Origin of the sequence: Streptomyces virginiae (assembly GCF_040638905.1) — a bacterium.
In the GTDB taxonomy this organism is placed as follows: Bacteria; Actinomycetota; Actinomycetes; order Streptomycetales; family Streptomycetaceae; genus Streptomyces; species Streptomyces virginiae_B.
Map to the genome: position 1 here is coordinate 140328 of NZ_JBEZYV010000009.1, position 55426 is coordinate 195753.

Below are 55426 nucleotides of genomic sequence, written 5' to 3' on the forward strand. Positions count from 1 at the left end.
CAACCTGGTCATCGTCCCCGTCGTGGACGGCAAGATCAGCTTCTACAACAACGCCGGCACCGTCGACCTCATCGCCGACATCACCGGCTACTTCAGCAAGTAGCCGGGCCCGGCGCGACGGCCCCCCGCCCTTCCCGGCGGGGGGCCGTTGCCCTACAGTCACCTGACGCATCGTCACTTCCGGCTGGAGGGACCCGCTCATGCGCCTCGGACTCGCACTCGGATACTGGGGCCGCGGCCCCTCCCCGGCCCACCTCGACCTCGCCACCGAGGCAGAGAACCTCGGCTACGACTCGGTGTGGACCGCCGAGGCCTGGGGTTCCGACGCCTTCACCCCGCTGACCTGGATCGCCGCGCACACCTCGCGAATCCGCCTGGGCACCGCCATCGCGCAGATGGCAGCCCGCACCCCGACCGCGACCGCCATGCACGCCCTGACCCTGGACCACCTCTCCGGCGGCCGGATGATGCTCGGCCTGGGCCTGTCCGGCCCGCAGGTGGTCGAGGGCTGGTACGGGCGCCCGTTCCCCGCGAGCCCGCTGACCGCCACGCGCGAGTACGTCGACGTCATCCGCCAGGTCCTGCGCCGCGAGGGCCCGGTCGCACTGGACGGCCGCTTCCACAGCCACCCGTACCGGGGCGAGGACGCGGCCGGGATCGGCAAGCCCCTCAAGCCCATCACCCACCCGCTCCGCGCGGACCTGCCGCTCCTCCTCGGTGCGGAAGGCCCGAAGAACATCGCCCAGACCACGCGGATCGCAGACGGCTGGCTGCCCCTGTACTGGTCGCCGACCCGCACCGACGTCTACCGGGCCTCGCTCACGGACCTCCCCGACGGCTTCATGATCGCGCCGATGGCCCGGGCCAAGGTCTGCGACGACGTCGCCGAGGGACTCCTCCCCGTCAAGGCCATGCTCGGCTTCTACATCGGCGGCATGGGCCACGCGGCCCGCAACTTCCACGCCGATCTGATGGCCCGGATGGGCTACGAGGACGAGGCCCACCGCATCCAGCAGCTCTTCCTCGCGGGACGCAAGGAAGAGGCGGTACTCGCCGTCCCGGACGCCTTCGCCGACGAGATCTCGCTGGTGGGCCCGCGGGAGCGGATCGCGGAACGCCTCGACCTCTGGCGCAAGGGCCCGGTCACCGACCTCCTCGTCACGGCCCCCGACCCGCACACCCTGCGCGTCCTGGCGGAACTCAACAGCTGAGGGCGGCGGGCGGCGCCACGCCGGACGAGTCAGTCCGCCTGCGGCACGGCCTCCAGCAACTCCCGCACGTCCAGCGGCATCACGGCGATCTCGATGCTCCCCCCGCCGTCGTAGGAGCAGGTCACGATCCGCGACGCGGGATTGATGGAGATGCCCTCCTTCATCGACGGCACCCGCACTCCGGTGGCCCGCCCGCCGGGCAGCGCCACGGCCTCCCCGCGCTCCGGAACCCAGCGGGCCGCGCCCCCGTCGGCGTACACCCGCCCCGGCCGCCACCGCCCCTGCCCGGCCGGCATCCGCGCCATCCCGGGAATCCCCGGCACGGGCCCGGCCCCCACGCGCGCCAGATGCTTGCGCCGCACCAGCCACCCGATCCCGACGACCCCACCGGCAAGCAACACGTACTCGATCACACGCCCCATTGAAACAGCCCCACGGTCGAGCGGGCCGTGACGCCCGCCCCGACCATGGAGCCGTCGACCGAGAGGCGGGGCTAGCCGCCGAGCTGGGAGGTACTGGGGACCTTGTCGGTCACCGTGGCGCCCGCGCTCTTGCCGGCCTCCTTCACACTGCCGATGACGTCGTCGAAGGACGAGATGTCGGCGTCACCCGCCTGGCCCTTGCGCAGCTTGCTGCCCAGCCCCTTCAGCGACTCGATGCCCGCCGTCAGCGGCGCCATCGCCTTCGACAGCAGCGGGTCGCCCTTGGCGTTGTCGGCGGCCGCCTTGAGCCGGTTGTACGCGAACGCGCCCGCCAGGCCCGCCTTGATGAGCGCGAAGGTGCGGCCCTTCGCGCCCTTCTTGAACTTGCCCGCCCGGTACGGCTTGACGATCCACTGGTAGGTCGCGCCCGCCGCGAGACCCGCGTTGGCGACGAAACGCGTCTTGGCGAACTTCTGCTTCTCGGCGGACGTGGTCGGCGAAGGGGTGGCGGCGGCCAGCTCGTCGGCCTCCGCCGCCGCCGGCTCCGCCGCGGCGAGCGCAGCCAGCTCCCCCATCGAGGCGGCGGACAGCTCCTCCCGCTGGCTACCGCCGCCACTGCCACAGGCGGTGGCACCGGCCAGCAACGCGGTCGACAGGACCACCGCCGTGAGGGCGCGACGGAATCGGACGGTCGTGGGTACGGACACGGTTTCCTCCGGGGACTCGGGCGTCCCCAGCAGCCTCACCCCGCACCCACACCCCCGCCACCCGGCGGACCCGTTCGGGTTTGCGACGCGCCCGGGCGGCAACACGCGCAGCATGACCTCACACACGCGAGTACGCACCCGAGGAAGCAGTCAGGCAGGCCGGGCCGTCGCTCTGGTGGCGGACGTGCTTGCCTTCGTGATCGTCCTGTGGATCCTGCTCTACTTCCTGGACGCCAACCAGGGCAACGAGCTCGTCAACTTCATCCACGACTCCGCGAGCTGGCTGGCCGGCTGGTCCTACGACCTGTTCACCTTCAGCCGCGAATGGGTCCAGGTCGTCATCGGCTACGGCCTGGCCGCCGTGGTGTACGTCCTGGTCGGCCACGCGATCGCCGGCTGGCTCTACCGCCGCTGACGCGCGCGACGAAAGGGGCCCTCCCCCGCCGTCCGGCGGGAGGGGCCCCGTTCGTTCGCGTCCGGGCGCGGCTCAGCCGCAGCAGTCCGGCTCCAGCCCGGCCGGGAGCGAACCCCCGCCGAACACCTCCGTGGTGGCCTCGTCCCCGCCCAGCGCCGCGACGGCCAGCAGCAGCGACCCCGCGGTCCACGTCGTCTGCTCCACCGGCCACACCGCCCTGTCCTGGAAGACGTACCCCGTCCAGTACATGCCGTTGTCCGCGCGCAGGTGCCCGATCGACCGCAGGACCTCCAGCGCCCGGTCCGACTCCCCCGTCGCCCACAGCGCGAGCGCCAGCTCGCAGGACTCGCCGCCCGTCACCCACGGGTTCGGCAGCACGCAGCGGACCCCCAGGTCCGGGACCACGAACTCGTCCCAGCGCGCCTCGATCCGCGCCGTCGCCTCCGCGCCCGTCAGCGCGCCCCCGAGGACCGGGTAGTACCAGTCCATCGAGTAGTGGTCCTTGTTCAGGAACCGCTCCGGGTGACGGCGGATCGCATGCCGCAGCGCGCCCGCGGCGAGCTCCCAGTCCGGCTGCGGCTCCTCCCGGTGCTCGGCGACGGCCAGCGCGCAGCGCAGCGCCTGGTGGATGGAGGACGAGCCCGTCAGCAGCGCGTCGGTGACGGCCGTGCCGTCCGCCTCACGCTTCCAGCCGATCTCCCCACCGGGCTGCTGGAGCGACAGCACGCACTCCACGGCCGCGTACACGGACGGCCACATCCGGTCGAGGAAGGTGTCGTCACCGGTCGACAGGTAGTGGTGCCACACGCCGACGGCTATGTAGGCGGTGAAGTTGCTCTCGCGGCTCGCGTCCTGCGGCTCGGCGGTGTCCACACCGTCGGGCCGGTCGGCGTAGGCCGCGTACCAGGAACCGTCCTCGTTCTGGTGCCGGGCCAGCCAGGCGTACGCCCGCTCGGCGGCCTCGTGCTCGCCGGCCGCGTCCAGCGCCATCGCCGCCTCGGTGTGGTCCCACGGGTCGAGGTGGTGACCGCGGAACCACGGGATGGCACCGTCGTCGCGCTGCACCTCCAGGATGCCCGCGACCGTCTCGGCGGCCTGCTCCGCTGTCAGTACGCCGTCCAGGACGAGGTGTTCGGTACGCCCGGGCGAGCTCACTGGGTCGCGCCGACGGGGAGGTGGGGCTTGGTCGCGTACGCCACGAAGCTCTTGCCGATGAGCGGGTTGAGGGCCTGCTCCGCCAGGCGCGTCGCCAGCGGCTTCTTCATGATGTCCCAGACCAGGAGCTTGTGGTACGCCTTCACCGGCAGCGCCTTGTCGTTGTCCACGCCGAAGGCGCACTTGAGCCACCAGTACGGCGAGTGCAGCCCGTGTGCGTGGTGCGTGCCGTACGGCTTGAGACCCGCCGCCCGCATCTTGCCCAGCAGCTCGTCCGCCTTGTAGATGCGGATGTGGCCGCCCTCGACCTCGTGGTAGGCGTCGGACAGCGCCCAGCAGATCTTCTCCGGGCCGTAGCGCGGCACGGTCACGGCGATCCGACCGCCGGGCCTGAGGACGCGGACCATCTCCGCGAGCACGCCCTTGTCGTCGGGGATGTGCTCCATCACCTCGGAGATGATGACGACGTCGAAGGACTCGTCGGGGAAGGGCAGCGCCAGCGCGTCGCCCTCCATCGCGGTGGCGGTGGCGCCGACCGGGGCCTCACCGGCCTCCTTCATCGCGGCGAACCACTTGGCGACCTCGCGGATCTCCTCGCCGTTGCGGTCGACGGCGACCACCTGGGCGCCTCTCCGGTAGCACTCGAAGGCGTGCCGGCCTGCGCCGCAGCCAAGGTCGAGTACGCGGTCGCCTGCGGCGAGCGGGAACCGGGAGAAATCGACGGTCAGCACGGGGTCCTGCCTTCGCGGTCGCGGGGGTGTACGGGGGTGGGGACGGTGTGGGTGGGGCGGAAGGTCACCGCGCGCGGCGGGCGCGGGCGGCCTGCTCGATGGCGGCGCGGTAGTGCGCGGCGGTGCCCTTGGCCGCCGCGGCCCAGGTGAAACGGGTCAGGACCCGTTCGCGTCCGGCGGCGCCGACACGGGCCCGCAGCTGCGGGTCGCCGAGCATCCGGCCCAGCGCGGCGGCCAGCGCGCCCGCGTCGCCGGGCGGCACGGCGAGGCATGTCTCACCGTCGGTACCGGTGACCTCGGGAATCGCACCACCGGTGGTGGCGACCAGCGGGGTGGCGGTGGCCATGGCCTCGGCCGCCGGGAGCGAGAAGCCTTCGTACAGCGACGGCACGCACGCGACCTGCGCGCTGCGCACCAGGTCGACGAGCTCGGCGTCGGTGATGCCCTTGACGAAGCGGACGGCGTCCTGGAGCCCGTAGGTCTCGATGGCGCGGGCGACGGGGCCCTGCTCGGCGCGCTTGCCGACCACGACGAGGTGGGCGTCGGGCTGCTCGGTGCGCAGCTTCGCGAGCGCCTCGACGAGGAACACCAGGCCCTTGAGCGGGACGTCGGCGCTGGAGGTGGTCACGATGCGGCCGGGGACCTCGGCCACCGACGGGTCGGGCGACCACAGGTCGGTGTCGGCGCCGATGTGCACGACGTGGATGCGCTCGTCCTGGACGCCGAGGTGGTCTGCGATCTCCAGCTTGGAGGATCCCGAGACGGTGAGGACGGACGGCAGCCTGCGGGCCACGCGGCCCTGCATGCGGGTGAAGGCGTACCAGCGGCGTACGGAAGCTCGCTTGACGCGGCCCTGCGCGGCGTCGAGGTCGAGCTTGCGGTCGACGGTGATGGGGTGGTGGATCGTCGTCACCAGCGGCGCGCCGAGGTCGCCGAGCAGGCCGTAGCCGAGGGTCTGGTTGTCGTGGACGACATCGAACTGTCCCGCCCGCTCGCGCAGATGGCGGCGGGCGCGCAGCGAGAAGGTCAGCGGCTCGGGGAAGCCGCCGGTCCACATCGTCGCGACCTCCAGGGCGTCGATCCAGTCCCGGTACTCGTCGCGTCCCGGCGTACGGAAGGGGTCGGGGCTGCGGTACAGGTCGAGGCTCGGGAGCTCGGTGAGCGTGGCGCCCGTGTCGAGCACCGGGTAGGGCTGTGCGCCGATGACCTCGACGGAGTGCCCCAGGCGGACCAGCTCGCGCGAGAGGTGCCGGACGTAGACGCCCTGGCCGCCGCAGAACGGGTTTCCCTTATAGGTGAGGAGGGCGATGCGCAGCGGACGCTCGCCGTCGTCGGCGGAACCCGCGAAAGGGCTCGTCACCACGGCCTCAGCGGTCACTCTCGGCCCCCTTCTCGCTGCACTTTCGCCGGAGCGTAACCGCTCGGATAATGTAGAACAAGTTTCAGACTTGATCCGTCCAAGAGCATTGAATCTACCGGCCGGAAACCACACCGTAAGAGGTGGAGCAGGTGATTCACGCCACGACTGCGGCGCCTGCCATGCTGGCTGCGGATCACCCCGGAGACAGCCCGCGCAACGACACGGAACGGGACACATGACAGCGGAAGTGAAGGCCGTCACCACACCGGCGTCGCCTCCCCTGACGGAGCGCCAGGAGGCACGCCGCCGCCGGATCCTGCACGCGAGTGCCCAGCTGGCCAGCCGGGGCGGCTTCGACGCCGTCCAGATGCGCGAGGTCGCGGAGGCGGCCGGCGTGGCGCTGGGCACGCTCTACCGCTACTTCCCGTCCAAGGTGCACCTGCTGGTCGCCACCATGCAGGACCAGCTCCAGCACATGCACACCACGCTGCGCAAGCGCCCGCCGGCCGGTGACGAACCGGCGGCCCGGGTCGCGGAGACCCTGATGCGCGCCTTCCGCGCGCTCCAGCGGGAGCCGCAACTGGCCGACGCGATGGTGCGGGCCCTGACCTTCGCGGACCGCAGCGTGAGCCCCGAGGTCGACACCGTGTCCCGCCTGACCACGGCGATCATCCTGGACGCCATGGGCCTTGAGCACCCGCCGACGGCGGAACAGCTCTCGGCGGTCCGGGTCATCGAGCACACCTGGCACTCGGCGCTGATCACCTGGCTGTCGGGCCGCGCCTCGATCGCCCAGGTCAAGATCGACATCGAAACGGTCTGCCGCCTGATCGACCTGACGTCGCCGGAAAAGTCCTGAACCGACCGCTGGAGGGCGGGGCGGGGGCGGGGGCTCCGGCCGGACGGGGGGTGGAAGGCGCGGCGGCGGTTGTGGGGGTCGGTGTCCGCGTCGGTCGGGATCAGAGATGTCCTGGGGATTTCCCGTCAGTCCCATCGTCTCTCCGTGTCGGGCCGGTCCCTCAAGGACGCTCCTTCGTCGCGTCACTACGTGATGTCGCTGCGCTCCACCCCTGACCGACCGTCCCGCCCCGGAAATCCGAAAGACTGCCGGCAAGCCCCCAAAGGAACGGGCCGGGGGATCGAGCAAGAGACGGGGCGGCCAGCGATGCGCGGGCAGAGCGCAGGGCGCCACTAATCGCAACGCGCTCCCCGACAACGGCGTCAGCGAGCCCGTGTGGCTGGTCATAAGCCGCCATCAATCGCTACGCGCTCCTGTCAGACGGCGCCCGCGGGCCCCTGTGGCAGGGCATAGGCCGGCAGTCGCATGCACGCCTCAGCCCGTCCAACGGTGACACCTGCGTTACGGCTGGTACTCGAAAGGGGTCAGCCCCGGGGTAATCGACAAGTAATGCTACTTGAATTACTACCAGCAGACGAAGGCGCTCGCCACGGTGAAGCTTACGGGCGGTACGCGTCACGCCCGGGCAGAGGTTCCGATCGCCGCACCAAGCAGCAACTCTTCGGAGTGTGCGATAGGTTGGTGAGTCACTCCGGGGCTGTTCGGCTGCCCGTGCAGCCCGGAGTGACGCCACCTCCACGTCGGGCTCACCCATCGAACGGGGGAAGAACAATCACACGCTTGACCCGTGCTCGCGTCGCGCCGGTCGCCGCGTCTCTCGGAGCAGGTCTTCTACTTGGCCTCGTGGGCCCCGTTGCCGGGAAATGGGACAATCCATTTTGCGTCGCCGTGAGTATTGTCTTTTCCAGCGGCTGGCCGTGGGCCTGCTACGCATTGATGGTGGGCTATTCCCGTCGATCCAAGATCGAGTCGGCATTGCTGGCGTCTTTGGGGTTGGCCATCGGCGTGGTCACGTACTACGTTTTCAAGGATATGAATCCCACCATTCCTGCGGGAATGGAAGCAGCCACCTCCGTTCCGGCCGGAATGGAGCCTGACACCTCCGGCCAGGGGAAGATTCTTCTGTGGGGAACAGCAGCCTTCGTGTTCGGCGCGCCCGTGGGACTCATGGGGAACGTAGCGCGAACGCCCGGAGTCGGTGGCCTTTTGTTCCGTCTGGTTGTTCCTCTCACCGCCTTCTTCGAGGCGACTCAGCGGTTGAGGGTGGAGGCCGACTCGGAGGGGGCGGTATTCGCTCTGACCTGGAACGTGACTCGCGTCGGGGCATGCGTCGCCGCCGTGGCTCTCGTCGGACACACGGTGTGGAGCCGGCGCGCCCGGCATGGCCGAGCCGACGGGTCGGCGGAAGCCGCCGCGCCCGTCCGGCGTCTCTGACCCCTGGTCCGCCGGGAGAGGGTGGGGCTTCGCGCGCCGAGCGTGCTATCTCGGTGGACAGGGGTCGGCGGGCTGTTCGATAGTCCCGCCCATGGCTTCTCTCGTACGACACATCACAGTTGACTGCTCCGACGCCTACGGCCTCGGGCAGTTCTGGGCCGCCGTCCTAGACGGTTCTCTCGCCGACGACGACTTCCCCGGGGACCCCGAGGCGCTGGTCATGGCTCCCGGATCGACGCTGCTCTTCGTGGCGGTTCCCGACGCCAAGAGCGTCAAGAACCGTGTGCACGTGGACCTCCAGCCGCAGGACCGCACGCGCGACGAGGAGGTGGAGCGCATCGTCGCCCTGGGCGCCACCGTCGTCGGCGACCACCGCAGGCCGGATGGGACCGGGTGGGTGACGCTCGCCGACCCCGAGGGCAACGAGTTCTGCGTCGAGCGGAGCGCCGCGGAGCGGAAGTGACCCCTCGTGCGCGTCTTCGTGAACCGGGTCGTCGAGGACGGGCGGGTCGCTTTCCGCTGCACTGACGGGCACGGAAGCGCGGTCGCCCACTGGATGGGCGACCGGCTTCCGGCACCCGGCACCGACGCCTTCGTGGAGCTCACGGTCCCCGGCCCCCTCACCGAGTGGGGTCCCGCGCCGCCGACGGCCGCGTGCGACCTGCAGCTCGGTCCGGCCGGCGTGGTCGTCACCGGTGAGGTGCTGAGGGTCGGCGGGCACGGGGACCCCGTGGTGGTACTCAGGGTCGGTTCGGACGTTCTGCTGGTCGAAGTCACCTGCCGTGGCGCCGGGTTGAGAATCGGCCGGCGCATCTCCTTCGTGCCGCCCCGGCTTGAGGTGTACCCGTACGGGCTCTGACGGCCCCGGCCGTAGGGCGGGGGCCCCGCCCCCGCCCTACGGCCACGCTACTCCTCCGGCGGGAAGACCGGTTCGCCGGTGCCGGCCAGGGTGATCATGATGGCTTCGACCGGGCAGCCCTCCGCCGCCGTGAGCACCGGTTCGCTCGCGTCCGACTGCGGGCTGCGCGGGTGGGACTGGCGCGCCGAGTCCAGGACGAAGCCGTCCGGGGCGTGGTTCACGCACATGCCCGAGCCGATGCACACTCCCCGGTCGACCTCGACCTGCCAGCGGTCGCCCATCAGGCACCCGCCTCGTAGCCCGCGGGCAGGTGGATCATCTTGTGCTCCAGGTACTCGCTCAGGCCCTCCGGGCCGAACTCCCGCCCCAGCCCGCTGTTCTTGTAGCCGCCGAACGGCCCCAGCATGTCCAGGCTGAAGGTGTTCACGTTGAAGGTGCCGGTGCGGATCCGCCGGGCGAAGTCGATGCCGTGCTCGACGTCGCCGGTCCAGACACTGCCGCTGAGGCCGAAGTCGGAGTCGTTGGCGACCCGTACGGCCTCCGCCTCGTCCCCGTACGGGATCAGGCAGACGACCGGGCCGAAGATCTCCTCGCGGGCGATCCGCATGGTGTTGTCGACGTCGCCGAAGAGCGTGGGCTCCACGTACCAGCCCTGGTCGAGTCCCGCCGGGCGGCCGCCGCCCGCCAGGACCTTCGCGCCCTCCTCCTGGCCGATGCGGATGTAGTCCAGGGAACGCTGCTGCTGCCGCCGGGCGACGAGCGGGCCGAGCTGCGTCGCCGGGTCGAGCGGGTCTCCGACGACGAGGGCGCCGGCCGCGGCCGCGAGGGCCTCGGCGACCTCCTCGTAGCGGCTGCGGGGGGCGAGGATGCGGGTCTGGGCCACGCACGCCTGGCCGTTGTTCATCCAGGCGGCGGGCACGATCCCGGCGACCGCGGTCTCGATGTCGGCGTCGGGGAGGACGACGGCGGCGGACTTGCCTCCGAGTTCGAGGGTGACCCGGGTGAGGTTGCGGGCGGCGACCTCCATCACGCGCTTGCCGGCGGCGACCGAGCCGGTGAAGGCGACCTTGTCTACGCCGGGGTGGCCGACGAGGTACTCGCTGACCTCGCGGTCGGCGGGCAGGATCGACAGCACGCCTTCGGGCACCCCGGCCTCGCGCGCGATGTCGGCGAGGATGTAGGAGTCCAGCGGCGCCTCCGGGGAGGGCTTGAGGACCACCGTGGAGCCGGAGAGCAGCGCCGGCGCCAGCTTGGCGGCCGCGACGAACTGCGGGACGTTCCACGGGATGACGGCGGCGACGACGCCCACGGGCTCGCGGCGCACCAGGATCGGGCCGAGCACGCCCTGGCGGTGCTCCTCGTAGGGGTAGTCGCGGGCGACGGTGATCGCGGCGTCGTAGACCATCATCGGGCCGAGGGCCTGGGCCAGGACGCTCCAGGAGTAGGGGGAACCGTTCTGGGAGCTGATCGAGCGGGCGATCTCCTCGTGGCGGACGGCGATGGCGTCCTTGATGCGGGAGACGACCGCGATGCGCTCCTCCAGCGTCATCCGCGGCCAGGGCCCTTCGTCGAAGGCCTTGCGGGCGACGGCGACGGCGCGGTCGACGTCCGCCTTCGACGCGTGCGGGACGGAGCCGATGACCTGCTCGGTGTGGGGGGAGACGATCCGGATCCTGTCGGTGCCCAGCGGATCCGTCCACTCACCGCCGATGAACAGTTTTCCGTGTTCCACGAGCTCCGTCATGGCTGAGGCCTCCTGCGGCTTGGCGTTCCCGAACTGATACCAGTTCTAGTTCCAGGAGTCCACGGCCGGGACGGAAGAGCGAAAAGATCCAACGACTGGCCAGAATCCCGAGAAGATGGTCGACTTGGGCTACTACTGGAACGCGTTCTCGTCTGAGGACGGCGGTCGACAGGCGGAGGGCTCATGGCGCAGGACACGTCACAGGTCACCGATCACGGCGGAGGCGTGTGGGGGATCAAGGTGCCCATCCCCGACAACCCTCTCGGACACACCCTCGTCCACGTCCTCGACACCGACCGCGGCCCGGTCCTCGTCGACACCGGCTGGGACGACCCCGAGTCCTGGGACACCCTCGTCGCCGGCCTCGCCGCACTCGGCATCGCGATCGCCGACGTCCACGGCGTCGTCATCACCCACCACCACCCCGACCACCACGGGCTGTCCGGCCAGGTCCGCGAGGCGTCCGGCGCCTGGATCGCCATGCACGCCGCCGACACCGAGGTCGTCGTACGCACCCGGTCCTCCGAGCCCGGGGCGTGGTTCGACTACATGAGCACGAAACTCGCCGCCGCCGGAGCCCCCCAGGAGCACATCGCCCCGCTGCGCGCCGCCCGCGCGAGCGGCCGCGCACGGACCCTGCCCGGACTGCGCGCCGCCGTCCCCGACCGGGAGATCGTCCCAGCCGAGCTGCTCCCCCTCGCCGGACGCCGGCTGCGGGCGATCTGGACCCCCGGCCACACCCCCGGACACGTCTGCCTGCACCTGGAGGAAGAGCATCCGGCGAACCTCCCCGGCAACGGCCGCCTCTTCTCCGGCGACCACCTGCTGCCCGGGATCTCCCCGCACATCGGCCTCTACGAGGCGCCCGAGGACCCCCGAGTCACCGACCCCCTCGGCGACTACCTCGACTCCCTCGAACGCATCGGCCGCCTGGCGCCCGCCGAGGTGCTGCCGGCCCACCAGCACGCCTTCACCGACGCGCCCGCCCGCGTCCGGGAACTGCTGGACCACCACGAGGAACGCCTGTCGGGGCTGTGGGCGCTGCTGGCCGAGCCGCTGACCCCGTGGGGGCTCGCGGAGCGGATGGAGTGGAACCGGCCCTGGGAGCAGATCCCGTACGGCTCCCGCAACATCGCCGTCTCGGAAGCGGAGGCGCATCTGCGGCGGCTGGTGAAGCAGGGCCGCGCCGAGGCGGTCCCGGGGACCGACCCGGTGACGTACCGCGCGGTCTGAGCGGGATCCTGCCGGTCCGCCGGCATGCCACGCCGGGCCCGGCATGACCGGAGGAGAGGCCCCCCGGGGCCGGGGCCGCCGGCGCGGCACGGCCGGGCCGCCCGAGCCCGGTGCCCGGGCACCGGGCCCGGCCGTGATCCCGCCGACACCCCCCGGGCCCGGGGGCTACGGGCCGGTAGAGTGAGGCGGTCGTCCACACCCCGTACGGGGGGAAGCCGGTGCGATTCCGGCGCTGACCCGCAACCGTGACCCGCCCCCGGCACCATCCGGGCGGGAAGCCGGAATGCCCCGTACCGGAGTGCGCGGCTCGTGCCGCCGGTCCTCCCGGCGGCCGGCACCGTCGAGGAAAACGGAGCCGGAGCCCGGTGCCTGTGCGTGCCTGCCCCGGTTTCCCCAGCAGGAGAGGCACCCTCCCCATGACCGTCCGCCGCAGCGCCGCCGCGCTCGCCGCCTCCGCCGTGCTCTGCGTGGGTGCCGCCCCCGCAGCCCTCGCCGACACCGCCCCGCCCTCCCCCTCCGCACCCCCGGTCATCCCCTCCGGGCTCTATGGCAAGAAGGACCCCGGCTTCGACGGCGTGTGGCGGCAGTCCTTCGCCCTGCTCGCCCAGGACACCGTCGGCGTGAAGCCCGCCGCGCGGGCCGTGGACTGGCTGGTCGGCCAGCAGTGCGCGAACGGTTCCTTCGCCGCCTTCCGCGCGGACACCACCAAGGACTGCGACGCGACGGCGTACATCGACTCCAACGCGACGGCCGCGGCCGTTCAGGCGCTGACCGCGCTCGGCGGCCACGACGACACGGTGAAGAAGGCCGTCGGCTGGCTGAAGTCCGTCCAGAACGAGGACGGCGGCTGGAGCTCCAACCCCGGCGGCGCCATGGACAGCGGCACCGACGCCAACTCGACCGCCATCGTGATCAGCGCCCTGACCGCGGCCGGCGAGAAGCCGGCCGAGACGAAGTCGAAGGCGGGCAAGTCCCCGTACGAGGCGCTGCTCTCCTTCCAGCTGGGCTGCGCCGCCGAGCCGGCCGCCGACCGGGGCGCCTTCGCGTTCCAGCCGGTCGACGGCAAGCTGCTCGCGAACGCCGATGCCACGGCAGCGGCGACGCTGGCCGGCCTCGGCACAGGCACGGCCGTCGTCCCGTCCGGTACGGACACCCCCGCGACCCCGCTGACCTGCCCGGCAGCGGCCGGCGCCGACCCGGCGGCCGGCGCCGCGGCCGCCGCCCAGGGCGCGGCGGGCTACCTGGCCGAGGCCCTCAAGAAGGACGGCCACCTGACGGCCGTGACCCCGGGTGCGGACCAGCCGACGGCGGACACCGGCAACACCGTCGACGCGGTGATCGCCCTGGCCGCGGCCGGGCACAAGCAGTCGGCGGCGGGCGCGCTGGAGTGGCTGAAGTCGAACTCCGCCGAGTGGTCCAAGGACTCCCCGGCGGGTCTGGGCACTCTGATCCTGGCCGCGCACGCCACGGGCACCGACCCGAAGTCCTTCGGCGGCACCGACCTCGTGGCCGCGCTGAACGCGACGGGCCCGGCCCCGCAGGGCGCGGACACCGGTGCGACCGAGGTGGAGAGCGAGAAGGCCGAGCCCTCCGGCGGCCAGAACCTGTGGTGGATCATCGGTGCGGGCGCCGCGGCCGGTGTGGGCATCGGCATCCTGCTGAGCGGCCGCCGGAAGAAGAACCGGCTCTGATGCGCCGCCGCCTGCCCGCCGCGACCCTCGCCCTCGGCATCGTCCTGGCCCTGCTGGCCGCCGCTCCGGCCCTGGCGGCCGGCTACCGCTACTGGTCGTTCTGGGACGGCGCGGCGGGCGGCCAGTGGTCGTACGCCACGCAGGGGCCGTCGCTGGCCCGCCCCGCGGACGGCTCCGTCCAGGGGTTCCGCTTCGCGGTGAGCAAGGACGCCGCGGCCGAGGCGGCCAAGCCGCGGGCCGCGGCCGACTTCCAGGCCGTGTGCGGGGCCACCGCTGCGGTCGAGGGCCGCAAGCGGGTGGCCCTCGTCATCGACTTCGGTGTGCAGGCGGACGCCCCGTCGGGCGAGGTCGCACCGCAGGAGGCCCCGCGCACGGCATGCGCGCAGGTGGCGCCGGAGGCCACGACGGCCGAGGCGCTGGCGGCGGTCGCGAAGCCGCTGCGCTACAACAGCGCGGCGCTGTTGTGCGCGATCGCGGGCTACCCGCAGCACGGCTGTGGTGAGCAGATGGCCGACACCGGTGCGGCGCAGCCGTCCGCCGCACCGTCCGGGTCCGCCCCGGGCGGCGGTGGCGGCGGCCCGTCCGCCGGACTGCTGGCGGGCATCGCCCTGGTGGCGGTCCTGGCCGCCGCGGGCGTCTGGCAGTCCCGCCGCCGGGGCCGATGACGCACCCCGCGACCGGCCCCACCGCAGGACCCGCCGGAAAACCGACCGCAGGACCCGCCGGCGGACCTGCCGGAGGACCCACCGGAGCCGCACCCGCCCCCGTGCCCCCGGCCCGCCGGAGCGGGCCCGGGGCGGCGGACTCCCCGCGCCGGTCGTCGTACGAACGATGGAAGGCGCCGCAGGGCAGCCGCGCCACCGCCCTGCACGCGGGGGCCTGGTGGCTGTGGGCCCTCGGGCTCGCCACCGCCGCGTCGCGCACCACCAACCCGCTCGTCCTCGGGCTGATCGTCGGCGTCGCCGGTTTCGTGGTCGCGGCCCGCCGCACGGACGCGCCCTGGGCCCGTTCCTACGGGGCCTTCCTCAAGCTCGGCCTGGTCGTCGTCGCCCTGCGCCTGCTCTTCTCGATGCTCCTGGGCTCGCCCATCCCGGGTACGCACGTCCTCTTCGTCCTCCCCGAGGTGCCGCTGCCCGCCTGGGCGCAGGGCATCCGCTTCGGCGGCAGGGTCACCGCCGAGCAGCTCGTCTTCGCCTTCTACGACGGCGCGAAGCTCGCCGCGCTCCTCGTCTGCGTCGGCGCCGCGAACGCCCTCGCCAATCCGGCCCGGCTCCTGAAGTCCCTGCCGGCCGCCCTGTACGAGGCCGGGGTCGCCGTCGTCGTCGCCATGACCTTCGCGCCGAACATGGTCGCCGACGTGATGCGCCTGCGCACCGCCCGCCGCCTGCGCGGACGCCCCACGGGCGGGATCAAGGCGGTCCTCCAGATCGGCCTGCCGGTCCTGGAGGGCGCCCTGGAGCGTTCGGTCGCCGTCGCGGCGTCGATGGACGCCCGCGGCTACGGCCGTACGGCGCAGGTACCGCCGGCCGTCCGGCACACCACCACCGTCCTCACCCTGGGCGGCCTGCTCGGGATGTGCGCGGGCACGTACGGTCTGCTGGCCGCGCAGGGCGCCTCGTACGGGCTGCCCGTGCTCGGCATCGGCGCGGCGTCTGCCCTGGCAGGTCTGCGGCTGGGCGGCCGCCGGTCGGTGCGCACCCGCTACCGGCCCGACCGGTGGGGTGCGCGCGCCTGGCTGGTCGCCGGTTCCGGGGCGGCCGTCGCGGGCCTGCTGATCCGGGCCGGCGGTGTCGACCCTGCCGGTCTGCACCCGGGCGTGGTCCCGCTGGTGGCGCCCACGCTGCCGTTGTGGCCGGCGGCCGCGGTCCTGATCGGCCTGCTGCCCGCCTTCGTGGCCCCCGTACCGCCGAAGGAGGCGTCGCAGTGATCCGGTTCGAGCAGGTGTCGGTCACCTATGACGGAGCGGAAGGCCCCTCGGTGCAGGGCGTCGACCTGGTGGTCCCGGATGGCGAGCTGACGCTGCTGGTCGGCCCGTCCGGGGTCGGCAAGTCCACCTTGCTGGGGACGGTCTCCGGGCTGGTCCCGCACTTCACGGGCGGCACCCTGCGCGGCCGGGTCACGGTCGCGGGCCGTGACACGCGTACGCACCGGCCGCGCGAGCTCGCGGACGTGGTGGGCACGGTGGGCCAGGACCCCCTCGCGCACTTCGTGACGGACGTGGTGGAGGACGAGCTGGCCTACGGGATGGAGTCCCTGGGCCTGCCGCCCGCGGTGATGCGGCGCCGGGTGGAGGAGACCCTCGATCTGCTGGGCCTGAACGAGCTGCGCGACCGGCCGATCACGACGCTGTCCGGCGGCCAGCAGCAACGGGTCGCGATCGGGTCGGTGCTGACCACGCACCCGAAGGTGCTGGTGCTGGACGAGCCGACGTCCGCGCTGGACCCGGCGGCGGCCGAGGAGGTCCTGGCGGTCCTCCAGCGGCTGGTCCACGACCTGGGCACCACCGTGCTGATGGCGGAGCACCGGCTGGAGCGGGTGGTGCAGTACGCCGACCGCGTCCTGCTGCTGCCCGCCCCCGGCGCGGCCCCGGTCCTGGGCTCCCCGGCGGAGGCGATGGCCGTCTCCCCGGTCTGCCCGCCGGTGGTCTCCCTGGGCCGCCTCGCGGGCTGGTCCCCCCTCCCCTTGTCGGTCCGCGACGCCCGCCGCCTGTCCGCACCCCTGCGGGACCGCCTGTCGCACACGGCGGGCTCCGCGCCCGGCAACCCAGCCCCGCCGGCGTTTGAGGCGCGGGGTGCGGGGCGGAGCCCCGGCCTTTCAGCCCCGCAGGCGTTTGAGGCGCGGGGGTCCGGGGGCGGCGCCCCCGGCGGCGGCGCGGCACCGGGTCTGCTCAGCCGCCTGCTGGGCCGGAGCAAGCCGAAAACCGCCGAGCCCGCCGCAGGCGACACCGCTCGGGCCCGGAACCTCGGCGTCCGCCGCGGCCGCACCGACGTGCTGCGCGCCGTCGACCTCACGGTGGCGCCCGGCGAGACCATCGCCCTGATGGGCCGCAACGGCGCCGGCAAGTCCACCCTGCTCGCCGCCCTCGTCGGTAGCCTCGCCCCCGCCACCGGCGAGGTGACCGTCGGCGGCCGGACCCCGCACCGCACCCCGCCGCCCGAGATGGTGCGCCACGTCGGCCTCGTCCCGCAGGAGCCGCGCGACCTGCTCTACGCCGACACCGTGGCCGCCGAGTGCGCCGCCGCCGACTCCGACGCCGGCGCGCCCCCCGGCACCTGCCGCGACCTCGTCGCCGGCCTGCTGCCGGGGGTGCCCGGCGATGTCCATCCCCGGGACCTCTCGGAGGGGCAGCGCCTGGCGCTGGCCCTCGCGCTGGTCCTCACGGGCCGCCCCGCCCTGCTGCTCCTCGACGAGCCCACCCGCGGTCTGGACTACGCCGCCAAGGCCCGCCTGATCGAGATCCTGCGCGGCCTGGCCGCCGACGGGCACGCCGTCGTACTGGCCACGCATGACGTGGAGCTCGCCGCCGAACTGGCCGATCGCGTGGTGATCCTGGCCGGCGGGGAGGTCGTCGCGGACGGCCCGACGGCGGAGGTCGTGGTCTCCTCGCCCGCCTTCGCCCCCCAGGTGGCGAAGGTGCTGGCGCCGGGCCACTGGCTCACGGTGCGCCAGGTCGCCTCGGCCCTCGATGCGGAGCGGACCCGATGAGCCGCCTCGCGCGCCGCCCGGTCCGGATCGGCCCCCGGGCCGCCGCCGCCCTGATCCTCGTCTCGCTCATCGGCGTCGCGGCCTTCGGGTGGCCGCTGCTCGCCGACCGCCAGTCGGGACTGGCCCACTCCCAGGACGCCCCGTGGCTGTTCGCGGCGCTGCTGCCGCTCCTCGTCGCCGTCGTCGTGGCGACGATCGCCGACAACGGCATGGACGCGAAGGCGGTGGCCATGCTCGGCGTGCTCGCGGCCGTCGGGGCGGCTCTGAGGCCGCTGGGCGCGGGCACGGCCGGGCTGGAGCCGATGTTCTTCCTGATGGTGCTGAGCGGCCGCGTCCTGGGTCCGGGCTTCGGTTTCGTCCTGGGCTCGGTGACGATGTTCGCCTCGGCCCTGCTGACGGGCGGGGTCGGGCCGTGGATGCCGTTCCAGATGCTGGCGATGGGCTGGTTCTCGCTGGGAGCCGGGCTGCTGCCGGGCCCGGAGCGGATCCGGGGCCGGGCGGAGCTGCTGATGCTGGCCGCGTACGGCTTCGCCGGCTCCTTCGCGTACGGGGCGGTCATGAACCTGCAGGGCTGGGTGATCATCCAGGACCTCACGCTGGGCATCTCCTTCCATCCGGGGGACCCGCTGGCCGCGAACCTCGCGAGGTTCGTCGCGTACTACCTGGCGACCTCGCTGGGGTGGGACCTGGGCCGGGGAACGCTCACGGTCGTACTGACGCTCGCGCTCGGCGGCACCCTGCTCAGGGCACTGCGGCGGGCGACTCGCAAAGCTGCCTTCGACGCTGCCGGCTCCTTCGATTCCGGGGGCGTGGGGGCCCGTGAACCTGCCACCGACGGGGGTGCAGCCGACCACGGAGGGTGAGTTCCGGGGACTTGGCCGGTGAGGCGGCCCACAGGACGCAGGTCACATACGAGGGCGGGTAGTGGACCCCTACAGGGCCGGTAAGGGCGCATTCGCCCGGTTTGAGCGGGGTCGACGGTCCCGAAGTGCGGGGTGGGCTAGTAGACGGCGTCTTTGCCAGGGCGTCGGGGCGTCTGTAGAACTGGATGAGTCGCAGGGCGGCAGGGGTACTCCACCCGCCGCCGACGAACCCCTCTCCCTCGCGTGAGTGGCTCACGCATGTCCTCGGCATGCCCGCGACCGCCCTTGCCCCCTTCGGAAGGTTCATCCGTGTCCAACGCCGTCATCCGCCGCATCGCCGCTTCCAAGAAGGCCCTCGCGGGTTCCGTCCTCGCCCTGGGCGTCGCCGGTTCCATGCTTGCCGCGGTCCCCGCGCAGGCCGCTCCGACGGGCGCGAAGGCGATCGCGCAGCAGATGATCAAGGACCCGGCGCAGTTCGCGGCCTTCGACAAGATCGTCTCGCACGAGAGCGGCTGGAACCCGTCCGCGACGAACGCCTCCTCCGGCGCGTACGGCCTGGTCCAGGCTCTGCCGGGGTCGAAGATGGCCTCCGCGGGCGCCGACTGGAAGACGAACCCGGCCACCCAGATCAAGTGGGGCCTGCACTACATGAACGAGCGCTACGGCAGCCCGGTCCAGGCGTGGAACTTCTGGCAGGCCAACCACTGGTACTAAGCCGCAGCACACGCTGCCGCAGCAGTAGCAGTAGCAGTAGCAGCAGCAGCAGCAAGACGTTCGAAGGCCCCGGCGGCCGGCCTCCCCAGGTCCGGCCCCCGGGGCCTTCTGCATCCCATCCCACGGGATCGCGGGCGCCTGCGCGCGGGGGTGTGCGCGCGTGCGCGGTCAGAGGCGCTGGATGATCGTCCCGGTCGCCAGTGCGCCGCCGGCGCACATGGTGATCAGGGCGAACTCCTTGTCGCGGCGTTCCAGCTCGTGCAGTGCGGTGGTGATCAGGCGGGCGCCGGTGGCGCCGACGGGGTGGCCGAGGGCGATGCCGCCGCCGTTGACGTTGACCTTCTCCAGGTCCTGGTCGAAGACCTTGGCCCAGCTGAGGACGACGGAGGCGAAGGCCTCGTTGATCTCGACGACGTCGATGTCCTTGAGCGACATCCCGGCCTTGCCGAGCACGGCCCGCGTCGCGTCGATCGGCCCGTCCAGGTGGTAGTGGGGGTCGGCGCCGACGAGCGTCTGGGCGACGATCCGGGCGCGCGGCTTGAGCTTGAGGGCGCGGGCCATCTTGCGCGAGGCCCACATCACGGCGGCGGCTCCGTCGGATATCTGCGAGGAGTTGCCCGCGGTGTGCACGGCGGTGGGCATGACCGGCTTGAGCCGGGCCAGGGCCTCCATGCTGGTGTCGCGCAGGCCTTCGTCCCGGTCGACCAGGCGCCACATGCCCTGGCCGGCGGCCTGCTCCTCCTCCGTGGTGGGCACCTGCACGGCGAAGGTCTCACGCTTGAACCGCTCCTCGGCCCAGGCGGTCCGGGCCCGTTCCTGGGACTGCAGCCCGAGGCGGTCGACGCCCTCGCGGGTCAGGCCGCGGTTGCGGGCGATGCGTTCGGCGGCCTCGAACTGGTTGGGGAGGTCGACGTTCCACTCGTCCGGGAAGGGCTTGCCCGGGCCGTGCTTGGAGCCCGAGCCCAGCGGCACGCGGCTCATGGCCTCGACCCCGCAGGCGATGCCGATGTCCATGACACCGCCGGAGATCATGTTGGCGACCATGTGGTTGGCCTGCTGGGAGCTGCCGCACTGACAGTCCACGGTCGTCGCCGCTGTCTCGTACGGAAGCCCCATGGCGAGCCAGGCGTTGCGGGCGGGGTTCATGGACTGCTCGCCGGCGTGGGTGACGGTACCGCCGACGATCTGCTCGACGCAGTCCGGCTGGATCGCGGTACGGGCGAGGAGTTCGCGGTAGGTCTCACCGAGCAGGTAGGCGGGATGGAGGTTGGCGAGCGCGCCTCCGCGCTTGCCGATGGGTGTGCGTACGGCTTCGACGATGACGGGTTCCGCGGCCATGAGCTCGTCCTCTCCTGCACAGCGCCAGCGCGGCGGGCCGTCCCGGCGCCCCGCCCCGAACTAGTACGCGTTCTAGTTCTATCCGCAGTCTTATGACCTGGGGCCCCGGCACGCAAGGGTCTTGCACGCGGCCTGCACGGATTCCACACGCAACAGTTGGCGCGCCGCCCCTTGTCACTTCTAGAACTCGTTACTACCTTCGAGCCAACTTCTGATGGTCCGTCAGACTTTGGAGTTGCCCGATGTCCTGCCCCGCGCTCCCCGACGGCTTCGACGCCACCGACCCCGACCTGCTCCAAAGCCGGGTCCCGTACCCGGAGTTCGCGCAGCTGCGGCAGACCGCACCCGTGTGGTGGTGCCCGCAGCGGCGGGGGGTCACCGGTTTCGACGACGAGGGCTACTGGGCCGTGACCCGGCACGCGGACGTCAAGTACGTCTCCACGCACCCCGAGCTGTTCTCCTCGACCACCAACACCGCGATCATCCGCTTCAACGAGCACATCCAGCGTGATGCCATAGATGCCCAGCGGCTGATCATGCTGAACATGGACCCGCCGGAACACTCCCGCGTACGCCAGATCGTGCAGCGCGGCTTCACCCCGCGGGCCATCCGCGGCCTGGAGGAGGCCCTGCGCGACCGGGCCCGGAAGATCGTCGAGGAGGCCGCGTCGGCGGCCGCCGACGGCAGCTTCGACTTCGTCACGCAGGTGGCGTGCGAGCTTCCGCTGCAGGCCATCGCCGAGCTGATCGGCGTACCGCAGAAGGACCGGGCGAAGATCTTCGACTGGTCGAACAAGATGATCGCCTACGACGACCCGGAGTACGCGATCACGGCCGAGGTCGGCTCCAACGCCGCCATGGAGCTCATCGGTTACGCGATGAACCTGTCCGCGCAGCGCAAGGAGTGCCCGGCCCAGGACATCGTCACCCAGCTGGTCGCGGCCGAGGGCCAGGGCAACCTCGGCTCCGACGAATTCGGCTTCTTCGTGCTGCTGCTGGCCGTCGCGGGCAACGAGACCACCCGCAACGCCATCAGCCACGGCATGCACGCCTTCCTCACCCACCCCGAGCAGTGGGAGCTGTACAAGGCGACCCGGCCGTCCACGGCCGCTGAGGAGATCGTCCGCTGGGCCACCCCGGTGGTGTCCTTCCAGCGCACCGCCACCCAGGACACCGAGCTGGGCGGCCAGAAGATCAAGGCGGGCGACCGGGTGGGGATGTTCTACTCCTCCGCCAACCACGACCCGGAGGTCTTCGAGAACCCGGACGTCTTCGACATCACCCGCGATCCGAACCCGCACCTGGGCTTCGGCGGCGGCGGCCCGCACTTCTGCCTCGGCAAGTCCCTCGCCGTGATGGAGATCGACCTGATCTTCAACGCCCTGGCCGACGCGCTGCCCGACCTGCGGATGGCCGGGCAGGATCCGCGCCGCCTGCGCGCGGCCTGGCTCAACGGCATCAAGGAGCTCCGGGTCAGCCACGGCTGACCGGTGACCCAGGACGGCAGGGGCCGCTCCTCCCACGCCCCGGCCCCTGCCGTCCCCCGGTCGCCCGGCCCCGCCGTTCGAGTGGCGGACCCACCGACCGGGGTGATCCTCGCTCACGGCGGCGATCCGGCCGAAGGGGCGCGCCGGGGCATGGTGTGCCCCGGCGCCCCTTCGGCCCGCGCCGGGCGCGCCCCGGATCAGCGTGTGCGCAGGATCGCGCAGGTCGTGGTGGCGTGGGCGTACAGCTTGCCGTCGTGCGTGCCCGTGACCCGGGCCTCGGCGGTGGCTGTGGTCCGCCCCACGTGCAGGGCGGTGCCCTCGCAGCGCAGGGCGGGGGTGTCCGCCATGACCGGCCGGATCATGTGCACCCCGAGCTGCACCGTGGTGTAGGCGGTGCCGGCCGGGAGCATGGTCATCACGGCCGAGCCGAGCGCCGAGTCGAGCAGGGTGGCCAGGAAGCCGCCGTGCACCGTCCCCATGGGGTTGAGCAGGTGGTCGCCGGGGTCGCCCTCGAAGACGGCGACGCCTTCGGCGGCCTCGGTGAGCCGGAACCCCAGGGTGCTCATCATCGACGCGCCGGGCAGTTCGCCCTTCAGGCTCGCCCGGAGGATCTCCAGGCCGCTCATGCCGAGGATCTCCGGGGTCATGTCCGGCCTCGGCTGCCAGCTGTGGGTACGGCTGCGGAGCGGGGCACTGGTGTCATACGTGGTCATGGCAACGACCCTAGGGGCCGCCCGGCCGAACGAGGAGTGTCGGATCCGGCAGCTTCCGTACGGATTCCGACAGCCCGGCAGGAGGTGGCCGGCGCTACCGTGGAGCGGTGAAAATCGCCGTACTGGCCCTCGACGGGGTCTTCGACTCGGGCATCTCGGCCGTCCTGGACGTGCTGCACACGGCCGACGCGTTGCGCCGCCGGGTGGCCGGAGCACCGCCGCCGGCCTTCGACATCGTGACGGTGGGCGTGCGGCGCCGGGTCCGCACCGGCCTCGGCCACCGCATCGACACCGCTCCGGCCGCCGTGGCCGAGGACGCGGACCTGTTGGTGGTGCCCGCGTTGAGGGAACGCCGCCCGGAGGCCCTGGTCGAGGCCGTCGCGTCGGCCGCGTACCGCCCGGCCCGCCGGATCCTGGCGGAGGCCCGCGAGCGCGGCACCCCGCTCGCCACCTCCTGCACCGGAACGTTCCTGCTGGCCGAGGCCGGAGTGCTGGACGGGCAGCGGGCGACGACCAGCTGGTGGCTGGCCCCCCTCTTCCGGGACCGCTACCGCCGGGTCACGCTGGAGGAGACGCGCATGGTCGTCAGCTCCGGCGGGGTGACCACGGCGGGCGCCGCGTTCGGCCACCTCGACCTGGCCCTGTCGATCGTCGGGGCGCGCAGCCCCGCCCTCGCGGACCTGGTCCGCCGCTACCTCGTCGTCGACGACCGGGCCTCGCAGGCCGCGTACGCCATCCCCAGCGCGCTGGCCCGCCACGACCCGCTCGTCGCCGCCTTCGAGCAGTGGGCGCGGACCCGCCTCGCCGACCCGGCTCCGATCGCGGACGCGGCCCGGGACCTCGGCGTCAGCGAGCGCACCCTCCAGCGCGCGGTCGCCCGTACGCTCGGCCGCACGCCGGTCGGGCTGGTGCAGGACCTGCGGGTGGAACAGGCCGAACACCTGCTGCGCACCACGGACCTGCCGCTGGCGGCGGTAGCCCGGCGGGTCGGGTACGAGAGCCCGGGGCCGCTGCGCACGCTGCTGCGCAGACGGCGCGGCGGTGGCTGACGGGCTGCCCTCAGGGGCGCGACCCCGCAACGGGCTGGGCGGCGGGTGCCGTGTCGGGCGTGTCGGGCGCCTCCCGTTCCACGCCGTCGGCGCGCTGCGCCGGGACGCTCACGTGCAGGCCGCGCGGCCCGGACAGCGCGTGGACGAGCCCGAAGCCGGCGGCGACGACGGCTGCTCCGCCGACCGCGTCCAGCACCCAGTGGTTGGCGGTGGCGACGATCGCGCACACCGTGATCAGCGGGTGCAGTGCCCCCAGCAGCTTCTGCCAGCCCTTCGGGGCCAACACCACGATCACGATCCCGCACCACAGCGACCAGCCGAAGTGCAGCGAGGGCATCGCCGCGTACTGGTTGGAGATCGCGGTCATCGCCCCGTACGACGGGTTGGCGAGGTCCTGCGGACCGTGCACGGTGTCGACGAAGCCGAGGCCCGGCATCAGGCGCGGCGGTGCGAGCGGGTAGAGCCAGAAGCCGGCGAGGGCGAGGACGGTGGCCAGGCCCAGGGAGGCGCGGGCCCAGCGGTAGTCGCCGGGGCGCCGCCAGTACAGGACCGCCAGGATCGTCAGCGGGACCACGAAGTGGAAGGAGGTGTAGTAGAAGTCGAAGAAGGCCTCCAACCAGGGTGTGTCCACCACGGCGTGGTTCACGGCGTGCTCGATGTCGATGCCCAGCGCCCGCTCGATGCCCAGGATCTCGCTGCCGTTGCCCTCGGCGAGGGAGCGGCTCGTGGGCGCGGCGGCCCGGATGTGGGAGTAGAGCGAGTAGCCGACCCGTATCAGCAGCAGTTCCAGCAGGAGGTTCGGGCGGGACAGCACGCGCCGCCAGAACGGCAGCAGCGGCACGCGCGACCAGCGGGCCTGCGCCGGCCGCCCGTAGTCGGTGGGGACGGGGTCACGCCAGTACGGCGACGAGCGCGGCAGGAACGGCACCGCGCAGGCCGCGGCGACCGCGGTGAGCAGCAGCACGTTGTCGCGTACGGGGGCCAGCGCGGTCAGGTTCGGCAGCAGGACCGTGCTCGGCAGGGTCATGGCGAGGACGACGGCGACCGGCCACACGCGCCGGTCGGCGGCGCGCTTGCCGATCTTGCCGGCGACGGCGAGCAGCACCCACAGCAGCTGGTGGCGCCAGCCGGTCGGGGACACGGCGACGGCCACGCAGCCGGTGACGGCGACGGCCAGCAGCAGCTGGCCGTCGCGGGCGTAGCGGACCGCGCGGCGCAGGCCGGACCAGACGATGAGGCACGCGAGGGCGGCGTACAGCAGGACCTCGGCCGGCCCGGTCAGGCCGAGGCGCAGCAGCGCGCCGTGCACGGACTGGTTGGCGAGGCCGTCGGGGGCGCCGCCGAGGCCGGTGCCGGCCAGGTGGTGCACCCAGTACGTCCAGGAGTCGCGCGGCAGGGCCGCCCACGACAGCGCGGTGGCGGCGGCGAAGGTCACGGCGGCGGTCCGCGCGGCGGGGCGGCGTCCGGTCAGCCACAGCAGCGGGGCGAAGAGCAGCAGGGCCGGCTGGAGCGCGGCTGCGAGGCCGACGAGGAAGCCCGCGGGCCGGTCGCCGGGGACGCGGAAGACGGCCAGGAGCACCAGCAGGACGGGAACGACGGCGGTCCGGCCGGGTGAGGCGGCCTCGCGGACGGGCAGCGAGACCATCATCAGGGCCGTCAGGACGGGCGCGGCGAGCAGCGCGGTGCGGCGCGGCACGGGGTCGGGCAGGCCGCGGGCGGCGACGAGCCCCATGGCGGCGACGAACAGCAGCGTCACGCAGGTCCAGGCGACCTCCAGGGAGGGCGCGGCGAGGCCGACGAGCGGCTTGAGGACCAGTCCGGCGAAGGGGGTGCCGGCGAACTGTCCGACGTCGTAGACCGAGGTGACCGCGCCGCCGCCGGAGCCGCCGCCCGAACTCGGAAGGCTGCCGGGGAGGTGGAGGCCGCCCAGCCACTCGGCGGGTGGCACGCGCAGCACCGCGGCGGCCTGTCTGACGGCGAGGGCGCCGGCCAGGGCCCACAGGAGGAGACGCGCCGCGCCGAGCCTGCTGTTACCGCCTATGACCCCGGCATGTCCGTCCGCTGTGCTGTGCTCTGCCGCGTTCGCCACGCCTCGCCGGCCTCCCGCCGTGTTGACCGCAACCCCGACTTCGCCTGGCTGCCGCGCTCCGTTACCCGCACGACGATATCCCCCGAAGGGTCCCTAGGATGGCTCCCATGAGCATCGTGAAGATCAACGCACTGACGGTTCCCGCCGAGCAGCGGGAGGTCCTGGAGCGGCGCTTCGCCTCGCGCGCCGGGGCGGTGGAGAGCTCGGACGGCTTCGAGTGGTTCGAGCTGCTGCGCCCCGTGGAGGGCACCGACCAGTACCTCGTCTACACGCGGTGGCGGTCGGAGGAGGACTTCCAGGCGTGGATGGAGGGGCCGATGAAGGCCGCTCACCAGGGTGGCGACGGCGAAGGCGGGCCGGCGGGCGCGGAGCGGCCGAAGCCGGCGGCCTCGGCTTCGACGGTGTGGTCGTTCGAGGTCGTGCAGCAGGCGGCGCCGAAGAAGGCCTGACGCTCAGGCGCTGCCAGGACCCCGGGCGGGCGGGCGGGCGTACGGGGGCCCGGGGGTACGGACGGTCGTCGGGGTCGGCACGGGCCGCGGGATCGGGGCCGGTCAGCTCCAGAAGGCGTCTTCCTCGTCGATGTCCGCGGTGCACTGGTCGATGTCGGTGATCTTGTGGCCGACGATCGTGAAGAAGAGTCCTTCGCGGATCTCGATGCCGCGGTCGCCGCGGTCACCGCGCGCCGTGTGGAAGCTCATCACGTGCCCGCGGCCGTCCGCGAGCACCGATTCCAGGTGCACCTGGAAGGTGCCCTTCGTCTCCTCGCCGAGGCGGCGGTAGAAGTCGAGGACCTGCTCCCGGCCCTTGTGGTGTCCGGACATGGGGTTGTTGCCGGGCACGTGGTGGATGACGTCGGCGGTCATGAGCGCGGCCAGCGCGTCCATGTCGCCGTTGCCGAAGGCCTCGTAGCCGCGGCGGATCAGGGCACAGTCCGGATGCTCTGCCATGGCGTTTCACACCCTCCGGGTCAGTAAGCGCCGTTTTTCCTATCATCGGCCCGCCCATGTGGATATTCCACGCGGGACATCGCGCGCGAACTCCACAATGACGCCATGACCACTCACAGCGACACTCACAGCGAACAGCGCACCCCCTCACCCGCCTGGGCCGTGTCCCCCGAACCGTTCAGCACGAGCGATGCCACCCGGCTGCGCCGCGCCTACTACGCCGAGGTCGCCGGCCGGTACTGGAAACGCGAGGTCACCGAGGCCGAGATCGACCAGGGGCTGCTGGACTTCCCTGACGACGGGCTGGAACCGCCGACGGGCCAGTTCGTCGTCGGCCGCCTGGACGGCGAGGCACTGGCGTGCGGCGGCATCCGCCTGCTCGACGCGGTGACCGCCGAGCTCACCAGGGTGTACGTCGACCGGCGCGCCCGCGGCACCGGCGGCGGGGCGGCCTTGCTCGGCGCCCTGGAGGCGCAGAGCCGTGCGCTGGGCGCCGAGCGGATCCGGCTGGACACCCGGTCGGACCTCGTGGAGGCCCGCGCGTTGTATGCGCGTCACGGCTATGCGGAGATACCCGCGTACAACTCCGGCCCGTATGCGGAGCACTGGTTCGAGAAGCGCCTGGTCTGAGGACCGACCGTCGAGACACCGCCTAGCGGGCGGCGTGGTCGCGCCGGGGCTCGGCGTCGTAGGGCTCCTCGGCGTCGGATCCGCACAGCTCTGTGTTGATCTCCGCGACCAGTTTGACGAGGTCGGTCGGCCGGTCGGGGCCCCACCAGTCGCCGAGCAGTTCGGCGAGGGACTCCTGCCGGGCGTCGCTGAGCTTCGCGGCGGCCTCGCTGCCCCGCTCGGTCAGGACCAGCGGAAGGCCCTCCCGGACGGCGAGTCCGCGCTCCTCGATCTGGCGGGCGGCGTCCGTGATGACCTTCAGCGGCACGTTGACGCGCTCGGCCAGCAGTGCGGGTTCCGCGGAGCCGTATTTGTTGATCCGCAGCAGCAGCCAACTGGAGGCGGGCAGCAGGTCGTAGCCGGCCTTCTCGGTGATCTTCTCGTAGACGTGGCGTCGGCCTTCGCGGGTGCCGAGGACGGTCAGCGCCCGGGCGACCTCGTCGTGGGAGGAGCGGTGGACGGGGTTGGAGGCCAGGGTCTCGGTCGCGTCGGGTGCGGTGACGGAGGCACGGAGCTTGTCCTCCTTCAGGAAGCAGGCGAGCAGGAAGGCGAGCAGGACGACGGGGACGGCGTAGAGGAAGACGTCGGTGATGGCGGTGGCATAGGCGTCGAGGACGCGCGGGCGGAGATCGGCGGGGAGGGCGCCGATGGCCCGGGGGTCCGCCTCCAGCTGGGGGATGCCGGCGTCGGCGGGCAGGGTGACGCCGGCCAGGGAGGTGGCCAGTTTGTCGTCGAGCTGGTTGGTGAAGACCGTGCCGAAGATCGCGACGCCGAAGGAGGCTCCGATGGAGCGGAAGAAGGTGGCACCGGAGGTGGCGACGCCGAGGTCGGCGTAGCTGACGGCGTTCTGCACGACGAGGACGAGGACCTGCATGACCAGGCCGAGCCCGGCGCCGAAGACGAAGAAGTAGAGGCTCATCTCCCAGGTGGAGCTGGTGCGGTGCAGCTGATGGAGGAGGAGCAGGCCGATGGCGGTGACGGCGGTTCCGGTGATCGGGAAGATCTTCCAGCGGCCGGTCCGGCTGACGATCTGGCCGGAGGCGGTGGAGGAGATCAGCATGCCGATGACCATCGGCAGCATGTGGACGCCGGACATGGTCGGTGAGACGCCCTGGACGATCTGGAGGAAGGTCGGCAGGTAGACCATCGCACCGAACATCGCGAAGCCGACGACGAAACTGATCGCCGAGCAGAGGGTGAAGGTGCGGATGCGGAAAAGGCCCAGCGGCAGGACGGGTTCAGCGGCCTTGCGCTCGACGAGGAGGAAGGCGGCGAGGAACACGACGCCGAGGACGGCGACGCCGATGATCCGGGCCGAGCCCCAGCCCCAGGTGGCGCCGAGGGAGGCGACGAGCACGAGGCAGGTGGCGACGCACGCGATGAGGAAGGTGCCGAGGTAGTCGATGGTGTGCTTCGAGGGGCGTGCCGGTATGTGCAGCGCGGCGGCGATGACGACGAGGGCGACGAGACCGATGGGGAGGTTGATGTAGAAGACCCAGCGCCAGGAGAGGTTGTCGACGAACACGCCGCCCAGCAGGGGGCCCAGCACGCTGGTCGCGCCGAAGACACCGCCGAAGAGGCCCTGGTACCTGCCGCGTTCGCGGGGCGGGACGAGGTCGCCGACGATCGCCATCGACAGCACGATCAGCCCGCCGCCGCCCAGGCCCTGCAGGGCTCGGAAACCGATGAGCTGGGGCATGTCCTGGGCCAGTCCGCACAGGGCCGACCCGATCAGGAAGAGGACGATGGCGTACTGGAAGAGCTTCTTGCGGCCGTACTGGTCGCCGAGCTTGCCCCACAGGGGGGTGGCGGCGGTGGCGGCGAGCATGTAGGCGGTGACCACCCAGGACAGGTGGGCCATACCGCCGAGGTCGCTGACGATGGTCGGCAGGGCGGTGGAGACGATGGTCTGGTCGAGTGCTGCGATCAGCAGGCCCAGGAGCAGTGCGCCGATGGGGACGAGCACCTCGCGGGCGCTGTGCTCGCCGGCGGGGCCGGTCTTCTGCGGGCCGGGAAGGGGGTCCACGGCACCCTTGGTCGCGTCCTGAGCCATCGATTCCTCCTCCGGCCGGATCAACATCTCCATCCTGAGCGGTGTGTCCGGTTATGGCCTCTCGGGCGGTTGGGAGGGCCGCGGCGGGTCTGCATAATCGCAGGCAATAAGCCAGGGAGGGAGTCCCAGTGAACGGTGAGCACTGTCCAAATTGCGACGCTGCCGGCGCCGCCTGCGGGTGTGCGCCGGGTGTGGGGTTCAACCCTTTGCGCATCCGTCCGTACGTGACGTTGTCCGACCCCGGCGAGCTTCCCGCCGGGGCCGAGCAGCCGTCCCCGCAACCCGTGTCCGCTGTGGTGACTCCCCCGCCGATACCTGCGCCGCACCCGGCGACGGAGGCGGAGGACGACACTCCGGCATACGGGCTACCCGTGGCGCCTGCGGCCGGGCCGTGGCAGGACGGCCCTCGGCAGGCGGGCCCGGCGCACACGCCGCACCCGGCGGAGACGATGCAGCTCCGCACGGTGCCAGCGGCGGACCTCGCGTCGGGCCCGGTCCACGGCGGAGAACAAGGGGAGTGGGGTGGGGGCGGGGGCCCGGAGGAGCGGTCCGGCTCCGCTTCCCGCCGCCGGCCGCTGGCGCTGCTGATCGGAGCCGCGGCGACGGTGGCCCTCAGCGGCACGGCCGTGGCGGTGTGGGTGCTGCCCGCTTCCACGGACGGCGATACGGCCCTGCTGGACGCGAAGGCCTCGGCGCCCGCCGTGAGCGCCGCTCCGCTCGCGCCGTCCGGCAGCCCGAGCGCGAGCAGCGCGTCCCCGTTGGCGTCCAAGTCGCCGACCGCCTCGAAATCGGCGTCGCCGTCCGCCTCGCCGAGCGCGTCCCGTTCCGCGTCCTCCGGGCCCCCGTCGCCGAGTGCTTCGCCGAGCGCGAGCCGCTCCTCCAGCCCGCCCGCGCAGGCACCGGTCCTCCGCTACGGGGATTCCGGTCCGGAGGTGGAGAAGCTCCAGCGGCTGCTGGCGGCGCAGGGGCTGTACCGGGGCAGGTTCCACGGAAAGTTCGACTGGAGGGTCGAGGAAGCCCTGTCGGAGTTCCAGTACGACCACGGGATCGACGCGCAGGAGTGGGGCGTGTACGGGCCCATCACCCGCAAGGCACTGGAGGGGTAGGCCGCGGGCGGCGGGGGCGAGCAGGCCAGGGGCCGGAACAGGGCGACAGGGGTCACACGCCCGCGAGTGGCGCAGACCGCCCCGAGTTTTGTATCGTGATGGAACAAAGTGGTTCCGTCCTCACTCCCTGACCGGTGGACGGAACCACTTGTTCTCTTTTCCCGCCCGTCTGGAGCCCGTCGATGCCGGCCAGCACCACCACCACCGCACCCGCAGTCCTCACCGCCAAGGCCCTGCTCCTCGACATGGACGGCACGATCGTCAATTCCGACGCGGTGGTCGAACGCTGCTGGCGCGACTGGGCGGTCTCCCACGGGCTGGACCCGCAGGAGGCCCTGAAGGTGGTCCACGGCCGCCAGGGCTACGCCACCATGGCCGTCCTGCTGCCGGACCGCCCCATGGAGGTCAACCTCGCCGAGAACGCGGAGATGCTCGCGCGTGAGACGGCCGACACCGACGGCGTGGTCCCCGTCGTCGGCGCCCCTGCCTTCATGGCCGCGATCGACGGGCTGCCGCACGCCCTGGTCACGTCCGCCGACGCCGCCCTCGCCGCCGCCCGGATGACGGCCGCCGCGCTGCCGATGCCCGAGGTACGGGTCACGGCCGAGTCCGTAGGCGCCAGCAAGCCGGACCCCGAGGGCTTCCTCACGGGTGCCGCCGCCCTGGGCGTGGACCCGGCCGACTGCATCGTCTTCGAGGACTCGGCCGCGGGCATCGCCGCCGGCCGGGCGGCGGGCATGCGCGTGATCGGCGTGGGCCCCCGCGCCGCCGAGCACGGCCCGACGGTGCACGTCCCGGACCTGACATCCCTCGCCGTCACGACCGACCCCGACGGCTCGATCCGCATCACGGTGCGGCCTGAGCCCCAGGACGCGCCCGCACGGTAGCGGCACGCCCCGAAGGGGCACGCCGACGCAGACCTACTGTCCCACGCGCCCGTCGATGCGCTCCCGCAAGAGATCCGCGTGGCCGTTGTGGCGGGCGTACTCCTCGATCATGTGGACCAGCACCTCGCGGAGCTCCATCGGCTCGCCGCCGCAACCGCCCGTGACGTCCATGCCGGGAGCCTGCGCGACGAGCCGTTCCGCGAAGGCGACCTCGGTCCGCCAGGTCGCCCACGCGTCCGCCACCAGCGCCGGGTCGGCCACCGCGCCGGTGAACTCCCCGGCCGGTTCCTCCTGCGAGCGGTAGTGCCGGCGTACGTCCTGGCCCGCCATGACCTGCCGGAACCAATACTGTTCGACGCCCGCGAGGTGGCGTACGAGACCCAGCAGGGACAGGTCGGAGGGTTCCACCGAGCGCCTGGCCAGGGCTTCCGCGTCGAGGCCCGCGCACTTGAGCTCCAGCGTGATCCGCTGGTCGCGCAGGTAGCCGGCGAGTACGTCCCGCTCACCCCGGAACCCTCCGTCGGCACGCGTGTCCTCGTCGGGGTGGACGAACATGTTGGACCAGCCGAAACGGCGGTCCGGGGCGGGCCCGGAGCCAGGGCCGGAGGCCGGGCCGGGGCCGGTGGGGGAGGTCGAGTCGATCACGCGCCGAGCGTGCCCCCCGGCCCCGCCGTCCGCAACGGAGTTTCCGCCACCGGCACCGGCCGGCACCTGTACCGGCACCCGCACACCCGCACCGCACCCCGGGATGTCAGCCCGCGACGGCCTCGTACAGCGAGAACACGGCCAGCGCCGCCATCACGGCTGCCGCGACCTTGGTGATCAGCCGCAGCGGTACGTACTTCATCAGCGTGCGGCCGCCCAGGATGCCGATGCCCGCGACCGCCCACAGGGCCAGCACGGCGCCGATGCCGACGGAGACGGGGTCGTCGTACCGTGCCGCCAGGTTCGCGGTCATGATCTGGGTCAGGTCGCCGAACTCCGCGACCAGGATCAGCATGAAGCCGGCCCCCGAGACCTTCCAGAAGGACTGGTCGGCGGGCGGCTTGACCTCCTCGTCCCCGTCGTCCTTCTTCAGGAGCAGCATGGCCGCGCCCAGGAGGAAGAGGACGCCGACGACGGCCTGGACGAGGCGGTGCGGGAGCAGGGTGAGCACGCTGCCCGCGGCGATGGCGAGCGCGACGTGCACGGCGAAGGCGGCGGCGACCCCCGCGAAGACGTAGGAGGCGCGGTAGCGCGTGCCGAGCATCAGGCCGGCGAGGGCCGTCTTGTCGGGGAGTTCGGCAAGGAAGACGACGCCGAAGGCGATCGCCGTGATGCTGAAGCTGAACACGGGGGTGGAACCTCAATCGGTCGGGCAGGGCGCCACCGGTACCGAGAGACCTGGGGTGTGTCAGGGGTCGCTTCGGCTCGGCGGCGCCCTGGCATGCGCGTGCGCGTACGGAACGCGCCCACGCCGGGACAGGACACTGCGGCCGAAGGTCTCGCTGGCCGACCGCTGTGGGCGGTCTGCCTCCGGGCGCCGGCTGGGTGACCCAGCAGTATGTCGACGTTCCGGCGAAGAGCTACTCCCCTTCTGCTCCGAACAGGGTACGCGACGCCGGTGGCGGGCCGGAATGGGCCTTTGGTCCCGCCGTGTCCCGGCCTGCCCCGGCCTCGGCCGCCCCCCAGCGCCGTTCGAGCCGCCCGGCCATGGCGGAATCTCAACTTCTATTTAAATCTGGGCCCTTGCGTGGCTTGATGTGACGTGCCCATGTCGCCACGCTGTCATCTGGCGCCCACCCCCTCGCAACCCGGCGGCGCCAGCATGGCCACGCCCCGCCGGGGCGACACGGCCGCACCCCCCGCACCCAGGGAGCCCCTCATGGCACTCATACCCACCGTCTACGCGCGTCGAATTGGCGTGCTCGCGTCAGCAGCTGCGCTGGCCGCGCTCACCTCCCTCGTCAACGCCCCCACCGCCGCGGCCGCCCCGCCCACCCCCATCAGCGCCTCGGCCGCCCGCGCGTACCTGGCGACGGTCACGCCGAAGACGGAAGGATCCACCAGCGGGTACAGCCGCGACCTCTTCCCGCACTGGAGCACCGTCTCCGGCTCCTGCAACACCCGCGAGACCGTGCTGAAGCGGGACGGCGTGAACGTCGTCCAGGACTCCGCCTGCGCCGCGGTGAGCGGAAGCTGGTACTCGGAGTACGACGGGGCCACGTGGACGGTCGCCAGCGACCTCGACATCGACCACGTCGTCCCGCTCGCCGAGGCCTGGCGTTCCGGCGCCTCCTCCTGGACCACGTCCAAGCGCCAGCAGTTCGCCAACGACCGCACCCGCCCCCAGCTCATCGCGGTCACCGACAACGTCAACCAGGCCAAGGGTGACCTCGACCCCGGCAAGTGGCTGCCGCCGCGGACCGCCTACCGCTGTACGTACGCGCGGATGTGGGTCGACGTGAAGCAGTACTGGGGTCTGAGCATGGACTCGGGCGAGAAGACCGCCCTGGTGAACGTCCTGAACGGCTGCTGACGGACCACTTTTCGTCCGCCGTCCGCCCACTGCCGGCCCTGCCCGTCGATCTCTCCCCCGCCAGGGGGAGGCGTCGCTCCCCCTCTCCGTCGTACCGTGATCCAAGGGGCTACGGAGGAGGGGGAGTTGCATGGCCGGATTGCGTCTGGGGCCGCTGCTGCGCCACGTCGACTGGGAAACGGGCGGAGCGGCCACCATATGGGTCGAGGCCGACCGCCCGTGCACGGCCGAAGTGCGGTGCGCGGACGGGGCCGGCGGCAGCGCGCGGACCTTCCAGATAGCCGGACACCACTACGCGCTGGTGCAGGTGACCGGCCTGACCCCGGGCGCCACGACGGCCTATGAGGTGCTGCTCGACGGACGGCAGGTGTGGCCGCTGCCCAAAAGCGGCTTCCCGCCGAGCACGGTCACCACTCCGGTCGTGGCGGGACCGGGCCGGCCCGCGTCCGGGCTGCGCATCACCTTCGGTTCCTGCCGTCAGGCCGCCCCGCCCGCCGGCAGGCGCGGGCCGCACGGCCCGGACGCGCTCGACACCCTCGCGGCGCGGCTGGCCGCGGACCCGGAGTCGGAGCGCCCGGACCTCCTGCTCCTGCTCGGAGACCAGGTGTACGCCGATGCCCTGTCGCGGGAGACCCGGCAGTGGCTCGCCGCCCGCCGGGATCTGCGGGAGGCGCCCGGCGCCCAGGTCGCGGACTACGAGGAGTACACCCGGCTCTATTACGAGTCGTGGCTCGACCCGGAGATCCGCTGGCTGCTGTCGACGGTGCCGAGCCTGCACATATTCGACGACCACGACGTCATCGACGACTGGAACACGAGCGCGGCGTGGCTCGCGGAGATGCGGGCGACCCCGTGGTGGCGCGAGCGGGTGCTCAGCGGTCTGATGTCGTACTGGGTGTACCAGCACCTGGGCAATCTCTCGCCCGCCGAGCTGGAGGCCGACGGGCTGTACGGGGCGGTCCGTGCGGATCCCGACGGCACGGACGCGCTGCGGGCCTTCGCGTCCGCGGCGGACGCCGATCCGGCGTCGGTGCGGTGGAGCTACCGGCGCGACTTCGGGCGGACGCGGCTGCTGATGGTGGACACCCGCGCCGGGCGGGTGCTGGCCGAGGACGGGCGCGCGATGCTCGATCCGGCGGAGCAGCAGTGGCTGCGCGAGAACGCCCTCGCCGGGCACGGGGGTTATGACCATCTGCTGATCGGGTCCTCGCTGCCCTGGCTGATGCCGCCGCTGATCCACGATGCGGAGACGTGGAACGCGGCGCTGTGCCGCGGGGAGCGCGGGCCGCGGTGGGCCCGGATCGGTGAGGACCTGCGGCGGCGCAGCGATCTGGAGCACTGGGCGGCGTTCCCTGCGTCGTTCGCCGCGCTGACGGATCTGGTCGAGGAGGTCGGGACGGGGCCTCGGGCGCCTGCGACGGTGTGCGTCCTGTCGGGGGACGTGCACCACGCGTATGTGGCCGAGCCCCGAATACCGAGCACGGCGCGGGTGTTTCAACTGACCTGCTCGCCGGTTCACAATTCCATTCACACCGTGGTGAAGTGGGGCTTTCGGCTGGGCTGGTCGCGGACGGGCCGGTGGCTGGGGCGCGGCTTCTCCCTGCACGGGCGGACGGGTCGGCCGCCGCTGAACTGGCGTCGTACGGGTGGTCCCTGGTTCGGGAACCAGCTGATGACGCTGGCGTTGTCCGGGCGGACGGCTCGGCTGCGGCTGGACCAGGCGCGCAAGAAGCGGGAGGGGGCCCGTCTGGTGCCGGTGCTGGACCGGGAGCTCACGGCGGCCGAGTAGGGGAATGACTCCGGCCGGATGACGGGGCCTGGTCGGGGTCGGACGGCGGGGCCGGGCGGGGGGGCGGTGGAGTGGACACTGCTGTGGTGCACGGTCCGCCCCGGACTCCCGGGGCAGGAGTGCCGGGCGTACGCTGTATGGCTGTCAGCCGCCCCTGCCGCTCCCCCGCGACGTCGCGGCGCTTCATGCCGCAGCACGTCAACCGGACTGGGGAGTCCCGCTTTGTTTGAGACTTTGGGGTCGCTGACCGCGAGCCCATGGATCTACGCCCTGGTGGCGGCGTCCATCGTGCTCGACGTCTTCCTTCCGGTATTGCCGAGCGGGGTTCTGGTGATCACCGCCGCGGCGGCAGCGGCGGCTGCGGCCGGGACGGCCGCCCCGGTGCCGGTACCTGGGCCCGAGCAGGTGCCGGACATCCTGCTGCTGCTCGTGATCGCGACGACGGCGTCGGTGCTGGGTGACATGGCCGCGTTCCGGGTGGCCCGGCACGGCGGGGCCCGGCTGGACCGGGCCATCGCCCGCTCGCGTCGGCTGACGCGTGCCCAGGAGCGCCTGGGTACGGCCCTCGCGCGCGGTGGCGGCGCCTTGGTGGTGATCGCCCGCTTCGCCCCGGCGGGGCGCTCGGTGGTGTCCCTGGGCGCGGGCAAGACCCAGCGCAAGGTGGCGGAGTTCCTGCCCTGGTCGGTCCTGGCGGGCATGGCATGGGCCGGGTACAGCGTGGCGCTGGGCTACTTCGGCACCCAGTGGCTGGGTACGCAGTGGCTCGGCACGGCCGTGTCCATCGTCGCGCTCTTCGCCGCGGGTGCCCTCGCGGCGTTCCTGGTGCGCCGGCCGCCCTCGGCTGTGGCCGCGACCCCGTCGGCGTAGGCCGCTTCCGGGCCGGCTTCCGGGCCGGCGGGCTCCCCCGGGTGGAGCATTGGCTCACCCGTTCACCCGGCCCCGATCGCCGCTTCCGCGATGGGCTCCTAGCGTCCAGAGGACGGTGCGCAACCGAATCCGCGTCACATCCGTGGCCTGGCCGCACCGTTTCGAGGAGCCGAGGAGTTCTCTCCATGCCCGCCACGCCGCTCGCCCAGCCGCCGGCCACCGCGCCCCGTTCGCGGTCCGCCGCTCCGCGCCGTCTGATGACCGCCGCGGCCGCCGCCCTCATCGTCGCCGCCGCCACACCCGTCACGCTCGCCTACGCCGCCCCCTCCGCCACCGTCTCCCCCACCACGGTCGCCCCGGGCGGCCGGGTCGCCCTGAACGTCGAGGGATGCGGGACCAAGGTCGCCAGGGTCACGTCGACGGCGTTCAGCGAAGTACGGCTGGCCCCCGGAAACCTCGAGGCCACCAACCTCTTCGGCAGCGCCACCGTCTTCAACAACGCCGGCCCCGGCACGCACCGGGTCCTCTTCGAGTGCGGCGGTCCGGGCGGCGAGCGCGTCACCGCCTCCCTCCAGGTCGCCTCCGGCGCGGCGCGGGGCGGGACGGGCGGCAGCGTCGGCTCGATGAGCACGGCCCAGATCGCCATCGGCGGCACCCTCGCCGTGGGCGCCCTGATCGGCGGCGTGTGGGTGCTGCGCCGGCGCGCCGCCGCCGGGTAGCGCCCCCGGGTCACACCGAGGCGGCCTGCCCCCGTACGTGCACGCCGTCGAGCAGGGCCGCGGTGGCCTCGGCGATGGCGTCCACCGCCTCGTCGAACACCTCGCGGTTGTGTGCGGCGGGCACCCGGAACCCGGACACCTTCCGTACGTACTGCAGGGCGGCGGCCCGGATCTCCTCCTCGGTCGCCTTCTCGGGGATGGCGGGCGGGCGCAGGGTCTTAATCGATCGGCACATGTCTCCACTATCCCGCTTACCGGGGCAGCTCGGCCCCGGAAAGCTTCATGATCAATCCGGCCTGGAGGCGGGCCCGCAGCTCCGGGTCGTCGACCGTCTCCAGCAGCCCGATGGCCTGCTGGGTCGTCTCGGCGGCCCGGCGGTCGTCGCGAAGCGCGGCGGTCTGGTCGGCCATGTGCCGCAGTGCGATGTCGGCCCGCCGGTGGAAGAGCTGCCCGATCAGGGTCGTGACCAGGCCCGTCGCGCTGGTGACGATGCCGAGGTACAGCTCCCCGCCGGTTTCGGCCTTCCGGACGGCGAGCCCGATGCCGACGAGCAGGATCGCCGCGCCGGCGCCGGCGAACCGCTGGCTCGTCCCGAAGCTGCTGCGCGCCTGCGTGAGCCCGTAGGCGTAGTACTCCACGAGGATCGGGGTGAAGTCGTCCCGTCGGTCACCGAGCTGCGCGTGCGGACGTCGGCCGCCCCCGACGTCCTCGAACTTCCGGGACCCCGGCACGGCGGTCGGCGGCCCTGCCTCGGGGCCGGGCGCTTCGGCGAGGTGGGCGAGCAGTCGGGCTCGCTCCTCGTCCCGTTTCCGCTCGAAGCCCGCCCCCAGGGAGCGCTCCGTCATCGCCAGTACCAGCACGGCCACGACCACCGCCCCGCCCACCGCACCCCATGCGAGCCACTCGCCCATCTCCCGACGATCCCACGCCCTGCCGCACCGGCCAAGAGGCCCTGATGCGGACGTCCCGGCCCGCGCCTAGACTGGCGGCGTCATGAAGGTCACCGAGAGTAGGGAGACTGTCACCATGGCCAAGCGAGGCAACAAGAAGCGGGCCCGCAAGAAGAAGAAGGCCAACCACGGCAAGCGCCCCAACGCCTGAGCCGTCCGAAAGACCCCCGACCCCCTCCGGGCCGGGGGTCTTCGCGTCTCAGCGGAATGCGCACTCGTCAAGTCACGGATTCCCCTGCCACGCGTTCCAGTGGCATGACGCACATCTGTACCGCGGGGCCTAATGGCGGAGAAGCAACAACCGTCCCCGCGAGCAAGAAATGATGTGACAGCCGTGCTTTCCATTCCCGCCTACCCCCTGCGCGTCGAGGCGACGCCGGATCCCCTGCTCACCCGATGGATGTGGCTGGTCAAGTGGATCTTCGCCATCCCGCACTACATCGTGCTGCTCTTCCTGCAGGTCGGTTTCCTGCTGGTGAGCGTGGTCGCGTTCTTCTGCATCCTCGTCACCGGCCGGTACCCGCGGCCCCTCTTCGATTTCAGCGTCGGCGTTATACGCTGGAGCACCCGCGTCCAGTACTACTGCTCCATGGTGCTCGCCACCGACAAATACCCGCCGTTCACCCTCAAGGACGTTCCGGAATACCCGGTCCGCGTGGACGTGGAATATCCGGTCCGCCTTTCCCGCCGGCTGGTCCTGGTCAAGTGGCTCCTGGTCATCCCGCAATTGCTGGTGGTCGGCATGCTGATCACCAGCGGCTGGAGCGCGTACCGGTACATGGAGGACTACAGCCCGTTCTCCGGCCTCATCGGCCTGCTCTCCCTCGTCGCCGTGCTGATCCTGGCCTTCACCGGGCGCTACCCACGGGGCCTGTTCGACCTCCTCATGGGCCTGGTCCGCTGGACGCTGCGCGTACTCGCCTACGCCTCCCTGATGACCGACAAGTACCCTCCGTTCCGCCTGGACTTGGGCGGCCCCGACCCCGCGAGCCCGGCCTGATCGGCGCAACACCCCCTGGGGCCAGGCGTAAGAGTGAGCCTGGCCCCTACGAACCGGGTGGAGCGTGCAGCACGATCTTGGCGGCACGCACGAAGCGCTCTTCGTTCTCACGGAAGCGCTGAACGGCATCGAGGTACGAGCTGCTGAGGGCCGGGGGACGGGATGTGAACCCCTCCAGCAGGGCTCTGAACTCGCCGTCGTCCAGGGTGCCCGGTGGAAGCGCGTCCCGTGCGTCACTACAGGACCGAGTGTTCCGCCCCGTCGGCACGTCCTGCTCCGAGGGGCCATTGGAGCGGAGGCCGGCGAGCGCGTCCATGAGCCTCTCGGCAGCAGCACTTACACCGGGTGACTGGTCATCCAGCATTCGGCCGAGCCTGCCCAACGCTCGCTCGTAGACAGCCTGCTTCCCCAGGTGATACCCCATCACTTGGGCGGCGTCCGTCATTCCTGCGGCAGGGGCGGCCACGTCGTCAGGGCCTTCCAGCTCAAGGACTGTTTGAGCCGCCTTGAGGCTCACGAGGGCGTCGTCCATCTCGGCCTCCCCGGCTCTGACGGTCTCCGGCGACAGGTCCGCCTCGTTGTCCCCGACGAATCGCTCGCCCAGCTCCTGCACGCGGTTCGCCGCAAGGAGGAAAGAGGCGTAGGCGTCCCGTTGAATCCTCGACGCCACTGCAGGTGAGCAGCATTCGCCTGGGCGCGAACCGCATCCAACGCCGAACGATACGCAGACTCGGCCTGCGCCAGCCCCGCCTCACCGGTGGCTTCCGCCGTACGCAGGGCGGCCCTCATCTGCCATCGGCCCACCAGCATGCTCGCCGGAATCGCCACGCCCGCCACGACGGCCGCAGACACCGCCCCTATCCCCTCAAAATCCATGCCCGTCATGGTGCCGCAAATCAAGATGCGAGGGTCGCACGCCCCTGGCATCTGCCCCCCAAGGCTGCTGACCGCCTCGGCGTCGGACGCAAAAGGCCCCCCGCCGTGATCGGCGGGGGGCCTTTTCGCTGGTGGGCGCGGACGGTTTCGAACCGCCGACATCTGCTTTGTAAGAGCAGCGCTCTACCCCTGAGCTACGCACCCGTGGATGAGTGGACAGCCTACATGCCGGGCACACCCCCCACGCAAACCGGTTCCCGTGGGAGAGAATGGACCGGGGCATGGCGGACACGTACGGGAGAGGGACTGTGACGACGGCATCCCGGCGGTGGTTCGGTGGGCGGGACGAGAGTCGGCGGGCGGATGCGCAGGCGGCCAAGGATGCCGCCGCGGCCGCGTTCTACGAGCTGGACACGGCGCAGCGGGACCTGCGGATCTCGATCGAGACGATCGCCGCCGCCGACGGGTCGCCTGCCGCGCGGCAGGCGACCGAGGGGTTCGCCGCGCTCGGGCAGCGCATCGACCAGGTCAGCCACGTCTACATCGAGGCGGTCGACGCGCACGATCTGGACCGGGCGGAGTTGGAGGCCTCGGTGGCCACGCGCGCGCGGGACGAGCTGACCCGCGCCCGCGATGAACTGCTGCGGGTCAAGGGGGAGCTGGAGCGGTTCGCGCAGGGCCTGCAGCCGTTGCTGGACAAGGCCGAGACGCAGCTCGCGCGGGTCGCGCCGGCCCGGGAGCGGGCCAGGGCCGCGCTGATCGGAGCCAGTGACGCACTGGACGCCGTACGGGCCAAGGGGATGCGGGCCGACGACCTGGCGGCGCGGCTGGCGGCGCTGGGGCCGGAGCTGACCAAGCTGAACCAGGGCGCGGCCCTGCACGGGGTGCAGGAGACGGTCCAGCGCGCCGACCGGATCCTGCGCGACGCGGAGGCCATACGCGCCGAGGCGGCGCGGCTGCCCGAGCGGGCGGCGGAGATCGACCGGCGGCTGGTGAGCCTGCGGACGCGGGCGCAGGCGTTGCGCAACCGGGCGGACCGGGTGGATCCGGTGCTGAGCGAGCTGCGGCGGCGGTTCAGCGCGGCGTGCTGGCAGGACCTCCAGCACGTGCCGGACGAGGCGGTGCGGGACGTGTCGCGGGCCGAGGAGCGGCTGCGGGAGGCGGGCGTGGCCCGTGACGAGCAGCGCTGGGCGGACGTGGGGACGCTGATCGACGCGGTCCGCGGGGCGCTGGACGCGACGGACGAGGCGGTGTCGGCGGCGCAGGACCGGCTGTCGCGGCTGGAGGCGGTGGCGCGGGACCCGCGGGCGGAGGTCGACCGGACCCGCTTCGCGATCCGCGACGCGCAGCGGCTGGCGATGGCGGGCCGCAGCGTGCCCGATCCGCGGCACGCGCGGCCGCTGGACGATGCGGTGGCGCGGGTGGGCCGGGCGCTGGAGGGGCTGGAGGGGCGGCACCCGGACTACTGGGCGTTCCTGCAGGAGATGGAGGCCGTAAGGGCTTCCGTGAACCGGGTGGTGAGCGGGATCCGGGAGGAGCGCGGCCACGGCTGAGGGCTGTCCCCGTGATTCCCCGGTGGATCGGCGCACGGCGTCGGACGCGGTGCGTCGCAAGGCGGAGGAGCGTGATACCGGCAGTAGCCGGGCGTTCCGACGAGGCGGCGAGGTGCCGCAGCTGCCGTCGTGCGCCCGCCGGGGATGACGGGACAGCCCTTGGGCCGTCTCTTTCGGCTGTTGCCGGGTCCGCGTGGCAAGGTACCGCGCCCCGCCGCAGTGTCGGGGCTGCCGAGTACGTCCACCGGCTCCTCCGCCTGTGAGGCGGAAGGAGACGATCCAGGGGCGTTCTTCGTACTGGTTGTCGCGGGACGGCCTGCGGCGGATGCTGGGGGTACGGGACGGAGCAGAGGAGGCCTCCATGGCTGCCCACACCTTCCACAGGCCGCGTGCGTCCCAGACGCCCCCACCCGCGTCCCGCGCGCCGTACGTGCCTCATGCGTCGTACGGGTGCACCGAGCCCCACGAGCATTACGCGCCCTACGTGGCCCACGAGCCGTACGAGACGAGCGTGCCCCCGGACCCGCACCCCATCGGGCGGCGCGTGCAGCGCGCCCTGCATCCCGTCAATGCCCGGCTCGACGAGCATCTGCCCGCAGATCACAAGCTCAGCCAGGTGTACCGGGTCGGGGCGGGGCTGACCGGCCTGCTGCTGGTGGTGTTCGGGATCCTGGGCCTCGTCGACCGGATCGGGTTCTTCGACACGGGCGGCGACACGGTGCTGGCGCTGAACACCAACGGCGCGCTGAGCGTCCTGTCGATCTGCATCGGCGGCCTCCTGATCGTCGGGATGGTGGTGGGCGGGACCTTCGCCTCGACGCTGAACATCGTGCTGGGCGTGCTGTTCATCGCGAGCGGGTTCGTGAACCTCGCCCTGCTCGACACGGAGCTGAACTTCCTGGCCTTCAAGATCCAGAACGTGCTGTTCAGCTTCGTCGTCGGCGTGATGCTGATGTGGTTCGGGATGTACGGGCGGGTGGGCAGCGCGCTGCCGCACGACAATCCGTACTGGCGGGCCCGCCACCCCGAGCAGGCGGCCCGGGAGGACCGGGCACGCGCCGCGCGCGGACGGCTCGTGCGGCCCGACACCGTCTAGAGCCGTAGCGGACGGGCGGCGGGCGCGCTTAGCCTGTGCGCATGCCTCGTTACGAATTCCGCTGCCGGACCTGCGACGACACCTTTGAGGTCAGCCGCCCCATGGCCGAGTCCTCCGCTCCCGCCGACTGCCCGGCCGGGCACGCCGACACCGTCAAGCTGCTGTCCGCCGTCGCCGTGGGCGGGTCGAGCAGCGCCCCCGCGCCCGCCCGTCCCATGGGCGGCGGAGGCGGCGGGGGCTGCTGCGGTGGCGGCGGCTGCGGCTGACCGCCGGCCCGGGCCGGCCTGAAAGCCCGGACGCCGACACCCCGCGCCATCCCGCCGCCTCTGCTGGGGCTGCCGCTACCGCTTGCGCGAGAGCGTCAGGCCGTCCGAGATCGCCAGCAGGACGGAGTCCATGCGCGGGTCCGCCGCGACGTGGTCGTTGAAGGCGCGCACGCCCGCCGCCGAGCCGGTGGCCGACTCGTCGAGGACCGTGCCGTGGTACAGCGTGTTGTCGGTGACGATCAGTCCGCCGGTGCGCAGCCTCGGTACGAGCTCCTCCCAGTAGTCGATCTGGCTCTCCTTGTCGGCGTCCACGTAGGCCATGTCGATGTGGGGCTCGGCGGGCATCGCGCGCAGGGTCTCCAGGGCCGGCGCGATGCGCAGCTCGATGCGGTCCGCGACGCCGGCCTCCTCCCAGGCCTCCCTGCCGTACGCCGTCCACTCCTCGGAGACGTCGCAGGCGATGAGGCGGCCGTCGGCGGGCAGTGCCTGGGCCATCGACAGGGCCGAGAAGCCGGTGAAGGTGCCCACCTCGACGATGAGCCGGGCGCCGGTCAGGCGGACGAGGAAGGCCAGCAGCGGCCCCTGCTCCTCCGCGGACTGCATTCCGGCGACGTCGGGGAACGTGGCGTACGTCCTCGCCACCAGCCCCCGCTGGACGGCGTCCAGCGGGGGGTTGTGGTCGAGCATGTACCGGTACAGCTCGTCCGTGATCTTCGTGCTGTTGCCTTTGCTCATGCGTCCAGTCTGCCGAGCCGCCCGGCCTCGCGGGCGAATGCGCGCACTATTTCCTCGCCGGCCAGGACGCCCGCCGCGGGCAGGGCCGTCACCGAGGGCGCCGTCCAGGCCGCGTCGGCCAGTTCGCCGTGACCCGGGCGCCAGGCGGCGTCCGCGGCCAGCAGCAGGTCGGCGTCGAGGAGCGAGTCGCCGGCGGCCAGGGTCGTGGTCGCTCCGGTCCGGCGGGCGACCTCGTGCATCGCCGCGCTCTTGGTGAGCGGACGGGGAACGGCGTAGATCTTCCGGCCCTGGAGGGAGACCGTCCAGCCGCGGGCCCCGGCCCACTCGGTCAGGGACTTGAGCCATTCGTCGGGGACCAGGGCCCGTTCGACGACGAGATAGGCGAAGAGGTCCTCGGCGAGCCGCGCCTTGCGCAGCCACGCCGGGTCGGCGGCGGCCAGCAGGTGCGCGTGGACCTCCTCCAGCGGGGCGCACTCCTCGGCCAGGCGCGCCGCGACCTGCCGCCGCCAGTCGCGGTCCGGCACGCCGTCGACGAGGAGCTGCCCGCCGTTGGCGCAGATCGCGTACCGGGCGGGGCGGCCGGGGAAGCGGATGCGCTGGTACTGCTTGCGCGTGCGGGTGGTGGTGGGGACGAAGACGACGGACGGGTCCTCGGTGAGCTCCGCCAGCAGGGCCGCGGCCGTCTCCGTCATGTAGGACAGCGGCTTGCTCTCGTGGACCTCGACGCACAGCAGCCGCGGGGCCACCGGGTCGGGCATGGTCAGGCCGAGGGCGGCCGCCGAGTAGATGAGCGTGCGGTCGAGGTCACTGGCTACGAGGACGGTCACTTGGAGGCCACAGCCTTTCCGTCGGCGCCGGTGGCGCCGCGCGTGTATCGGGGGTGGATGAGGCCGACACAGGTGTAGGGCAGTCCGTCGACCTCCTCCACCGGGACCCCGCGCTGCTCGGCGAGCAGCCGTACGTGGTCCAGGTCGGCCCCGGCGCCGCGCTGCGCCAGGATCTTCCACGGCACCCGGCGCAGCAGTACGCGGGTGGTCTCGCCGACGCCGGGCTTGACGAGGTTCACGTCGTGGATGCCGTACTCCTCGCTGATCCGCTCGACCGCCGCCCAGCCCTCCCAGGTCGGCGTGCGGTCGGCCGCGAGGAGCTCCTTGACCTCCTCGTCGACGGCGTCCGCCACGTCGTCGAAGTGGGCGGCGACGGCGTCGACGAATTCGACGGAGACGTCGGATCCGGCGAGCTCGCGGTAGAACTTCGCGCCGTGGAAGTCGGCGGGTCCGACCAGGTCGGACCTGAGAACCGTACGCGAGATGAGACCGGAGACGGTGGAATTGAGACAGGCGGACGGGATCAGGAAGTCCTCCCGGGTGCCGTACGTGGGCACGCACGAGCCGGGGTCGGCGAGGACGACGATCTCCGGGTCGAAGCCCGGGAACTCCTCCAGGGCGGCCTTCAGCTCGCGGGTGATGGCGCCCTTGCCGGTCCAGCCGTCGACGAAGACGACGTCGGCGGGATCGTGGTGGGCGGCCAGCCAGCGCAGGGCGTTGGCGTCGATGCCGCGGCCGCGCACGATGGAGACGGCGTAGTGCGGCAGGTCCAGGCCGTGGCGGGCGCGGGCCCAGCGGCGCATCAGGACGCCGACGGGGGTGCCGGCGCGGGCCAGGGAGACCAGGACCGGGGAGGGGGAGCGCTCGGCGAGGACGGTCTCGGTGACCGTGCCGACGGCGCGGGCCACGCGGGCGGCCGAGGCGGCCAGCGCGCTGCGGTAGAGCTCCTGGTACTGGGGCGAGGGCTGGTACTCGACGGGCAGGGACTCGGCGTAGTGCGCGCCGCCGGCCTGGATGGCCTCCTCGCGCTCCTCGGTCGGGGCTTCGAGCCGGACGCCGGAGAGGTCCTGGAGCAGCCAGCCGACGTCCTCGGGGGCGTAGGAGGAGAAGGCGGGGCCGCGCAGGGGCTCGGTCATGATCGGCTCCTGCCGGTGGTCGGGCGTGCGGGAAGGTATGGACGCCAGGGAGGCGAGGGACGCCAGGGGCGGTGTGTAGGACGGGAGGACGGCCAGCACGATGCGGCCGGTGTGCGGGGCGAGGGCCGCGAGGAGTCCCGTGTACAGCTCGGGGGTGTCGCCGGCCGAGTCCACGACGGCGACGACGGTGTCGAAGCCGGCGCCGCCGGACGGGCGGGCGACGTTGTAGGCGTAGCGGTCGCCGGGACCGTCGGCGGGGGTGTCGTGTGCGGGGAAGACGAGCCGGGTGCGGATGGCGTAGCCGGGATCGTCCACGGCGAGCACCGGGGAGCGGGTGGTGGTGGAGAAGCGGACCTCGCGGGCCGCGCCGGCCTCCTCCAGCGCCTTCGCGAGGCGCAGCGGCGCGTACATCAGCTCCTCGTTGCCTAGCACGAGGACCCGTCCGGGCTCGGTGCCGAGCGCGGCCGTGAGCTGCGCGGCGAGGTCCGGCAGGGCGGCTTCCAGGCGCTGCCGGTGCGCGGGGGTGAAGCCGTGTCGGCCGCCGTCGGGCAGCCGGTGCGGCCAGTCCAGGTCGACCCGGACGACGGGCGACGGCACCTGCGCCGCCGGGGCGGGGGCGGTGACGGGAGCGGCGGTGGCGGTCTCGTACTCCTCCACCAGGGCCTGGCCCTTGGCCAGGACTCCGTCCGGGAGGGACACCGTGCCCGAGGCGAGGGCGATCAGGTCCACCCGCGCGCCCAGCTCGGCGGCGAAGGCCGTGAGCCGGTCGCGGTCGGCCGCGGAGCGCATGTCGACGAGGGCGACGACCACGTAGTGCGAGCGGGGGTGGCGGGAGTGCAGGTCGCGGATGGTGTTCAGGACCGTGTTGCCGGTGGAGAACTCGTCGTCGACGAGGACCAGCGGCCCGTCGCCCGCGAGCAGCTCGGGGTTCTCGGGCAGCAGCAGGTGGGAGGTGGCGTGCGAGTGCGCCTCCTCGAAGCCGCCGGCCGTCGCCACGCCGGGCACGGGCCGGCGGGTGGAGTGCAGGTAGGGGGCGGCGGCGAGGCCGTCGGCGACGCAGTGCCCCAGCCCGGTGGCGGTCTCGGCGTAGCCGAGGACCACGGCCGCGGCCGCGCCGTCCTCGCCGAGCAGCGCCCGGACGCGCGTCCCGAGGCCGTACCCGGCGGCGTACACCGTGCGCGGGGACTGCGGGACGTGCTTGCCCAGCACCTGCGAGACGAGCAGGTGCGCTCGCTTGGGGTTGCGCCGCAGGGCCAGCCCGAGCAGCTCCGTCAGCCGCGGGCTCAGCCGCGGGCCCCTTTCGGAGTCGTGCAGGCCGACTCCCAGCCGGCCAGCGACCCACGTACCCGACCACACCTCGTCGATCGTCTTGTCCTTCCTCGTCGTCCGCTTCGGCACCGGCCCCCTCACACCTGGAGCCCGGCCGTGAGCAGGTCGACGAAGCCGACCTGCTCCTTCGCCACACCGAAGACCTCGGCGCGCAGCATGGTGCGCTCGGCCCAGGCCCGGTGGGGCTTCACCTCGTTCATTTTGTTCGTATAAGCGGAACGCATCACTCCGCCGCCGCCGCGCTCGGGCCGCAGGATGTCCTGAGCGTCGCAGAACTCCTCGTGGGAGACCACCGACAGGGCATGCACGGGCGTGACGTGGGCGGGGTGGATGCAGGTCTTGCCGAGCAGCCCGTTGGCCCGGTCGAGTTCGATCTCGCGCAGCAGTCCGTCCAGGTCGTGCTCGATCAGCGCGGTGCGCAGCTCCTCGACGCCCTCCTCCAGGAAGGGGCTGCGGCGCAGTTGGGGCTTGAAGAGGCGCTGCTGGCTGCGGAAGTACTCCCAGACGGGGCCGGTCACGGTGAAGCCGGTGCCGTCGGCCCTGCTGAGGACGTTGACGACGTCCGCGATGACGCCGGCCACGATCTTTACGTCGTAGGCGGTCATGTCGGGGGTGCGGCGCAGCCCGTAGGCGGAGCAGAAGTCGGTCACGCCGAGGCGCAGCGCCAGGACGCGCTCGCGGTGGCTGTTGACCGTGCGGGAGATGCCGGCGAGGGCTTCGACGCGGGTTTCGAGGTGGAGGAGCTCCGGCGTCTCCAGGACGGGCATGGCATACAGCCGGGCCCGGCCGCTCGCGGCTTCCGCGTCGGCGACGGCTTCGAGGAAGGGGATGCCGCGCCGCTCGTCGAACTTCGGGAGTACGAATCCGGCCAGGTGTCGCACCGAGCGGCCGAGGCGGCGCGCCAGGTCCGGGATCTGCTCGGGCGTGCGGACGCGGATGAAGAGCATCGGGAGCCCCGCACCGTCCGCCGCACCGCCGGCGCTGTCGCCGTCGAGGTCGGCGAACTGGCGGACGAGGTTCTCCTCGGCTCCGACGACGTCGGAGTCGCTGATGGAATCCTCCAGGCAGAGGACCATGGAGACGACTCCGCGGCCGGCCTGCTTGCGGATGTCCGCGGCCAGCGCGGGGCGGGTGGCCGGGCTGTAGAGGGTGGCCCCGAGGGCCGCCGCGAGGACGCGGGCGGGCGAGGCCCCGGTGAATTCCGCCGGTTCCTGGTGGAAGAGGTCCTTACGGATCGTGGGCGATACGTGCCCAAAGTGACGCATGTGCTTCCCCCGTACTGCCTCGGCGGCCCAACTGGCATGGCCGGTAATAGTACGTACGAACGTGAGTCAAGAGTTCCTCAAGCACATGAAGTTCAGGTAACCCTCTTGCACCATGCCCAGCTCTCGCGATCGGTACAAGACCCTACGGGGGGCCGCATTGTCCCGCTCCACCCCGGGAGGGCAGGATGACGTGCATGACGCACGCGATGCAGAAGGGCTCGAACATCCCGGTGGCCCCCGTGGCGGTCCGGGCGGTGTTGCGCTGGACCGGCGGCCCCGAGGTGCCGGACGTGGACGCCTCGGCGCTGCTGGTGGGCCCGGACGGCCGGGTGCGTTCGGACGAGGACTTCGTCTTCTACAACCAGCCCCGGCACCCCTCGGGCGCCGTGTGGCGCCTCGGCAAGAAGCAGGTCGGCGACGCGATCACCGACGCCGTCCAGGCGGACCTGCGGGCGGTCACCCCGGCCGTGGACCGGATCCTGGTGGTCGCCTCCGCCGAGGACGTCCCCTTCCAGCGGGTCCGCGACCTGCGGATCCTCCTGTACGACGCCACCGCGACCGGTGGCGCCGAGCCGCTGGCCCACTTCGACGTACGGCCGGAAACCGGTGCGGAGACGGCGCTGATCTGCGGCGAGCTGTACCGCCGGGGCGACGGATGGAAGTTCCGGGCGCTCGGCGAGGGCTACTCCGACGGCCTGGTGGGCCTGGCGACCGACCACGGGATCTCGGTCGACGAGAACGCCGCCGAGCCCGACGCGGGCACGGGCGCCGCCTCCGGCCCCGCTGCCTCCTCGGGGGGGCCGGCTTCGGAGCAGACCACCGCGATGGCCCCGCCGACGCAGGCTCCGCCGACCGCCCAGCCCGCCTACGGGTACCCGCAGCCGGTGTCCCCGGCTCCGGTGCCCGGTCCGGGCGGCGACCCGTCCTTCCGGCTGCCGGTGCAGGGACCCCAATTCATCCGGCGTTGAGGACGCGGGCGGGGCACGGGCACGTGCCCCGGGCGCGGGCCCGGGCGCGCAAGCGTTCCGGGGGCTCCTGCGGTCACCTCTTGGTGCTCTTGTAGCCCCGCCCCCACTGGAGCCCCCAGCCGTACAGCCGGTCCAGTTCGGACTGGAACCCGTACACGAACTTCACCTCGCGCCTGACGACGAGCTCGCCCTTGGCCTTCTCCAGGGAGACGACGGCGCAGGAGCGGGCCTGCGGGTGCCGCTCGTCCAGCGGGATCTCGATCCGCGGGCCCGTCACGGGGAAGAGCGTCACCATGGCGTGCGTCCGGTCGAAGGCCGGGGTCTGGTCGTAGATGTAGACGAAGACCAGCAGCCGCTTGATCTCGTCGGCGTGGTCGAGGTTGATGTAGAGGGTCTCCCCCGAGCCCGATCCGAACCGGTCGTCACCGCTGAGCTTGACGAACGGCGGGTCGTTGAGGTCGCCCAGCAGATTGCCCAGCGGCTGGACGGCGCCGCGGGTGCCGTCGGTCAGCTCGTACAGGCAGCCCATGTCGAGGTCGACGTTGACCATGCCCTGCGTGTGCGCCTGCACCATGTCCGGCTTGAACAGCTTGAACGGGTGGCGCAAGAGCTGGCCGCTCTGGCCCGAGCGGCCGCCGATGTCCGAGGTGCGCATGCGCCAGGACAGATTGACGCGCAGGTTGCCGTGGACGGCGCCCTGCCTGGTGAGCGACACCGTCGATTGGCGTTTGGTCAGCTCGATCGCGTTCGACGAGGCACTGCCCGACTGGAACTGCACGGCACGGCTGCCCATGATGCCGTCGAAGAAGCCCATCCCCTACCCCCCTGATCCCCTGGTCCCCTGGTCCCCGCGAAGCCTACGGAAACGGGGCGGCCCGCCGGGTCCGTGAACCCGGTGGACCGCCCCGCATTGGAGCGTTCCGCATTAACGCCGCGGTCATGCCTCGGCGGTGGAACCCTCCAGTTCCAGGCGCTTGTTGCGGCGCACCGAGGACCAGAAGGAGGCGGCGATCAGCACCACGCCGATGAGGCCGGTGATGATCTCGCTGATCTCGTGCTGGATGGTGACCAGCAGGATGACCGCGAGCGCGCCGATCGCGTAGTGCGCGCCGTGCTCCAGGTAGACGTAGTCGTCCAGGGTGCCCTGGCGGACCAGGTAGACCGTGAGCGAACGGACGTACATCGCTCCGATACCGAGGCCGAGCGCCATCCAGAAGATGTGGTTGGTGATGGCGAAGGCGCCGATGACCCCGTCGAAGGAGAAGGAGGCGTCGAGGACTTCCAGGTAGAGGAAGAGGAAGAACGCGGCCTTGCCGGCGAGGCCGACGGCGGAGACGGGCTTGCCCGCGGCCTTGGCCTTCTCCTCCTCCTCGTGCTCGCGCTCCTCTTCCTCCTCCAGCTTGTCCTCGAAGTACGAGGACAGACCGCCGACGACGAGGTAGGTGATCAGGCCGGCGACGCCGGCGAGCAGCACGGTGGCGGACTTGTCCTGGTGTCCGGTGCTGGTGTGGGCGTTGAGCGCGAAGGTCATGGCAGAGACCAGCAGCGCGATCAGGGCGATGCAGACCGACAGCATGTCGACCTTGCCGAGCTTGGCGAGCGGGCGCTCCAGCCACGTGAGCCACTTGTGGTCACGCTCCTCGAAGATGAAGTCGAGGAAGATCATCAGCAGGAACATTCCGCCGAAGGCGGCGATGGCCGGGTGGGCGTCGGTGACCAGGGCCTCGTACTGCTCGGGCTGGTCCAGGGCCAGTTCGATGGCTTCAATGGGGCCGACCTTCGCACTGATGGCGACGATCGCCACCGGGAAGACCAGCCGCATTCCGAAGACGGCGATCAGGATGCCGACGGTCAGGAAGATCTTCTGCCAGAAGGCATTCATCTTCTTCAGGATTCCGGCATTGACGACCGCGTTGTCGAACGACAGCGAGATTTCGAGGACCGACAGGATCAGCACGACCCCGAACGCCTCCCACCCCCACTGCCACGCGGCAAAGGCAAGGCCGAGCGCCGTGATGGCGAACGACCAGCCGAAGGTTTTCAGAACCACTGGCACCTGGCACCCCATGCGTCTGTGTACGGCTTTACGAAACGTTGACCCCGAAGTCTAGAGCGATGCCCCGGAGCCCTGACGCGTACCCCTGCCCCACCGCCCTGAACTTCCATTCGCCCCCGTACCGGTAGACCTCGCCGAAGATCATCGCGGTCTCGCTGGAAGCGTCCTCGGAGAGGTCGTAGCGGGCCAGTTCCTGGCCGTCGGCCTGGTTGACGACGCGGATGAAGGCGTTGCTGACCTGGCCGAAGCTCTGCCGGCGGGTGTCCGCCTCGTGGATGGAGACCGGAAAGACGATCTTGTCCACATTCGCCGGCACCCGGGTGAGGTCGATGATGATCGACTCGTCGTCGCCGTCGCCCTCGCCGGTGAGGTTGTCCCCCGTGTGTTCGACGGAGCCGTCGGGGCTCGTCAGGTTGTTGTAGAAGACGAAGTAGTCGTCCCCCAGCACCCGGCCGCCGTTGCAGAGCAGCGCGCTGGCGTCGAGGTCGAAGTCGGCTCCCGTGGTCGAGCGCGCGTCCCATCCGAGACCGATCAGAACCCTGGTGAGGTTCGGTGCGGCCTTGGACAGGGAGACATTGCCCCCCTTGGCGAGTGTGACGCCCATGTTGTGGTCCTCCCCGGACGACGGTGTGGCGATGTGACGGTCGAGCGGTCGAGCGGTCGAGCGGTCAAGCGGTGGGGTGCCGGAGCGTACGAAGCAGGTCCGGCGCCGTACACACAGTGCACGGCGCCGGACGGATGCTGCTCTCAGACTCAGACGTTGACGCCGAAGTCCTGCGCGATACCGCGCAGGCCCGAGGCGTAGCCCTGGCCGATGGCACGGAACTTCCACTCCGCACCGTTGCGGTAGAGCTCGCCGAAGACCATGGCGGTCTCGGTCGACGCGTCCTCGGAGAGGTCGTAGCGGGCGAGCTCGGTGTTGTCGGCCTGGTTCACCACGCGGATGTAGGCGTTGCGGACCTGGCCGAAGCTCTGCTGGCGGGTCTCGGCCTCGTAGATCGAGACCGGGAAGACGATCTTGGCGACGTCGCCCGGGACGCCGGCGAGGTTGACCTTGATCGCTTCGTCGTCGCCCTCGCCCTCACCGGTGGTGTTGTCACCGGTGTGCTCGACCGAGCCGTCGGGGCTCTTCAGGTTGTTGAAGAAGACGAAGTTCGCGTCGCTGGCGACCTTGCCCTGGTCGTTGGTCAGGATCGCGCTGGCATCGAGGTCGAAGTCGACACCGGTGGTGGTGCGAGCGTCCCAGCCCAGACCGACGATGACCGCCGTCAGGTTAGGCGCGGCCTTGGTCAGCGAGACGTTGCCGCCCTTGCTGAGGCTGACTCCCACGGGTCCTCCATTGGGTTCTGTGTGGGGCGGTGCCCCGTCGTGCGGTTGCTACCGGATCAACGTTTCGATCCTAGTGACGGGTTCCCGCCTGTAAGCGGTTTTCGCAGGGAACTGCGCGTAACGGCCCGCGCAGAGGCGCTCAGAGGCTGTCGAGCGCCTTGATGTACTCGTTCAGGTCACGCGCGTCCGGCAGTCCGTTGACGACGGTCCAGCGCACCACGCCGTCCTTGTCGATGATGAAGGTGCCGCGGACCGCGCAGCCCTTGTCCTCGTCGAATACGCCGTACGCGCGGGAGGTCTCGCCGTGCGGCCAGAAGTCCGACAGCAGCGGGTACTCCAGGCCCTCCTGCTCCCCGAAGACCCGCAGGGTCGGCACGGAGTCGTTGGAGACGGCGAGGAGCTGGACATCGTCGTTCTGGAAGCGCGGGAGCTGGTCGCGCAGTTCGCACAGCTCACCGGTGCACACACCGGTGAAGGCGAACGGGTAGAAGAGCAGCACCACGGCCTTCTCCCCCCGGAAGTCGGAGAGCCGCACGGTGGCGCCGTGGTTGTCCTTGAGCTCGAAGTCCGGGGCCTTGTCGCCGACCTCGATGGCCATCTCTCGCATCCCTTCGTTCCCGCATCCCTGCGTTGGGCTGTTCGGGTGAGTCAAAGCCTATGGGGTGTTCTGCCCGGCCCCCGGATCCGTCCCAGCGTGCCCGGGCCGTGAAACGCGCACACCCCGCCAACCGGGCTCTACCTGGTCGACGGGGTGTGGAAGCGTGTCCGCTCGGCAGCGGGCGCGGCTCAGCGCTTGGACTTGGCGGCGGTCTTGGGCGTCACCAGCTTGGTGGCGGCCCATTCCTTGCCGACGCTGACGCTCCTGGTCTGCGAGAGACCGGCCGTCTCGGCCGCCTCGCTGATGTCGCTGGCCTCGACGTAGCCGTCACGGCCCGTCTTGGGGGTCAGCAGCAGGATCAGTGCGCCGTCCTCGACCAGCTCGGTGGCATCGACCAGCGCGTCCGTCAGATCGCCGTCGTCCTCGCGGAACCACAGCAGCACCGCGTCGGCGACGTCGTCGTAGTCCTCATCGACGAGTTCGCCGACGTGCTCCTCGACGAGGTCACGGAATTCCTGATCGACGTCGTCGTCGTAGCCGATCTCCTGGACCACCTGTTCGGACTGGAAACCCAGCCGGGCGGCCAGGCTCTCCGCGTGGTCCGCGGTCGCGCTCACGGGGTGCCTCCTGCTCATGTTCGGTGAATGTTCTTCGGCGGCGCGCGTACGCGCAGCATTGGGCGTAGTCCACACGGGCGCGGCGGATCGCGCAAGTACCCGGCCGCCGAGACCGTCGAAACGGTGACGATTGCGGCCGTCTCGCCGCAACTTTCAGGGTGCCCGTGTGCACCTCTGGTGATTCATCCCACACCATTCCAGCTCATTCGCATCGCATGAGGACTTTCCTACCTGTTTGAGGGACGAACGGCCTCCCGGGGCCGCTGACCGGCTTGGGCGTAAGGTTGCGATTTGGTCGCACCCGCCACCCCGCACCGCGGAACCGGACCCGGCCGCACCTGCCGGGTGTCCCCGCCGATCGCAGGGATTACCCAGTGGTACGGATGACGATTACGGCCGAGCGTAAGACCATGGGAGGCGGCGAACACAAGGCACGACTCCCCCGACAGCGAAGGAACAGCGTGGCTTCCGCATCCGATCGCAATCCGATCATCATTGGCGGCCTGCCGAGTCAGGTCCCGGACTTCGATCCGGAGGAGACGCAGGAGTGGCTCGACTCCCTGGACGCAGCGGTCGACGAGCGGGGCCGTGAGCGGGCCCGCTACCTCATGCTGCGCCTGATCGAGCGGGCGCGCGAGAAGCGCGTGGCCGTGCCCGAGATGCGCAGCACGGACTACGTCAACACGATCGCAACCAAGGACGAGCCGTTCTTCCCCGGCAACGAGGAGATCGAGCGCAAGGTCCTCAACGCCACCCGGTGGAACGCGGCCGTCATGGTCTCGCGCGCCCAGCGTCCCGGGATCGGCGTCGGCGGCCACATCGCCACGTTCGCCTCGTCCGCATCCCTCTACGACGTGGGCTTCAACCACTTCTTCCGGGGCAAGGACGAGGGCGACGGCGGCGACCAGATCTTCTTCCAGGGCCACGCCTCCCCCGGTATCTACGCCCGCGCCTACCTCCTGGACCGGCTCACCGAGCAGCAGCTCGACGCGTTCCGCCAGGAGAAGTCGAAGGCCCCGTACGGCCTCTCCAGCTACCCGCACCCGCGGCTGATGCCGGACTTCTGGGAGTTCCCGACCGTCTCGATGGGCCTCGGCCCGCTCGGGGCGATCTACCAGGCGCGGATGAACCGGTACATGGAGGCGCGCGGGATCGCGGACACCTCCAAGTCCCACGTTTGGGCGTATCTGGGCGACGGCGAGATGGACGAGCCTGAGTCGCTCGGGCAGCTGTCGATCGCCGCCCGCGAGGGTCTGGACAACCTGACCTTTGTCGTGAACTGCAACCTGCAGCGCCTCGACGGCCCGGTGCGCGGCAACGGCAAGATCATCCAGGAGCTGGAGTCGCAGTTCCGGGGCGCCGGCTGGAACGTGATCAAGCTGATCTGGGACCGCTCCTGGGACCCGCTGCTGGCGCAGGACCGCGACGGCATCCTGGTCAACAAGATGAACTCCACGCCCGACGGGCAGTTCCAGACGTACGCCACCGAGT

General features: G+C 71.9%; 57 protein-coding genes, 1 tRNA gene and 1 riboswitch (1 of these 59 running past the window's edge). Of the genes, 30 read left to right on the forward strand and 28 right to left on the reverse strand.

Annotation, left to right across the window (positions count from 1 at the left end):
* Positions 1-200: 200 nt before the first annotated feature.
* A complete protein-coding gene (locus AB0F82_RS15445) occupies positions 201-1211 on the forward strand; it encodes an LLM class F420-dependent oxidoreductase (RefSeq protein WP_362627428.1) in 1011 nt (336 codons plus the stop codon).
* Positions 1212-1240: 29 nt separating this feature from the next.
* Here the strand turns inward: AB0F82_RS15445 and AB0F82_RS15450 are convergent, their stop codons facing one another.
* On the reverse strand, positions 1241-1624 hold the full coding sequence (locus AB0F82_RS15450) for a hypothetical protein (protein ID WP_356810285.1): 384 nt from the start codon (positions 1622-1624) through the stop codon (positions 1241-1243).
* An 80-nt stretch (positions 1625-1704) separates the two neighbouring features.
* Positions 1705-2274, reverse strand: a complete 570-nt coding sequence (locus tag AB0F82_RS15455) for a hypothetical protein (RefSeq protein WP_362627690.1) — start codon at positions 2272-2274, stop codon at positions 1705-1707.
* Between the two features lie 178 nt (positions 2275-2452).
* Here AB0F82_RS15455 and AB0F82_RS15460 point away from each other — a divergent pair, with 178 nt between their 5' ends.
* Positions 2453-2755, forward strand: coding sequence for a hypothetical protein (locus tag AB0F82_RS15460; RefSeq protein ID WP_362627431.1), 303 nt, complete (start codon positions 2453-2455; stop codon positions 2753-2755).
* 72 nt (positions 2756-2827) lie between these two features.
* Here AB0F82_RS15460 and AB0F82_RS15465 read toward each other — a convergent pair whose 3' ends face one another.
* The 3 genes from AB0F82_RS15465 to AB0F82_RS15475 all read right to left on the reverse strand — a co-directional run bounded on the left by AB0F82_RS15465 (position 2828) and on the right by AB0F82_RS15475 (position 6019).
* Positions 2828-3910, reverse strand: a complete 1083-nt coding sequence (locus AB0F82_RS15465) for a prenyltransferase/squalene oxidase repeat-containing protein (protein WP_362627434.1) — start codon at positions 3908-3910, stop codon at positions 2828-2830.
* Positions 3907-4641, reverse strand: coding sequence for a class I SAM-dependent methyltransferase (locus AB0F82_RS15470; RefSeq protein ID WP_356810288.1), 735 nt, complete (start codon positions 4639-4641; stop codon positions 3907-3909). The genes AB0F82_RS15465 and AB0F82_RS15470 overlap by 4 nt, the downstream gene beginning before the upstream one ends.
* 64 nt (positions 4642-4705) lie before the next feature.
* Positions 4706-6019 (reverse strand): glycosyltransferase family 4 protein, encoded by a 1314-nt coding sequence (locus AB0F82_RS15475; RefSeq protein ID WP_362627437.1) that lies wholly within the window; start codon positions 6017-6019, stop codon positions 4706-4708.
* 217 nt (positions 6020-6236) lie between these two features.
* Between AB0F82_RS15475 and AB0F82_RS15480 the strand changes: the two genes are divergently transcribed.
* The 4 genes from AB0F82_RS15480 to AB0F82_RS15495 all read left to right on the forward strand — a co-directional run bounded on the left by AB0F82_RS15480 (position 6237) and on the right by AB0F82_RS15495 (position 9153).
* Positions 6237-6860 (forward strand): TetR family transcriptional regulator, encoded by a 624-nt coding sequence (locus AB0F82_RS15480; protein WP_362627440.1) that lies wholly within the window; start codon positions 6237-6239, stop codon positions 6858-6860.
* Between the two features lie 843 nt (positions 6861-7703).
* Positions 7704-8294: a hypothetical protein gene (locus AB0F82_RS15485; protein WP_362627443.1), complete on the forward strand. Its 591-nt coding sequence runs from the start codon at positions 7704-7706 to the stop codon at positions 8292-8294.
* A 91-nt stretch (positions 8295-8385) separates the two neighbouring features.
* Positions 8386-8757, forward strand: coding sequence for a VOC family protein (locus AB0F82_RS15490; protein WP_362627446.1), 372 nt, complete (start codon positions 8386-8388; stop codon positions 8755-8757).
* A gap of 6 nt (positions 8758-8763) precedes the next feature.
* A complete protein-coding gene (locus AB0F82_RS15495; protein WP_362627449.1) occupies positions 8764-9153 on the forward strand; it encodes a hypothetical protein in 390 nt (129 codons plus the stop codon).
* Positions 9154-9200: 47 nt separating this feature from the next.
* On the opposite strand, the gene AB0F82_RS15500 is transcribed toward AB0F82_RS15495, so the two are convergent.
* Both AB0F82_RS15500 and AB0F82_RS15505 read right to left on the reverse strand, forming a co-directional pair.
* On the reverse strand, positions 9201-9434 hold the full coding sequence (locus AB0F82_RS15500; RefSeq protein ID WP_362627452.1) for a ferredoxin: 234 nt from the start codon (positions 9432-9434) through the stop codon (positions 9201-9203).
* On the reverse strand, positions 9434-10897 hold the full coding sequence (locus AB0F82_RS15505; RefSeq protein WP_362627455.1) for an aldehyde dehydrogenase: 1464 nt from the start codon (positions 10895-10897) through the stop codon (positions 9434-9436). The genes AB0F82_RS15500 and AB0F82_RS15505 overlap by 1 nt, the downstream gene beginning before the upstream one ends.
* Before the next feature lie 183 nt (positions 10898-11080).
* Between AB0F82_RS15505 and AB0F82_RS15510 the strand changes: the two genes are divergently transcribed.
* From AB0F82_RS15510 to AB0F82_RS15540, 7 genes are all read left to right on the forward strand, one after another.
* Positions 11081-12130, forward strand: coding sequence for an MBL fold metallo-hydrolase (locus AB0F82_RS15510; protein ID WP_362627458.1), 1050 nt, complete (start codon positions 11081-11083; stop codon positions 12128-12130).
* A 158-nt stretch (positions 12131-12288) separates the two neighbouring features.
* A riboswitch (cobalamin riboswitch) is annotated at positions 12289-12390 on the forward strand.
* A 156-nt stretch (positions 12391-12546) separates the two neighbouring features.
* Positions 12547-13821 carry a prenyltransferase/squalene oxidase repeat-containing protein gene (locus AB0F82_RS15515; RefSeq protein ID WP_362627461.1) on the forward strand — a complete coding sequence of 425 codons (1275 nt, stop codon included), beginning with the start codon at positions 12547-12549 and terminating at the stop codon, positions 13819-13821.
* Positions 13821-14486 carry an SCO2322 family protein gene (locus tag AB0F82_RS15520; protein WP_362627464.1) on the forward strand — a complete coding sequence of 222 codons (666 nt, stop codon included), beginning with the start codon at positions 13821-13823 and terminating at the stop codon, positions 14484-14486. The genes AB0F82_RS15515 and AB0F82_RS15520 overlap by 1 nt, the downstream gene beginning before the upstream one ends.
* Positions 14487-14587: 101 nt before the next feature.
* Positions 14588-15748 (forward strand): energy-coupling factor transporter transmembrane component T, encoded by a 1161-nt coding sequence (locus AB0F82_RS15525; protein WP_362627467.1) that lies wholly within the window; start codon positions 14588-14590, stop codon positions 15746-15748.
* Entirely contained in the window at positions 15745-17526 is a 1782-nt protein-coding gene (locus tag AB0F82_RS15530) for an ABC transporter ATP-binding protein (protein ID WP_362627470.1), read from the forward strand. Before AB0F82_RS15525 ends, AB0F82_RS15530 begins: the two co-directional genes overlap by 4 nt.
* A complete protein-coding gene (locus AB0F82_RS15535) occupies positions 17523-18389 on the forward strand; it encodes an ECF transporter S component (RefSeq protein ID WP_362627473.1) in 867 nt (288 codons plus the stop codon). The genes AB0F82_RS15530 and AB0F82_RS15535 overlap by 4 nt, the downstream gene beginning before the upstream one ends.
* A 258-nt stretch (positions 18390-18647) precedes the next feature.
* A complete protein-coding gene (locus AB0F82_RS15540; protein ID WP_362627476.1) occupies positions 18648-19103 on the forward strand; it encodes a transglycosylase SLT domain-containing protein in 456 nt (151 codons plus the stop codon).
* Between the two features lie 168 nt (positions 19104-19271).
* Here AB0F82_RS15540 and AB0F82_RS15545 read toward each other — a convergent pair whose 3' ends face one another.
* Positions 19272-20441: a steroid 3-ketoacyl-CoA thiolase gene (locus AB0F82_RS15545; RefSeq protein WP_362627479.1), complete on the reverse strand. Its 1170-nt coding sequence runs from the start codon at positions 20439-20441 to the stop codon at positions 19272-19274.
* Between the two features lie 242 nt (positions 20442-20683).
* On the opposite strand from AB0F82_RS15545, the gene AB0F82_RS15550 reads away from it, so the two are divergent.
* Positions 20684-21928, forward strand: a complete 1245-nt coding sequence (locus AB0F82_RS15550) for a cytochrome P450 (RefSeq protein WP_356810304.1) — start codon at positions 20684-20686, stop codon at positions 21926-21928.
* 197 nt (positions 21929-22125) lie between these two features.
* Here AB0F82_RS15550 and AB0F82_RS15555 read toward each other — a convergent pair whose 3' ends face one another.
* A complete protein-coding gene (locus tag AB0F82_RS15555) occupies positions 22126-22641 on the reverse strand; it encodes a PaaI family thioesterase (protein WP_362627483.1) in 516 nt (171 codons plus the stop codon).
* Between the two features lie 107 nt (positions 22642-22748).
* On the opposite strand from AB0F82_RS15555, the gene AB0F82_RS15560 reads away from it, so the two are divergent.
* The gene (locus AB0F82_RS15560; RefSeq protein ID WP_362627486.1) at positions 22749-23690 is read left to right on the forward strand and encodes a GlxA family transcriptional regulator; all 942 of its coding nucleotides are present in this window, start codon (positions 22749-22751) and stop codon (positions 23688-23690) included.
* Between the two features lie 10 nt (positions 23691-23700).
* Here the strand turns inward: AB0F82_RS15560 and AB0F82_RS15565 are convergent, their stop codons facing one another.
* Positions 23701-25779, reverse strand: a complete 2079-nt coding sequence (locus AB0F82_RS15565; protein WP_362627489.1) for a bifunctional glycosyltransferase 87/phosphatase PAP2 family protein — start codon at positions 25777-25779, stop codon at positions 23701-23703.
* Between the two features lie 107 nt (positions 25780-25886).
* Between AB0F82_RS15565 and AB0F82_RS15570 the strand changes: the two genes are divergently transcribed.
* The gene (locus AB0F82_RS15570) at positions 25887-26228 is read left to right on the forward strand and encodes an antibiotic biosynthesis monooxygenase family protein (protein WP_362627492.1); all 342 of its coding nucleotides are present in this window, start codon (positions 25887-25889) and stop codon (positions 26226-26228) included.
* A 102-nt stretch (positions 26229-26330) separates the two neighbouring features.
* On the opposite strand, the gene AB0F82_RS15575 is transcribed toward AB0F82_RS15570, so the two are convergent.
* Positions 26331-26726: a nuclear transport factor 2 family protein gene (locus AB0F82_RS15575; RefSeq protein ID WP_362627495.1), complete on the reverse strand. Its 396-nt coding sequence runs from the start codon at positions 26724-26726 to the stop codon at positions 26331-26333.
* Between the two features lie 105 nt (positions 26727-26831).
* Here AB0F82_RS15575 and AB0F82_RS15580 point away from each other — a divergent pair, with 105 nt between their 5' ends.
* A complete protein-coding gene (locus AB0F82_RS15580; RefSeq protein ID WP_356810310.1) occupies positions 26832-27356 on the forward strand; it encodes a GNAT family N-acetyltransferase in 525 nt (174 codons plus the stop codon).
* A 22-nt stretch (positions 27357-27378) separates the two neighbouring features.
* On the opposite strand, the gene AB0F82_RS15585 is transcribed toward AB0F82_RS15580, so the two are convergent.
* Positions 27379-29448 (reverse strand): MFS transporter, encoded by a 2070-nt coding sequence (locus AB0F82_RS15585; protein ID WP_362627499.1) that lies wholly within the window; start codon positions 29446-29448, stop codon positions 27379-27381.
* 449 nt (positions 29449-29897) lie between these two features.
* Here AB0F82_RS15585 and AB0F82_RS15590 point away from each other — a divergent pair, with 449 nt between their 5' ends.
* Together AB0F82_RS15590 and AB0F82_RS15595 are read left to right on the forward strand one after the other, a co-directional pair.
* Complete coding sequence (locus tag AB0F82_RS15590; RefSeq protein WP_362627502.1) at positions 29898-30554, forward strand: peptidoglycan-binding domain-containing protein; 657 nt, start codon at positions 29898-29900, stop codon at positions 30552-30554.
* Between the two features lie 182 nt (positions 30555-30736).
* A complete protein-coding gene (locus tag AB0F82_RS15595) occupies positions 30737-31441 on the forward strand; it encodes an HAD-IA family hydrolase (RefSeq protein ID WP_362627505.1) in 705 nt (234 codons plus the stop codon).
* A 33-nt stretch (positions 31442-31474) separates the two neighbouring features.
* On the opposite strand, the gene AB0F82_RS15600 is transcribed toward AB0F82_RS15595, so the two are convergent.
* Positions 31475-31996: a DinB family protein gene (locus AB0F82_RS15600; RefSeq protein ID WP_362627693.1), complete on the reverse strand. Its 522-nt coding sequence runs from the start codon at positions 31994-31996 to the stop codon at positions 31475-31477.
* A 196-nt stretch (positions 31997-32192) separates the two neighbouring features.
* A complete protein-coding gene (locus tag AB0F82_RS15605; RefSeq protein ID WP_356810314.1) occupies positions 32193-32774 on the reverse strand; it encodes a TMEM165/GDT1 family protein in 582 nt (193 codons plus the stop codon).
* A gap of 540 nt (positions 32775-33314) precedes the next feature.
* On the opposite strand from AB0F82_RS15605, the gene AB0F82_RS15610 reads away from it, so the two are divergent.
* The 4 genes from AB0F82_RS15610 (at position 33315) to AB0F82_RS15625 (ending at position 37334) form a co-directional block, all read left to right on the forward strand.
* Positions 33315-33959 carry an HNH endonuclease family protein gene (locus tag AB0F82_RS15610; RefSeq protein ID WP_356810403.1) on the forward strand — a complete coding sequence of 215 codons (645 nt, stop codon included), beginning with the start codon at positions 33315-33317 and terminating at the stop codon, positions 33957-33959.
* A gap of 130 nt (positions 33960-34089) precedes the next feature.
* Positions 34090-35748 carry an alkaline phosphatase D family protein gene (locus tag AB0F82_RS15615; protein WP_362627508.1) on the forward strand — a complete coding sequence of 553 codons (1659 nt, stop codon included), beginning with the start codon at positions 34090-34092 and terminating at the stop codon, positions 35746-35748.
* Positions 35749-35970: 222 nt separating this feature from the next.
* Positions 35971-36615, forward strand: a complete 645-nt coding sequence (locus AB0F82_RS15620; protein ID WP_362627511.1) for a DedA family protein — start codon at positions 35971-35973, stop codon at positions 36613-36615.
* 185 nt (positions 36616-36800) lie between these two features.
* Positions 36801-37334 (forward strand): hypothetical protein, encoded by a 534-nt coding sequence (locus AB0F82_RS15625; RefSeq protein WP_362627513.1) that lies wholly within the window; start codon positions 36801-36803, stop codon positions 37332-37334.
* 10 nt (positions 37335-37344) lie between these two features.
* Here the strand turns inward: AB0F82_RS15625 and AB0F82_RS15630 are convergent, their stop codons facing one another.
* On the reverse strand, positions 37345-37569 hold the full coding sequence (locus AB0F82_RS15630; RefSeq protein WP_362627515.1) for a DUF2277 domain-containing protein: 225 nt from the start codon (positions 37567-37569) through the stop codon (positions 37345-37347).
* A gap of 16 nt (positions 37570-37585) precedes the next feature.
* Positions 37586-38245 (reverse strand): TRADD-N-associated membrane domain-containing protein, encoded by a 660-nt coding sequence (locus AB0F82_RS15635; protein ID WP_362627518.1) that lies wholly within the window; start codon positions 38243-38245, stop codon positions 37586-37588.
* Between the two features lie 115 nt (positions 38246-38360).
* On the opposite strand from AB0F82_RS15635, the gene AB0F82_RS38680 reads away from it, so the two are divergent.
* Together AB0F82_RS38680 and AB0F82_RS15640 are read left to right on the forward strand one after the other, a co-directional pair.
* Positions 38361-38435, forward strand: a complete 75-nt coding sequence (locus AB0F82_RS38680) for a 50S ribosomal protein bL37 (RefSeq protein ID WP_099895366.1) — start codon at positions 38361-38363, stop codon at positions 38433-38435.
* A 183-nt stretch (positions 38436-38618) separates the two neighbouring features.
* Positions 38619-39284, forward strand: a complete 666-nt coding sequence (locus AB0F82_RS15640) for a DUF4389 domain-containing protein (RefSeq protein ID WP_362627521.1) — start codon at positions 38619-38621, stop codon at positions 39282-39284.
* 46 nt (positions 39285-39330) lie between these two features.
* Here AB0F82_RS15640 and AB0F82_RS15645 read toward each other — a convergent pair whose 3' ends face one another.
* Positions 39331-39954, reverse strand: coding sequence for a hypothetical protein (locus tag AB0F82_RS15645; RefSeq protein WP_362627524.1), 624 nt, complete (start codon positions 39952-39954; stop codon positions 39331-39333).
* A 335-nt stretch (positions 39955-40289) separates the two neighbouring features.
* A tRNA-Val gene (locus tag AB0F82_RS15650) sits at positions 40290-40364 on the reverse strand.
* A gap of 65 nt (positions 40365-40429) precedes the next feature.
* On the opposite strand from AB0F82_RS15650, the gene AB0F82_RS15655 reads away from it, so the two are divergent.
* From AB0F82_RS15655 to AB0F82_RS15665, 3 genes are all read left to right on the forward strand, one after another.
* Complete coding sequence (locus tag AB0F82_RS15655; protein WP_356810337.1) at positions 40430-41713, forward strand: hypothetical protein; 1284 nt, start codon at positions 40430-40432, stop codon at positions 41711-41713.
* A 361-nt stretch (positions 41714-42074) separates the two neighbouring features.
* Complete coding sequence (locus AB0F82_RS15660; RefSeq protein WP_362627527.1) at positions 42075-42809, forward strand: DUF4383 domain-containing protein; 735 nt, start codon at positions 42075-42077, stop codon at positions 42807-42809.
* A gap of 41 nt (positions 42810-42850) precedes the next feature.
* On the forward strand, positions 42851-43075 hold the full coding sequence (locus AB0F82_RS15665; RefSeq protein WP_356810339.1) for an FmdB family zinc ribbon protein: 225 nt from the start codon (positions 42851-42853) through the stop codon (positions 43073-43075).
* Between the two features lie 75 nt (positions 43076-43150).
* Here AB0F82_RS15665 and AB0F82_RS15670 read toward each other — a convergent pair whose 3' ends face one another.
* The 4 genes from AB0F82_RS15670 to AB0F82_RS15685 are packed head-to-tail and all read right to left on the reverse strand — an operon-like array spanning position 43151 to position 48367.
* Positions 43151-43810, reverse strand: a complete 660-nt coding sequence (locus AB0F82_RS15670) for an O-methyltransferase (RefSeq protein ID WP_356810340.1) — start codon at positions 43808-43810, stop codon at positions 43151-43153.
* Positions 43807-44637: an HAD family hydrolase gene (locus AB0F82_RS15675; RefSeq protein WP_356810341.1), complete on the reverse strand. Its 831-nt coding sequence runs from the start codon at positions 44635-44637 to the stop codon at positions 43807-43809. Before AB0F82_RS15675 ends, AB0F82_RS15670 begins: the two co-directional genes overlap by 4 nt.
* Positions 44634-47138 (reverse strand): phosphoribosyltransferase, encoded by a 2505-nt coding sequence (locus AB0F82_RS15680; RefSeq protein WP_362627696.1) that lies wholly within the window; start codon positions 47136-47138, stop codon positions 44634-44636. The genes AB0F82_RS15675 and AB0F82_RS15680 overlap by 4 nt, the downstream gene beginning before the upstream one ends.
* Positions 47139-47179: 41 nt before the next feature.
* A complete protein-coding gene (locus tag AB0F82_RS15685; RefSeq protein ID WP_356810342.1) occupies positions 47180-48367 on the reverse strand; it encodes an HpcH/HpaI aldolase/citrate lyase family protein in 1188 nt (395 codons plus the stop codon).
* A 194-nt stretch (positions 48368-48561) separates the two neighbouring features.
* Here AB0F82_RS15685 and AB0F82_RS15690 point away from each other — a divergent pair, with 194 nt between their 5' ends.
* On the forward strand, positions 48562-49335 hold the full coding sequence (locus AB0F82_RS15690; protein WP_362627531.1) for a TerD family protein: 774 nt from the start codon (positions 48562-48564) through the stop codon (positions 49333-49335).
* Between the two features lie 73 nt (positions 49336-49408).
* Here the strand turns inward: AB0F82_RS15690 and AB0F82_RS15695 are convergent, their stop codons facing one another.
* From AB0F82_RS15695 to AB0F82_RS15720, 6 genes are all read right to left on the reverse strand, one after another.
* Positions 49409-50149, reverse strand: coding sequence for a TerD family protein (locus tag AB0F82_RS15695; RefSeq protein ID WP_362627534.1), 741 nt, complete (start codon positions 50147-50149; stop codon positions 49409-49411).
* Positions 50150-50272: 123 nt separating this feature from the next.
* Positions 50273-51385 carry a DUF475 domain-containing protein gene (locus AB0F82_RS15700; RefSeq protein ID WP_362627699.1) on the reverse strand — a complete coding sequence of 371 codons (1113 nt, stop codon included), beginning with the start codon at positions 51383-51385 and terminating at the stop codon, positions 50273-50275.
* 34 nt (positions 51386-51419) lie between these two features.
* Complete coding sequence (locus AB0F82_RS15705) at positions 51420-51995, reverse strand: TerD family protein (RefSeq protein ID WP_030657020.1); 576 nt, start codon at positions 51993-51995, stop codon at positions 51420-51422.
* A 149-nt stretch (positions 51996-52144) separates the two neighbouring features.
* Positions 52145-52720, reverse strand: a complete 576-nt coding sequence (locus tag AB0F82_RS15710; RefSeq protein ID WP_030657021.1) for a TerD family protein — start codon at positions 52718-52720, stop codon at positions 52145-52147.
* A gap of 139 nt (positions 52721-52859) precedes the next feature.
* Complete coding sequence (locus AB0F82_RS15715; protein WP_030819487.1) at positions 52860-53318, reverse strand: peroxiredoxin; 459 nt, start codon at positions 53316-53318, stop codon at positions 52860-52862.
* 188 nt (positions 53319-53506) lie between these two features.
* Entirely contained in the window at positions 53507-53935 is a 429-nt protein-coding gene (locus AB0F82_RS15720) for a DUF3052 domain-containing protein (RefSeq protein WP_030819485.1), read from the reverse strand.
* Positions 53936-54396: 461 nt separating this feature from the next.
* Here AB0F82_RS15720 and aceE point away from each other — a divergent pair, with 461 nt between their 5' ends.
* Positions 54397-55426, forward strand: the beginning of a protein-coding gene (gene aceE / locus AB0F82_RS15725) for a pyruvate dehydrogenase (acetyl-transferring), homodimeric type (RefSeq protein ID WP_356810346.1). The gene runs 1703 nt beyond the window's last position; 1030 of the gene's 2733 nt are visible here — the first part of the coding sequence; its start codon is at positions 54397-54399; its stop codon lies beyond the right edge, outside the window.

Excerpts from the sequence above, each read along its gene's own strand:
- AB0F82_RS15590 (WP_362627502.1), top strand. The coding sequence starts at position 29,898 with ATGCAGCTCCGCACGGTGCCAGCGGCGGACCTCGCGTCGGGCCCGGTC.
- AB0F82_RS15570 (WP_362627492.1), top strand. The coding sequence starts at position 25,887 with ATGAGCATCGTGAAGATCAACGCACTGACGGTTCCCGCCGAGCAGCGG.
- AB0F82_RS15555 (WP_362627483.1), bottom strand. The coding sequence starts at position 22,641 with ATGACCACGTATGACACCAGTGCCCCGCTCCGCAGCCGTACCCACAGC.
- AB0F82_RS15500 (WP_362627452.1), bottom strand. The coding sequence starts at position 9,434 with ATGGGCGACCGCTGGCAGGTCGAGGTCGACCGGGGAGTGTGCATCGGC.
- AB0F82_RS15545 (WP_362627479.1), bottom strand. The coding sequence starts at position 20,441 with ATGGCCGCGGAACCCGTCATCGTCGAAGCCGTACGCACACCCATCGGC.
- AB0F82_RS15665 (WP_356810339.1), top strand. The coding sequence starts at position 42,851 with ATGCCTCGTTACGAATTCCGCTGCCGGACCTGCGACGACACCTTTGAG.
- AB0F82_RS15635 (WP_362627518.1), bottom strand. The coding sequence starts at position 38,245 with ATGGGCGAGTGGCTCGCATGGGGTGCGGTGGGCGGGGCGGTGGTCGTG.
- AB0F82_RS15690 (WP_362627531.1), top strand. The coding sequence starts at position 48,562 with ATGACGCACGCGATGCAGAAGGGCTCGAACATCCCGGTGGCCCCCGTG.
- AB0F82_RS15705 (WP_030657020.1), bottom strand. The coding sequence starts at position 51,995 with ATGGGCGTCACACTCGCCAAGGGGGGCAATGTCTCCCTGTCCAAGGCC.
- AB0F82_RS15655 (WP_356810337.1), top strand. The coding sequence starts at position 40,430 with ATGGACCGGGGCATGGCGGACACGTACGGGAGAGGGACTGTGACGACG.
- AB0F82_RS15510 (WP_362627458.1), top strand. The coding sequence starts at position 11,081 with ATGGCGCAGGACACGTCACAGGTCACCGATCACGGCGGAGGCGTGTGG.
- AB0F82_RS15695 (WP_362627534.1), bottom strand. The coding sequence starts at position 50,149 with ATGGGCTTCTTCGACGGCATCATGGGCAGCCGTGCCGTGCAGTTCCAG.
- AB0F82_RS15600 (WP_362627693.1), bottom strand. The coding sequence starts at position 31,996 with ATGTTCGTCCACCCCGACGAGGACACGCGTGCCGACGGAGGGTTCCGG.
- AB0F82_RS15515 (WP_362627461.1), top strand. The coding sequence starts at position 12,547 with ATGACCGTCCGCCGCAGCGCCGCCGCGCTCGCCGCCTCCGCCGTGCTC.
- AB0F82_RS15630 (WP_362627515.1), bottom strand. The coding sequence starts at position 37,569 with ATGTGCCGATCGATTAAGACCCTGCGCCCGCCCGCCATCCCCGAGAAG.
- AB0F82_RS15625 (WP_362627513.1), top strand. The coding sequence starts at position 36,801 with ATGCCCGCCACGCCGCTCGCCCAGCCGCCGGCCACCGCGCCCCGTTCG.
- AB0F82_RS15580 (WP_356810310.1), top strand. The coding sequence starts at position 26,832 with ATGACCACTCACAGCGACACTCACAGCGAACAGCGCACCCCCTCACCC.
- AB0F82_RS15460 (WP_362627431.1), top strand. The coding sequence starts at position 2,453 with ATGACCTCACACACGCGAGTACGCACCCGAGGAAGCAGTCAGGCAGGC.
- AB0F82_RS15685 (WP_356810342.1), bottom strand. The coding sequence starts at position 48,367 with ATGCGTCACTTTGGGCACGTATCGCCCACGATCCGTAAGGACCTCTTC.
- AB0F82_RS15615 (WP_362627508.1), top strand. The coding sequence starts at position 34,090 with ATGGCCGGATTGCGTCTGGGGCCGCTGCTGCGCCACGTCGACTGGGAA.
- AB0F82_RS15505 (WP_362627455.1), bottom strand. The coding sequence starts at position 10,897 with ATGACGGAGCTCGTGGAACACGGAAAACTGTTCATCGGCGGTGAGTGG.
- AB0F82_RS15660 (WP_362627527.1), top strand. The coding sequence starts at position 42,075 with ATGGCTGCCCACACCTTCCACAGGCCGCGTGCGTCCCAGACGCCCCCA.
- AB0F82_RS15550 (WP_356810304.1), top strand. The coding sequence starts at position 20,684 with ATGTCCTGCCCCGCGCTCCCCGACGGCTTCGACGCCACCGACCCCGAC.
- AB0F82_RS15445 (WP_362627428.1), top strand. The coding sequence starts at position 201 with ATGCGCCTCGGACTCGCACTCGGATACTGGGGCCGCGGCCCCTCCCCG.
- AB0F82_RS15715 (WP_030819487.1), bottom strand. The coding sequence starts at position 53,318 with ATGGCCATCGAGGTCGGCGACAAGGCCCCGGACTTCGAGCTCAAGGAC.
- AB0F82_RS15670 (WP_356810340.1), bottom strand. The coding sequence starts at position 43,810 with ATGAGCAAAGGCAACAGCACGAAGATCACGGACGAGCTGTACCGGTAC.
- AB0F82_RS15480 (WP_362627440.1), top strand. The coding sequence starts at position 6,237 with ATGACAGCGGAAGTGAAGGCCGTCACCACACCGGCGTCGCCTCCCCTG.
- AB0F82_RS15540 (WP_362627476.1), top strand. The coding sequence starts at position 18,648 with ATGTCCTCGGCATGCCCGCGACCGCCCTTGCCCCCTTCGGAAGGTTCA.
- AB0F82_RS15520 (WP_362627464.1), top strand. The coding sequence starts at position 13,821 with ATGCGCCGCCGCCTGCCCGCCGCGACCCTCGCCCTCGGCATCGTCCTG.
- AB0F82_RS15595 (WP_362627505.1), top strand. The coding sequence starts at position 30,737 with ATGCCGGCCAGCACCACCACCACCGCACCCGCAGTCCTCACCGCCAAG.
- AB0F82_RS15575 (WP_362627495.1), bottom strand. The coding sequence starts at position 26,726 with ATGGCAGAGCATCCGGACTGTGCCCTGATCCGCCGCGGCTACGAGGCC.
- AB0F82_RS15490 (WP_362627446.1), top strand. The coding sequence starts at position 8,386 with ATGGCTTCTCTCGTACGACACATCACAGTTGACTGCTCCGACGCCTAC.
- AB0F82_RS15585 (WP_362627499.1), bottom strand. The coding sequence starts at position 29,448 with ATGGCTCAGGACGCGACCAAGGGTGCCGTGGACCCCCTTCCCGGCCCG.
- AB0F82_RS15535 (WP_362627473.1), top strand. The coding sequence starts at position 17,523 with ATGAGCCGCCTCGCGCGCCGCCCGGTCCGGATCGGCCCCCGGGCCGCC.